Consider the following 54,147-nt stretch of genomic DNA (forward strand, 5'->3'; position numbering starts at 1 on the left):
ATCGGTCACCCCAATACCTCGACGGGGCCCGCTCCCTCAGGAGCCGGCGCCCGGCCTGTCCACCAGTTCCACCTGATCCACCGCGTTGCACCAGCGGCAGCGCACCGACTCGATGGTCTCACTGACCACCTCCCGCTCCTCGACCTTCGGCTCACCGGCCAGATCGAGGTGCACGTACTCGACGACCTTCGACGAACGGGTCACGTCGAAACGCGTGAGATTGCCGCAGAGCGTGCAGCGCCACCGGGTCTCGGCGGTCGGCAGGGGAACCGTCATCGTCGCAGTCGCTCTCTTTCGTCGGTATTTCGTGACGCTGTCTTCGTGCGCTGTCTTCGTGCCGCGCCGGGCAGCCCCGGAGCGTGTTGGCTCGTAACCCTACGGCCTGGCGTGTAGTCGACGCCCGTCACCGGGGAACGGCGAGGCACTCTGTGCTGTCTGGTCCGGTTACGTCATGATCTGGTCATGATCGGCAGCTGGGGTGCGACCGTCGTCCGTGCGGCCCGGAATCAGTCCGCACCGGTGACCCACTCACTGATCACCCTGTGCTGTCTGATCTTCCTGGTCGGCCCGGCCTCGGGGCTCAACCCCGCGTACGGCACCGGTGACGAGCTCCTTTCCGCGCAGCGGGCCTATTTCGAGCGCTGGGGTGTCGTGCCCGTCGAGTTGTTCAGCGGGGCACCGCGCGCCGCCGTCACCCCGGCCACGGCGCTCTTCGCGCACGGCAGCTGGCTGCATCTCCTCGGCAACATGCTCTTCCTCTATGTCTTCGGTGGGATGGCCGAGGAACGGATGGGTCACATCCAGTACGCCCTCTTCTACGTGGGCTGCGGCTGCCTTGCCCTGCTGGGCTACGCGGCCGCCCACGCCGACTCCGGACATACCCTGGTCGGCGCCTCCGGTGCGATCTCCGCGGTCCTCGGCGCGTTCCTTTACCTGTTCCCCAAAGCCCGGGTGACCAGTCTCTTCCCGTTCCTGTTCTTCCTGCCGCTGCGGTTCCCGGCCTGGGTGGTCCTGCCGTTCTGGGTGTCCCTCCAGTGGCTGGCGGCGACCCGCGAGATGCCGGGTCCGGGGGTCGCGTATCTGGCCCACTTGCTGGGCTTTTCCTTCGGCTTCGGCTACGCCTGGGTGCGCTGTGCGCGGACGGCTACAGTGAAATCCCCAGCGAAGGCCACCGAGGGAGAAAACCAGCCGTGATCACCGCGATCGTGCTCATCAAGACCAGCGTGGACCGGATTCCTGAGATCGCCGAGTCGATCGCGGCGCTGGAGTCCGTCAGTGAGGTCTTCTCCGTGACCGGTACCTACGACCTGATCGCCATGGTCCGGGTGAAGGCTCATGACGATCTGGCGGACATCATCCCCGGGCAGATCAGCAAGATTCCGGGGGTGGAGGCCACGGACACGCATGTGGCGTTCCGTACGTACTCGCAGCATGATCTTGAGGCCGCGTTCGCCATCGGGCTTGACAGCTGACGGTCGTCATGGCCGCCGGATGAAGAGTTCCTCATCTTGGGCTCATCCTCAGTGACGGGTTCCGCCCGGAGGATCTGAGCCATGAGCTTCTCTCATCGCATCGCAGCCCTCGCAGCCGTCGTGGCCATTCCGCTGGGGATCGCCGCGACCAGTTACGCCCTGACCGACAGCCCGGAGTCTCCCAAGGTCCCTGCCAAGGTCGAGCTCGACAAGGGTGGGACGCCCTCGGGGACCCCCTCGAAGAAACCCACACCCAGTGACGAGGTCGTCTCCCGGCCTCCGGTGACCGACGACGACAACGACGACGACGGCGGGGCGGGAGCCGGGACGGACGACGGAACAGGTGGCAAGACGAACGGCGGCGGAACAGGTGGCGGGTCAGACGACGACGGGCCCGGCGACGACGACGGCCCCGGCGACGACGGCTGAGCCCGTTCCCGTACGCCGGTGGATCACGGCCCGGGTCCGCATCCTGCTCTGGCTGCTGCTCGTGACGGCGGTCGCCTTCGCGGCGGTGGCCATGACCACCCGCTCGATCCTCCTGCGCGACGTCGACAACCGGGTCAGCCGGCTGCTCGCGCAGGAGACCGGTGAGTTCGCCAACTTCGAGACCCGGGGCAGGGATCCGGAGACCGGTCGTCCGTTCACCGATCCCGAGCGGCTGCTGGAGGTCTTCCTGGAGCGCCAGTACGCCGACCCCGACGAGGAGCTGATCGGGCTGATCGGAGTGCCGAACAAGGAGCCCGTACAGCGCACCCAGCCACGCGAGATCAACGTCCGCCTGCCCCTGCACGACGACCTGGAAGCCCGCCGCCGCATCTTCGAGTCCCCGGACTCCACCGGTACGCTGCACCGCGCCTCCGGAGAGATCCGCTGGGCCAAGGTCGCCGTCGCCCGTTCCGGCGGCGAGCCCGAGGCCGCCTTCGTCGTCGCCTTCCACCCCGGGCGCGAGCAGGACCGCGCGAACGAGGTCTTCCGCATCCTGCTGGCCATCTCCGGGGTCGCGCTGGTGATGACGACGGGCATCGGCTGGGTGGTGGCCGGGCGGATCCTCAAGCCCGTACGCCTGGTCCGTACCGCCGCCGCGCAGCTCACCGAGCAGGACCTCACCCGGCGTATCCCGGTCCAGGGCCGGGACGACGTGGCCGCGCTCGCCGAGACGTTCAACGCGATGCTGGACCGCCTGGAGCGGGCCTTCGCCGCCCAGCGGGAGTTCGTCGACGACGCGGGCCACGAGCTGCGTACCCCGATCACGATCGTGCGCGGCCACCTGGAGCTGATGGGCGACGATCCGGCCGAGCGCGAGGAGACCGTACGTCTGGTCACCGACGAGCTGGACCGGATGAGCCGGATCGTCGAGGACCTGCTGCTGCTCGCCAAGGCCGAGCGCCCCGACTTCGTGACCCCCGAGCCCGTACAGCTCGGCGAGCTCACCGCCGACGTCTTCGTCAAGGCCCGCACCCTCGGCGAGCGCCGCTGGGAGCTGGCCGAAGTCGCCGACGGCGAGGTTCGCCTCGACCCGCAGCGCATCACGCAGGCGATGGTGCAGCTCGCGCAGAACGCCGTACAGCACACGACTCCCGGCCAGTCCATCCGCATCGGCTCGCGCCTCACCGGCTCCCGCATCGAGCTGTACGTCGCCGACTCGGGGCCCGGTGTGCAGCCGCAGGACGCCGAGCTGATCTTCGAACGGTTCCGCCGGGGCACCGCACGGCGCGGCGCCCGCGGCTCCGGCGCCGGCCTCGGCCTGTCGATCGTCCGGGCCATCGCCGAGGGGCATCGTGGGCAGGTGGAGCTGCGGGACACCGAGGGCGGCGGGGCCACCTTCGTACTCGTACTGGAAGAGGAACGCACATGACGGGTTGGCGCGCATGAACCGGATCCTGATCGTCGAGGACGAGGAGCGCATCGCCTCCTTCGTCGAGAAAGGGCTGCGTGCGGGCGGCTTCACCACGACCGTCGTGGGGGACGGCGACGCGGCCTACGAGTACGCGCTGACCGGCGGCTTCGACCTGGTGATCCTCGACATAGGGCTGCCCGGACGGGACGGCTTCACCGTGCTGCGGGAACTGCGCGAGGCCCGGGTGACGGTCCCGGTGATCGTACTGACCGCCCGGGACTCCGTACGCGACACGGTGGCCGGCCTGGAGGGCGGCGCCGACGACTGGATGACCAAGCCGTTCCGCTTCGAGGAACTCCTCGCCCGGGTACGGCTGCGGCTGCGTACGGCGGTCAGGGCGCCCGAGGTGACCATGCTGCGCGGCGGGGACCTGACCCTGGACCTGCGTACCCGCAGGGCCCGCGCGGGAGAGCGGACGGTCGATCTGACGGCGCGGGAGTTCGTACTCCTGGAACTGTTCCTGCGCCACCCCGGGCAGGTGCTGTCGCGCGAGCAGATCCTCTCCCACGTCTGGGGCTACGACTTCGATCCGGGGTCCAACATCGTTGATGTGTACGTCCGTTCACTGCGCAAGAAGCTAGGGGCGCAGAGCGTGGAGACGGTGCGCGGGATGGGGTACCGGCTGCCCGGATGACGCCACGCCCTACCGCGTGAAGTTCCTTTCATCTACGGCTCATTGAGGACTCACCGCGTCCGTGAACTCTGGATGTCGTGAGCCTGACTTCCCCACAAATACGCCAAGCCGCCGCCCTCTGCGTGGCCCTCAGCATCTGCGCCCTGCTGATCGTGCCCGGCAACTTCCCCGGGCTCAGCGGTGACGCGAGACTGACGCTCGCCGTCTTCGCGCTGGCGACCTGCGCCTGGATCGGTACGCCCATCGACGACACGTACATCGCCCTGGGTGCGGGACTCGCCCTCACGGTGACCGGCGTGATCAGCAGCGAGACGCTCTTCGGCACCCTCGGCGACTCCACCGTGTGGCTGCTGATCTGCGCCTTCGTACTCGCCGCCGCGGTGGCCCGGACCGGACTCGCGGGGCGGGCGGCGGCGTTCCTGGTCAGCGGCGCGCGCAGCGTCCGTCAGCTGGCCCATCTGACCACGGCGGCACTCGTCGTGACGGCCTTCGCGGTGCCCGCGACCTCCGGCCGGGCGGCGCTCGCGCTGCCGGTGTTCCTCGCGCTCGCCAAGGTGCTGGCCGACCGGAAGCGACTGGTCGTGATGCTGGCGCTGCTGTTTCCGACCGTGATTCTCCTGTCGGCGGTGGCGACCCTGATCGGTGCGGGAGCGCATCTGATCACGGTGTCGGTGCTGTGGGAGGCGACCGGCAACCGGGTCGGCTTCACGCAATGGCTGCTGATCGGCCTGCCGTTGGCGGTGGCCTCCTCCCATCTGGCCGCCGAGGTCGTGCTGTTGACGACCACGAGGCGCGCGGACCGCCGAGGTCCCGTACGGATCACGACCGATGACATCCAGCGGCACAGCGAGCAACCGGTCACCGGCCCGTGGTCGTCCGCCGAGTCACGCTGTCTGATGCTGCTCGCCACCGTGGTGGCCCTGTGGTGCAGCGAACCGCTCCACCAGGTGCCCCCCGCGGTCGTCGCCCTGATCGGCGCGATCGTCGCGTCCTCGCCCGCGCTCGGCACCGTACGCCTCAAGGACGCCCTCAAGACCGTCCCCTGGTCGCTGCTCCTCTTCATGGCCGCGACGATGGCGATGGGCGTCGCGCTCGCGAACTCGGGGGCGGCGAAGTGGCTGGTCGCCGGCCTTCCGGTCGACGTGGAGCCGTGGCTCTTCCTCGCGCTCGTGATCGCTGTCAGCACGGCGGCGCATCTCGTGCTCCAGTCCCGCTCGGCCCGCTCGTCCGTCCTCGTCCCGCTGGTCATCGCGGCGGCCGTGGGCGCCGGGGTCAACCCGGTGGCCGCCGCGCTGGCGTCCACCGCGGCGGCCGGCTTCTGCCACACGCTCCCGGCCTCCGCGAAACCGGTCACGCTCTTCGCCGAGATCCCCGGCACGCCGACCTACACCTCGCGCGACCTGCTGCGCCTGTCCGCCGTACTGGCCCCACTGACCGCCGCACTCGTCCTGCTCTTCGCGCTGGCGGTATGGCCGCTGCTGGGCGTGCCGGTCCTCAATCCCTGAAGTCCCGCAGCCCCGACGTCCCGAAGCTCTCACCCCTCTCACCCCTCTCACCCCTCTCACCCCTCTCAATCCCCTGAAGTCCTGAAGGAGTTCCACCATGCTGACCCGTTTCGCCGTGGCCCCCAGCGGCTTCAAGGAGTCCCTGTCCGCCCAGGCCGCCGCCGACGCCATCGCGGCCGGCGTACGCCGTGTCGTCCCCGACGCCGAGATCGACCTCATCCCCCTGGTCGACGGCGGCGAGGGCACAGCCACCGCACTGGCCGCCTCGACCGGAGGCAGGCTGGTCGCCCTGCCCGCCACGGGTCCGGTGGGGGAACCCGTCGGCACCCACTTCGCGCTCCTCGGTTCGCGGGACACGGCGGTGGTGGAGATGGCGGCGGTCGCGGGCCTCTCCCTCGTCCCGCACAGCCTGCGCGACCCGGGCGCCACGACCACGTACGGCGTCGGCGAACTGATCCGCGCCGCCCTCGACACGGGCGTACGACGGATCCTGGTGGGCTGCGGCGACTCGGGGACGTCGGACGGGGGCGCCGGCGCGCTCCAGGCACTCGGCGCCCGGCTGCTCGACGCGGACGGCTTCGAACTCCCACACGGCGGACGGGAGTTGACCCGCCTGCACCGGATCGACCCGACCGGCCTCGACCCCCGCCTCACTCAGGTGGAACTGCTCGTCGCCTGCAACCCGTACAACGTGCTGTGCGGCGAGCGCGGCGTGGCGCGGGTCTTCGGCCCGCAGAAGGGCGCGACCCCCGCGCAGGTCGAGGAGCTGTCGGCGGGCCTGGAGAACTGGGCGTACGTCCTCACCCGCGACCTCTCCATCACCTCCGACCTGTGCGGCGGCCCCGGAACCGGCGCCTCCGGAGGCCTGGGCGCGGGCCTGGCCGCCCTGGGCGCCCGCCTCCTCCCCCGCTTCGACGTCCTCCTGGACCACCTCGACCTGGACGCCCGTCTCGCCCGCGCCGACCTGGTCCTCACCGCCGAGGGCGCCCTGGACCGGCAGACGCCGCGCGGCAAGATCCCGGCGGAGGTGGCCCGCCGCGCCAAGCTGCACGGCCGCCCGGTCCTCGCCCTCGCGGGCACACTCGGCGAGGGCGCGCACACGGTGCCGGGCGTGGACGCCTTCACCGGCATCCTGCCCGCCCCGATGGCCCTCGCCGAGGCCCTGGTCCGCGGAAGCGAACTCCTCACGGACGCGACGGAGCGGGCCCTGCGGATGATCCTGCTGGGCGCCCGGCTACCAGCTCACGCTCCGGCGGAGGTATCCGGGACGCAACGGCCGTCCTCCGTACGGTAGTTCCACCGCGCCCCGTCCCTCACCAGCTCCTTGACCGCGCCCACGAACCGCTCCACATGCTCGTCCGGCGTCCCCGCCCCGAAGCTCACCCGGATCGCGTTGAGCGACTTCTCGCCGGGCACGGCCTCAGGGGCGCCGCACTCGCCCTGGGCCTGCGGCTCACTGCCGAGGAGGGTACGAAGGAGGGGGTGGGCGCAGAAGAGCCCGTCACGTACGCCGATGCCGTACTCGGCGGAGAGCGCGGCGGCGAAATGCGAGCTGTTCCAGCCGTCGACGACGAAGGAGATGACGCCGACGCGCGGGGCGTCGTCCCCGAAGAGCGAGAGAACACGCACTTCAGGCACCTCGGCGAGACCTGCCCGTACGGTGTCGATCAGATACTGCTCACGGGCGACGAGCGTGTCGAAGCCGACCTCGGTGAGGGCCTTGCAGGCGGAGGCGACGGCGTAGGCACCGATGACGTTGGGCGACCCGGCCTCATGCCGAGCGGCACTGTCATGCCACTCCACATCGACGCCACCGTCCGCCCGACGCGACACCTTCCGACTAGCACCGCCACCCGCGAGATACGGGTCCGCCTCACGCAGCCAGTCGGAACGCCCGGCGAGCACACCCGCCCCGAAGGGCGCGTACAGCTTGTGCCCCGAGAACGCGACCCAGTCGACGTCCAACTCCCGTACGGAGACGGGGTGATGGGGCGCCAGCTGCGCGGCGTCGAGCACGATCCGCGCGCCGTGCGCGTGCGCGGCGGCGGCCAGTTCGCGTACGGGCCACAACTCGCCGGTGACGTTGGAGGCTCCGGTGACGCAGACGAGGGCGGGACCGCTGGGATCCCGGTCGGCGAGGGCGCGCTCGAGGGTGGCGACGGCCTGGGCGGGCGTGCGCGGCGCGTCGAGGCAGGTGACGTGGGCGTTGCGCCAGGGCAGCAGCGAGGCGTGGTGCTCGGTCTCGAAGACGTAGACCTGGCAGTCGGCGGGGAGAGCGGCGGCGAGCAGGTTGAGCGAGTCGGTGGTGGACCGGGTGAAGACGACCTGGTCACCGTCCCGGCAGTCGAGAAACTCGGCGACGGCGATCCGAGCGTTCTCGAACAGATCCGTGGACAACTGGGACAGATACCCGGCCCCCCGGTGCACGCTCCCGTAGTACGGCGCGTACGCGGCCACGTCGTCCCACACCCTCTGGAGGGCCGGGGCACTGGCGGCGTAGTCGAGAGCGGCGTACGTGACCTCGCCGCCGGTGACAAGAGGAACGGTGACGTCCCGTCCCAGAACAGGCAACGGCTCAGCGACAGCGGTGAAGACAGACATGACACTCCCTCGAGACCAGGACCCCTGGTTCATCGCGAGGGGTCCGCGCTTGCCGCAGGCCTTGCTGCCTACGACCTGGTCTTCACCCGGGGCACCCCGCCACGGACGGAGGGTTGCCGGACAGCCGGCCGGGGCCTCTTGGCTGTCACTCATGACCTGCCGCCGAACATACGCAACCTGTTCGACCGATTGCAACTCCGGTCCGGATCCCGGAACGGGGGGTTTCTCGCCCCCGCCGCCCCTACCCGTCCCATCCCAGGGGCTGCGCCCCGGGCCCCCGCCAGGGGGTGGGGGTGACACGTCGTGTCGCGGCTGCAGGTGCGTCGTGGTTGCTCGCGCAGTTCCCCGCGCCCCTGAAGGGCGCGTCCCTGGAACCGCCAGCCACCATGCTCACCAGCCACCACGTGCCCGCAGCCTCCCACCGGCGGGAGGGGCCGTGGGCCGGTGCGTCGTATGCCCGTCGCTTAGGTTCTGTCTCAGGAAACCCGCACCCTGTACCAGCAAAGGGCCGTACGCCCGGCCTGCGACGGGCTGACGCACCGGCCCACGGCCCCGACCCACCCACCGGACCCCAAGGGGCGCGGGGAACGGCGCGACCAGCCACAACGGACCCGCACCCGACAACGAACCCACCCGCCCAACCGCCGGAGGCACTACGCGTTACTAACAGCCACCCACCGGTCCAACGTCCGCTTCGCCACCCCCGAGTCAATGGCCTCCGCCGCCCTGGCCATCCCCTCACGAAGCTGGTCCGCAAGCGGACCGTCACCCGGCGACAGAGCCACCAACGCCGCCGCCGAGTTCAGCAGCACAGCGTCCCGCACAGGCCCGGTCTCCCCGTTCAGCAAGCGCAGCGCCACGTCCGCGTTGTACGAAGCGTCAGCCCCCCGCAACGCCTCCACCGGCACCAGCTCGATCCCCGCATCCCGCGGATCGAAGATCTCCTCGTGGACCTTCCCGTCCCGTACCACCCAGACACGCGACGTGGACGTGGTGGTCAGCTCGTCGAGACCGTCGTCGCCGCGGAAGACCAGGGACGAGTTGCCGCGCTCGGCGAGGACGCCGGCCACGATGGGCGCCATCCGCGCGTCGGCGACCCCGACGGCCTGCGCCTTGACGCGGGCCGGGTTGGTGAGCGGACCGAGCAGGTTGAATGTCGTCCGGATCCCCAACTGCGCCCGTGCGGCGCCCACATGACGTAGCGCCGGATGGAACTTCACCGCGAAGCAGAAGGTGATCCCGGCCTCCTCGGCCACCTCGGCGACCCGCTGCGGCGTCAGCTCCAGATTGACGCCCAGCTTCTCCAGTACGTCCGAGGCTCCGGAGGCCGACGAGGCCGCGCGGTTGCCGTGCTTGACGACCTTCGCCCCGGTCCCTGCGATCACGATCGCCGACATCGTGGAGATGTTGACGGTCTTCGCCCCGTCCCCACCCGTACCGACGATGTCGACGGTGTCCCCCGACACCTCGATCAGATTGGCGTGGTCGTACATCGTCCGTACGAGCCCGGAGATCTCCTCGACGGTCTCTCCCTTGGCCCGCAGCGCCACCGCGAACCCGGCGATCTGCGCGTCGGTCGCCTCGCCGCGCATGATCAGGTCCATCGCCCAGGCCGTGTCGTCCGCGGTCAGGTCGCGCCCGTCCAGCAGTCCGTTCAGCAGCGCGGGCCAGGAACGGCCCGCCGCGGTGTCGCCTCCAGCGGGGGTCACAGCGTTCATCAGCCGCTCCTGGTCGTCATCGTCCGTCCCGAAAGGTTGGCACCCACCCTATCCAGCTCCGGGGGACGGCAAAGAGCCCCGTCCATGCAATGGACGGGGCTCTTTGGAACCGCGCGTGGCGAGCGCAGCGATCAGTGGTGGCCGTGGCCGCTCGTGATCTCCCGGTACTCCTCGGCGGTCGGCTTGGGGATCTGGCTGTCTTCCCCGTAGTAGGCCTTGCTGAGCTTGGACTTCAGCTTCTGCGGGGCCTTCACCTTGCGCTCGACGCCGTTCTCGTCGACCGTCGGGCCGATCTCGGCCGGCTGGTACTGCTCGTGCGCGGTGAGCACATGCAGTTGCTCCTGGCTGAGCGGCTCGTGGACCTCGATGAACTCACCGTGCGGCAGGCGCTTGATGATGCCCGACTCGCGGCCGTGCAGCACCTTGTCCTTGTCGCGGCGCTGCAGGCCGAGACAGATCCGCTTGGTGACGATGAACGCGATGACCGGTCCGACGAAGAACCCGATCCGGACGAACCAGGTGACCGCGTTGATCGACAGATGGAAGCTGGTGGCAATGATGTCGTTGCCACCACCGATCAGCATGATCATGTACGCGGTGATCCAGGCGACACCGAAGGCGGTACGCGTCGGGGCGTTGCGCGGCCGGTCCAGGATGTGGTGCTCGCGTTTGTCCCCGGTGATCCAGGACTCGATGAACGGATAGAGCGCGATCACCCCGAGGAAGAGACCGAAGATCACCAGCGGGATGAACACGCCCAGGACGAGCGTATGGCCCGCGATATTGATCTCCCAGCCGGGCATGGCCCGGACCAGTCCCTCGGCGAAGCCCATGTACCAGTCGGGTTGAGCACCCGTGGACACCTGATCCGCGCGATACGGGCCCAGTACCCAGATCGGGTTGATGGACGCGACACCGGCGAGGGCGGCGATGAACCCGAAGACCAGGAAGAAGAAGCCTCCGGCCTTGGCCATGTAGACCGGCAGCAGCGGCATCCCGACGACGTTCTTGTCGCTCCGGCCGGCGCCCGCGAACTGCGTGTGCTTGTGGTAGAAGACCAGGATCAGGTGGCCGACCACGAGCGCGAGCATGATGCCCGGCAACAGCAGGATGTGGATCCCGTAGAACCGCGCGACGAAGTCGTCGCCCGGGAACTCCCCGCCGAACAGGAACATCGAGATGTACGTGCCGATGATCGGCGTGGACAGGATCGCGCCCTGTGTGAAGCGGACACCGGTGCCGGACAGCAGGTCGTCCGGGAGCGAGTAGCCGGTGAACCCGGTGAACATGCCCAGGACGAACAGCAGGAACCCGAACAGCCAGTTGATCTCACGCGGCTTGCGGAAGGCGCCGGTGAAGAAGACGCGCATCATGTGCACGAACATGGCGGCCAGGAAGATGATCGCCGCCCAGTGGTGGATCTGCCGGATCAGCAGACCGCCGCGCACGTCGAAGCTGATGTCCAGCGTGGAGGCGTACGCCTCACTCATCAGCACGCCCTGCATCGGGACGTAACTGCCGTGGTACTCGATCTCGTTCATCGACGGGTGGAAGAACAGCGTCAGATACACACCCGTGAGGATGATGATGATGAAGCTGTAGAGGGCGATCTCACCCAGCATGAAGGACCAGTGGTCCGGGAAGATCTTGCGCATGTTGGCCTTGGCCAGGCCGTAGATGCCGAGGCGGCCATCGGCCCAGTCGGCGACCCGCTCGCCCGCGGGTGCCTTGCGGCGGTCGTCGGTTGAAGTGCTCATCCGCGCTCCCAGAAAGCAGGACCGACGGGCTCTTCGAAGTCGCCGAGCGCCTCGAGGTAGCCCTCGTCGTTCACGCCGATCCGCAGCTGCGGCAGGGCGTGACCAGCGGGGCCGAAGATCACTCGGGCACCGTCGGAGAGGTCGAAGGTGGACTGGTGACAGGGGCAGAGGACGTGGTGCGTCTGCTGCTCGTACAGGGAGATCGGGCAGCCGACGTGGGTGCAGATCTTCGAGTACGCCACGGTGCCCTCGTGGGACCACTCGAGCTCGCGCTTGTCCTTGATGTCGTCCGGCTGCAGCCGGACGATCATCAGGGCCGCCTTGGCGATCTCGTTCTGGAAATCGTGGTCGTGCTCCTCCAGGCCCTCGGGCTTGGCGAAGGTCAGTGAACCGACCGCGATGTCAGAGGGACGCAGCGGCTCGTTCGTGTTCATGTTGACGAGCAGCTTGCCCTTCTTCCACAGCGTGTGCCGCAGCTTGTCCTCCGGCAGCGGACCGAGGTCGCGCAGAAGGACGACGCCGGAGAGCGGGAACAGGGCCAGCGCGCCGAACATCGTGTTGCGGATCAGCTTGCGGCGGCCGAGCGCGGACTCCTTGGCACCCTGCCGGAAGTCCTCCATGACCTTGGCCTTGACCTCGGGCGTGGCCTCGATCGCGTGCCGCTCGTCGACGAGTTCCACGTCGGACATCAGCGTGCGGGCCCAGTGGACCGCGCCCGCGCCGATGGCGAACAGCGCCACACCGAGGGTCATACCGAGCGCGAAGTTCAGCGCGCTGATGTGGCCGAGAGGCCAGATGTAGACGATCTTGTCGACCGGGATCGCCACGAACGCGGCGATGAAGGCGACGGTGGCCAGCATCGACAGCGTGAACAGAAGGGCGACCGTACGCTCGGACCGCTTGGCGGCCCGCTCGTCGATGTCCTGGATGCGGTGCTCGTGGGGCGGCAGCCCCGGGTCCGCGAACGGATGCTTCTCGCCCGGGACGGCTACCGCACCGTGCTCGTCGTCGGCCCGCTCTTCGGGCAGGTTCTCTTCTGGAGTTTCTTGGCTACTCATGACTTCTTGGCCTTTGCGGTCCGGGCGGCGACCCACACGGCGACGGCGATCAGTCCACCGAGACCGAAGATCCAGCCGAACAGGCCCTCGCTGACCGGCCCGAGGCCGCCCAGGTCCAGTCCGCCGGGGCTCTTCGACTTGTCGCTGTTGACCTCGCCCAGGTACGCGATGATGTCCTTCTTGTTCTTCTCCGTCAGCGTGGTGTCGGGGAAGGACGGCATGTTCTGCGGGCCGGTCTCCATGGCCTCGTAGATGTGCTTCGGATCGACGTCTTCCAGCGTCGGGGCGTACTTGCCGTTCGTCAACGCGCCGCCCTCGCCGGTGAAGTTGTGGCACTGCGCGCAGTTGTTACGGAACAGCTCGCCGCCCTTGGCGATGTCCGCGCCCTCGGGGCTGTACTGGTTCTCGGTCGGCACGGCGGGACCGGCACCGAACGAGGCGATGTACGCCGCGAGCTGGTCGATCTCGGCCTGCGAGTAGATGTTCTTCTTCTTCGGCACCTGAGCGCCGGGCTGCTGCGCCGGCATACGGCCGGTACCGACCTGGAAGTCGACGGCCGCGGCACCCACACCCACCAGGCTCGGCCCGTCGGAGGTGCCCTTACCGCCCGTGCCGTGGCAGCTGGCGCAGCCGACGGCATAGAGCTTCTGGCCCTCTTCGATGGTGAGGGTCTGGGCGGTCTCATCGGCCTTGGCAGGGTCCGGGGGCGCGACCAGGGTGTAGATCCCCCCGGTGGCCGCCAGCGCGATGAGTAGGACGACGACCGCCGCCAGCGGATGGCGTCGTCGTGCGGAGAGCTTTTTCACGGATTACCCCGGTGTCAGGATCTTCTGCGTCGGTGCTTCTGGACAGTGCGCGGGAGCGGGCCCGGCTACTTGATCATGTAGATCGTGGCGAAGAGGCCGATCCAGACGACATCGACGAAGTGCCAGTAGTAGGACACGACGATGGCGGCGGTCGCCTGCTCGTGCGTGAACCTGTGGGCCGCGTACGTACGCCCCAGGACCAGCAGGAAGGCGATGAGACCACCCGTCACGTGCAGGCCGTGGAAGCCGGTGGTCAGGTAGAACACCGAGCCGTACGGGTCGGACGAGAGCGAGAGGCCCTCGTGCTTGACCAGCTCCGTGTACTCGAAGACCTGACCGCCGATGAAGACCGCACCCATGATGAAGGTGACGATGAACCACATCCGGAGCTTCTTCACATCGCCCTTCTCGGCGGCGAACACGCCGAGCTGGCAGGTGAGGGAGGAGAGCACCAGGATCGTGGTGTTGGCCGCCGAGAACGGGAAGTTGAGGGTGTCCGCCATCTCCTTCCAGTGATCCGGCCCGGTCACCGATCGCAGGGTGAAGTACATCGCGAAGAGGGCCGCGAAGAACATCAGCTCGGAACTCAGCCAGATGATGGTTCCGACGCTGGTGAGGTTCGGCCGATTGACCGACGGGTGCGCGTGCCCGGTTTCTACTGTCGTTGCTGTCGCCACGACCGACATTATGTCGGTCGCTTATCCCGCCCTCACCCCGGGGGGTGCCGTTCGGAGTGTCCGTGCGCTGTGCGCTGCCCGGATGGCTCAGGGAACGGGGTCCGGACCGGTGTGTAGCAGGTGTTCAAGGGAGTAGCATCCGCGCAGCGAACCATTCGGTCCATGTCCGTACGACGTCCTTACGACGCGAGTCCCGAAGTCACGGAGGAACAATGCAGGCGACCGCCACGGTGCTGGTCTACAGCGACGACTCCACTACGCGGGAGCAGGTGCGGCTCGCCACCGGGCGCCGGCCGGCGAGTGATGTTCCTCAGGTCGAGTTCATCGAGTGCGCGACTCCGGCGGCGGTTCTCAAGGAGCTGGACCGGGGTGGGATCGACGTCTGTGTGCTGGACGGTGAGGCCGTGCCGATGGGCGGCATGGGGATGTGCCGCCAGATCAAGGACGAGGTGTTCAACTGCCCGCCCGTGCTGCTGCTGATCGCGCGGCCGCAGGATGCGTGGCTGGCCACGTGGTCTCGGGCGGACGCGACGGCAATCCTGCCGGTGGAGCCTGTTGACTTCGCGTCGGCGTTGGCTTCTCTGCTGAGGCAGAAGACCCTGAGCGCCTGAGAGCTCGGTCCAGTAGGTAGTTTGGCGGCTGCCGGCCCGTTGTGGTTGATCGCGCCCACGCGGCGGAGCCGCAAATCGATACAGCCCCGCGCCCCTAACGGGGCGCCCCCTGGACGTCCGCTCATGCCGAAACCGGAGTTAGGCGTGCCCTGTCCTGCGGGCTCGGCCCCTCCACCAACGCGCTGCCCTTCTGCCACTTCTGCCAGTCGAGGTTCCAGTCGCCGAAGCCGTTGTCGAAGGGGGTCATCATGTCGCCTTCCGAGTTGACGACCTTGACGATGTCGCCGGGGCGGACGGTCTTGAAGAACCAGGCGGCGTTCGCGGTGCTCATGCCGGTGCAGCCGTGGCTGACGTTGGCGGAGCCCTGGGAGCCGGTGGACCAGGGGGCGGCGTGGACGTACTCGCCGCTCCAGGTGACGCGGGTGGCGTAGTAGACGGGCAGGTCGTACGACTCCGCGCTGCCCTCGGCGATGCCGATGCTGGTGCTGCGCATCCGTACGAAGTACTCCTTGCCGAGCACGACCTTGACGCCGTTGCGGGTCTCGAAGCCGGGCTTGCCGGTGGTGATGGGGATCCGCTTGATCACCTTGCCGTTGCGGTGGACCGCCATAGAGTGCGCGGCGGCGTCCGTCACGGCTTCGACGCGGTCGCCCGTGGTGAGCTTCAGGGGCTTGGCCGTGCCGCCCCAGAGCCGTTCGGCGACCTTTATGCCGTTGAGGTTGCTGTACGCGCGGATGGTGGCGTGGGCGGGCCAGTACTCCCTGGGGCGGTAGTGCAGGGTCTTGGCGTCCACCCAGTGCCAGGCGCCCTCCATGGCGGGCTGCGAGACGACCTTGAGGGCGCGCTCGACGACCTTCCGGGCCGCCTTGTCCTTGAGGGGGGCGCTGAGTTCGGCCGTGACGGGCTGGCCGACACCGTACGTGCCCGCGTCGGGGCCGAACTTGACGCCCAGCCGCTTCTTCGTGGTGGGCCTGCCGGTGTCGAAGGCGAGGACCTTGCGGCCGGGCTCCCCGTCCTCGTTCTCCGTGCTCACCCGCACCGTGTAGCGGGCGCCCGCAGCGAGCGGTGAGGTGCTGTGCCAGCGGGAGCCGTCCGCGGAGAGTTCGCCCGCCACGTACCGCCCGGCCGCGTCCGTGGCCGTCACGTCGGTGATGCGTCCGTCGGAGTCCTCGGCGGTGATCTCCAGGGGCTTGTCCGGGTCGGCCTTCTTGCCGTCGCCGACCGGGGCGTTGAAGGAGATCTGTTCCGCCGCGTCGTACGGCCTGGCCGAGAGCGGGTGACCGTCGGAGTCGCAGGCCGTGACGCCCGCGACCACGACCAGGGTGACCAGCAGCAAGGTGCAGCTGGTGACGGTGCGGTTTCGCGGTGAGGGGCTCATGCGTTCAACGTAAGAACGCACGACCACTGCGGCGCGGCGGGTGGCCCGTATGGGGGATGCCTTGTCCGGCAGACGAGGGAGCCCGGACCCTCCGTGACGGAGGGTCCGGGCTCCAGAGCGCCGAGCGCGTGTTACTGGGTGCGGTTCTCGCCGTGGTAGTACTCGAAGACCCAGCCCCACAGGCCGATCGCGATGATCGGCAGCGAGAAGTACAGCAGCCACCAGCCGAAGACGACGCCCATGAAGGCGAGCGCGCCACCGATGCCGAGGGAGAGCGGCTGCCAGCTGTGCGGGCTGAAGAAGCCGATCTCGCCGGCGTCGTCCGCGACGTCGGCCTCCTTGTTGTCCTGGGCGCCCACATCGACCCGCCGGGCCGTGAAGGCCAGGTAGTAGCCGATCATGATGCTCAGGCCGAAGCCCAGGAAGAGCGCCGTGGTGCCGGCCGGCTCCTTCGACCAATAGCCATAGACGATCGCCATGGCGAGGATGAAGACGGCCAGCCAGATGAACATCTTGCCCTGGATCTTCACTTGCCGGCCTCCTTGCCACCAGCGAGGGACTTCTCAGCAGGACCGACGTTCTCGAGCTGGTCGATGGCGGCGATCTCCGGATGGTGCAGGTCGAACGCCGGGGATTCGCTGCGGATCCGCGGCAGGGTGAGGAAGTTGTGCCGCGGCGGCGGGCAGGATGTCGCCCACTCCAGCGAGCGGCCGTAGCCCCACGGGTCGTCGACCTCGACCTTCTTGCCGTACTTGGCGGTCTTCCACACGTTGTAGAAGAACGGCAGAAGCGACAGGCCGAGCACGAAGGAGCTGATCGTCGAGATCGTGTTCAGCGCGGTGAAGCCGTCGGCCGCGAGATAGTCCGCGTACCGCCGCGGCATGCCCTCGGCACCCAGCCAGTGCTGGACGAGGAACGTGCCGTGGAAGCCGATGAACAGCGTCCAGAAGGTGATCTTGCCGAGGCGTTCGTCGAGCATCTTGCCGGTCATCTTCGGCCACCAGAAGTGGAAGCCGGAGAACATCGCGAACACCACCGTGCCGAACACCACGTAGTGGAAGTGCGCCACCACGAAGTACGAGTCGGAGACGTGGAAGTCCATCGGCGGCGAGGCCAGGATGACACCGGTCAGACCACCGAAGGTGAAGGTGATCAGGAAGCCGGTGGCCCACAGCATCGGGGTCTCGAACGACAACGACCCCTTCCACATCGTTCCGATCCAGTTGAAGAACTTCACGCCCGTTGGCACGGCGATCAGGAACGTCATGAAGGAGAAGAACGGCAACAGCACGCCGCCGGTGACGTACATGTGGTGCGCCCACACGGTGACCGACAGACCGGCGATCGCGATGGTCGCGCCGATCAGGCCCATGTAGCCGAACATCGGCTTACGGGAGAAGACCGGGATGACCTCGGAGATGATGCCGAAGAACGGCAGCGCGATGATGTACACCTCTGGATGCCCGAAGAACCAGAAGAGGTGTTGCCACAACAACGCGCCACCATTCGCGGCATCGAAGATATGTGCCCCGAATTTCCGATCCGCCTCCAGCGCGAACAGCGCGGCGGCCAGCACCGGGAAGGCGAGCAGCACCAGCACCGCGGTGAGCAGCACGTTCCACACGAAGATCGGCATGCGGAACATGGTCATGCCCGGGGCGCGCATGCAGATGATGGTGGTGATGAAGTTGACCGCGCCGAGGATGGTGCCGAAGCCGGAGAACGCCAGGCCCATGATCCACATGTCGGCGCCGATGCCCGGCGAGCGGACCGCGTCGGACAGCGGGGAGTAGGCGAACCAGCCGAAGTCGGCGGCGCCCTGCGGGGTGAGGAAGCCGCCCACCGCGATCAGCGAGCCGAACAGGTACAGCCAGTAGGCGAACATGTTCAGCCGCGGGAACGCCACATCGGGGGCACCGATCTGCAGCGGCATGATCCAGTTCGTGAAACCGGCGAACAGCGGCGTCGCGAACATCAGCAGCATGATCGTGCCGTGCATCGTGAACGCCTGGTTGAACTGCTCGTTCGACATGATCTGGCTGCCGGGGCGGGCCAGCTCGGCGCGCATCAGCAGCGCCATCACACCGCCGATGACGAAGAACGCGAACGACGTGACCAGATACAGCGTGCCGATCGTCTTGTGGTCCGTGGTGGTGAGCCACTTGACGACGACGTTGCCGGGCTGCTTCCGCCGTACCGGGACCTCGTTCTGGTACGTGTCTTCCGGCGCGGCACCCTGAGGTTCGTTGAGGATGCTCACAGTTGGTTCGTCTCCCGGTTCTTCTCGTGGTCCGTCTGCTCGATACCGGCCGGGACGTAACCGGTCTGGCCCTTCTCCGCGAGCTCCCTGAGGTGGGCCTCGTAACGCTCGGGAGAGACGACCTTCACGTTGAAGAGCATCCGGGAGTGGTCGACGCCGCACAGTTCGGCGCATTTGCCGAGGAAGGTGCCCTCCTTGTTGGGGGTCACCTGGAAGGAGTTGGTGTGGCCCGGGATGACGTCCTGCTTCATCAGGAACGGCACCACCCAGAAGGAGTGGATGACGTCACGCGAGGTGAGGACGAAGCGGACCGTCTTGCCCTTGGGGAGCCAGAGGGTCGGACCGGGGTTGTTCGTCTGGGGGTTCCGCTGGCCCGGGGTGCCGACGTCGTAGACACCGCCGGCGTTCGCCGGGAAGTCGTCCTTGAACCGCTGCGGAATCGCGTCCAGGTTCTTGTCGGTCTTCGCGTCGCCGTCCGAACCCTCGACGTTCTCGACGTAGTTGAAGCCCCAGCTCCACTGGTAGCCGACGACGTTGACCGTCACGTCCGGCTTCTTGTCGAGGCTGAGGAGCTCCGACTCGTCGCGGGCCGTGAAGTAGAACAGCACCGAGACGATGATGAGGGGGACCACCGTGTACAGCGCCTCGATGGGCATGTTGTACCGGGTCTGCGGGGGAACTTCGACCTTGGTGCGGCTGCGCCGGTGGAAGAAAGCACTCCACAGGATCAGGCCCCAGACCAGCACGCCCGTGGCGAGTGCTGCGGCCCACGAGCCCTGCCACAGGGAGAGGATCCGCGGAGCCTCTTCCGTGGTCGGGGTGGGCATACCAAGGCGGGGGAAGTCTTCCCAGTTGTACGAGCAACCAGAGGCTGTCGCCAGGACCAGGCCCGCAGTCAGTGCCTGCAGCAGCTTCCGCCGCATCGGGCGCTGCGGCGTGGGGGTACCGCCCGCGCCCCCCAGGGCGTGGGGGAGGTCGGAGCCGTTGGGACTCACGTAGCGCCTTCCCGAGAGTCTCGCCCGCGCGTGTTGGCTGCGGCCTTCTCGGTGGTCGGTCGCCGCCCTGCGTCGGGCAGGGGTTTGGATGTTTATGCGGACCAAACCCTAGCCGACGCCCTCCGGGGGTTCGCGGGGAGGGGGCCCCTACGTGCCGCCGGTCAGCCGAAGGGTGGTTGGGGCGCCTGATAGCTCGGGGGTGCGGCTATGTGTGGCGAGTGCGGGTTGTTTGTGGCTGGTCGCGCCCGCGCGGCGGAGCCGCATATCGACACAGCCCCGCGCCCCTTGGTCCGCTGCCCTGAGGTCCGCCGCGCTGCTGAACGTTAGCGTTGCTGTGTGGCCTACTTTGACGCTGCTTCCAGCGCTCCCCTCCATCCCGTTGCCCGGCAGGCCCTTGTCGCCTCGCTCGACGAAGGGTGGGCCGACCCCGCACGGCTCTACCGCGAAGGGCGGCGCGCCCGGCTGTTGCTCGATGCGGCGCGTGAGGCTGCTGCCGAAGCGGTGGGGTGTCGGGCGGACGAGTTGGTGTTCACCTCATCCGGTACGTCGGCCGTGCATTCCGGGATCGCCGGGGCGCTGGCGGGACGCCGCCGCGTCGGGCGCCACCTGACCGTGTCCGCTGTCGAACACTCTTCGGTGCTGCATGCGGCGGAGGTCCATCGGGCCGAGGGCGGGGCGGTGACCGAAGTGCCCGTACTGCGTACGGGTGCCGTCTCTCCCGACGCGTACACCGCCGCCCTCCGCCCCGACACCGCGCTCGCCTGTCTGCAGTCGGCCAACCATGAGGTGGGTACGGAGCAGCCGGTCGCCGCCGTCGCCGCCGCGTGCCGTGAGGCGGGCGTACCGCTGCTGGTGGACGCGGCGCAGTCGTTGGCCTGGGGGCCGGTCGAGGGTGAGTGGTCGCTGCTGACGGGCAGCGCCCACAAATGGGGCGGGCCCTCGGGTGTCGGGCTGCTCGTCGTACGCAAGGGGGTGCGGTACGCCCCTCAAGGCCCCGTCGACGAACGGGAGTCGGGCCGTGCTCCCGGCTTCGAGAACATCCCCGGCATCGTCGCCGCGGCGGCCTCACTGCGTGCGGTGCGCGCGGAGGCTGCCGCCGAGTCGGCCCGGCTGCGGGAGTTGACGGACCGGATCCGCGCGCGGGTGCCGGAACTGGTCCCGGATGTGGAGGTGGTGGGCGACCCGGTACGCCGGCTCCCCCACCTGCTCACCTTCTCCTGTCTCTATGTCGACGGAGAGACACTGCTGCACGAGCTCGACCGCGAGGGCTTCTCGGTGTCGTCCGGATCGTCCTGCACGAGCAGCACGCTGACGCCGAGCCATGTGCTGAAGGCGATGGGGGTACTGACGGAGGGCAACGTCCGGGTGTCGCTGCCGCTGGGCGCGCCCGAGGAAGACGTGGACCGTTTCCTGCACGTACTGCCGGCCGCGGTCTCGACGGTCCGCGAGAAGCTGGGCGCTCCGGTCCACGCGCCGAAGGCCCCCGCCGCCGAGAACACCCTCACCGTGGACGCCCTCGGCAGGCGCTGCCCCATCCCGGTCATCGAACTCGCGAAGGTCATCGACGACGTCCCCCTGGGCGGCACCATCCGCGTCCTTTCGGACGACGAGGCGGCCCGCCTGGACATCCCGGCGTGGTGCACGATGCGAGGTCAGGAGTACGTCGGGGAGGAGCCGGCGGACCACGGTTCGGCTTACGTGGTCCGCCGTACGTCGTAGCCGGGCGGCTGTCGGGCCAGGTGTCAGGCCAGGTGGGCCTGGACCTCCGCCGCCGCCTCATGGCCGTACGCCTTGGTGAAGCGGTCCATGAAGTGGGCGCGGTGCAGCTCGTACTCCTGCGTGCCGGTGGTCTCGATGACCAGTGTGGCGAGCATGCAGCCGACCTGGGCGGCGCGCTCGTGCGAGACGCCCCAGGCCAGACCCGAGAGGAAGCCCGCGCGGAACGCGTCGCCGACCCCGGTCGGGTCCGCCTTCACCGTCTCCTCGGCGGTGGCGACCTCGATGGTGTCCTCGCCGACGGCCTCTATGCGGACGCCGCGCGCGCCGAGGGTCGTCACGCGGTGGCCGACCTTGGCGAGGATCTCGGCGTCCGTCCAGCCGGTCTTGGACTCGATGAGCCCCTTCTCGTACTCGTTCGAGAAGAGGTACGTCGCGCCGTCCAGGAGTATCCGGATCTCCTCGCCGTCCATGCGTGCGATCTGCTGGGAGAAGTCGGCCGCGAAGGGGATCCCCCGGGTCCGGCACTCCTCGGTGTGCCGGAGCATCGCCTCGGGGTCGTCCGCGCCGATGAGGACGAGGTCGAGCCCGCCGACGCGGTCGGCGACCGACTTGAGTTCGATGAGCCGGGCCTCGCTCATGGCGCCGGTGTAGAAGGAGCCGATCTGGTTGTGGTCGGCGTCCGTGGTGCAGACGAAGCGGGCGGTGTGCAGCACCTCGGAGATGCGTACGGACGCGGTGTCGACGCCGTGCCGGTCCAGCCAGGCCCGGTACTCGTCGAAGTCGGCGCCCGCGGCTCCGACCAGGATCGGCCGGGAGCCGAGCTGGCCCATGCCGAAGGCGATGTTGGCGCCCACACCTCCCCTGCGTACGTCCAGTTTGTCGACCAGGAACGAGAGGGAGACCGTGTGCAGCTGGTCGCCGACCAGCTGGTCGGCGAATCGGCCGGGGAAGGTCATGAGGTGGTCGTTGGCGATGGAGCCGGTGACTGCGATACGCACGGCTAGGACACGCTCCTGCGAGGAGGGAGAGTTGACAGTTCACGCTATCGGGTCGGCTCCGCAACTTCGAAGCGGGAAGAACTACCCGATAGTAGGGCTTTTGCCGTAGGCCATGCGGTGCATACGGTTCCGATATGACGAACCTCAAGATCCACGGCTCCGCTCCGCTGGGCCTCGAAGGCGGTCTCGACCTCGAGGGCGGCCTCGCGGAACTGCGCGGCGACTGCGCCCGGATGGTGCCGCACTGGACCGCACCCGCCCGGATCACTCCCCTCCCGGTGTCCCCGTCACTCATCCACGGCGTAACGGTTCCGCCGAAGTCCGCCCGCCTGCTGGACGCCATGTCGGACTACGGGGACTAGGAGGGAGCCCGGAGGGAACCATGCGCTCCCCCGCCGCGTCCCATGGCTGTCCCCCGTAAAGGGGAGACGGGATACGACCCTGCTGCGCCCTGCCCCGGTCAGGGCCGGGTCTCATGGGACCGCGGTGCGGTAGAAGGAGCGATGCGGTGAACACCGAGCGACCCGACGACGATGCCGTCCGGGAGGAAGCCGAAGCCGCCCAGGACGAAACTGTCCGGGGCGAGGCCGCCCAGGACGAGGCCGCGCGGGACGAAGCTGTCGTGGACGAGACCGTCGTCGACGAAGCCGTCCGGGACGAACCCGTCCGGCCGCGCCGGAGGCGTTCGGTGGCCGTCGCCTCGGTCGCGGCGGCGGTGCTGCTCGTCGGGGGCGGCGGGGCGTACTTCGCCACGAGCGCGTCGGGCGGCGGTGGCGCGGATGACCGGGGCGGATCCGGTACGCCGGGAGGCGAGGGCGATCCGCCGCCGCTCGCCCTGGACGGCTACACCGAGAGCGGTACGGGCGACACGACCGGCATCGCGCCCGGCGAGCCCGACCCGAACGGCACGAAGTACCGCGCCGAGGGCAGGCTCCCCGAGGGTCCCGGCTCCGCGCCCGTGTACCGCACGAAGGGCGAGGTCACGGCCGCCGAGGTCGCCGAACTGGCGAAGGCTCTTGGCGTGGCGGGCAAGCCGACGGCTCAGGGCGAGACCTGGAGGGTCGGGGCCGTCAAGGACGGTTCGGGACCGGGCCTTCAGGTGAGCAAGAAGGCGCCCGGCACCTGGACGTACAGCCGCTCCGTCCCCGGCATCGACACCTGCGAGAGCACCACGGTGTGCGAGAGCGGCGCGACCACCCCGGACGCCGAGGTCGACCCGGTGAGCGTGGACGCCGCGAAGAAGGCCGCCGCGCCCGTCCTGAAGGCGATCGGCCAGGACGACGCGAAGCTCGACGCGAGCCAGCTCATGGGCACGAAGCGCGTGGTGAACGCCGAGCCGGAGGTCGGCGGGCTGCCGACGTACGGCTGGACGACCGGTGTCCAGATCGGCGCGGACGGTCAAGTGGTGGGCGGCAGCGGCCAGTTGAAGGCACCGGCGAAGGGGGACACGTACCCGGTCCTCGGCGCGGAGAAGACGCTCGACCTGCTGAACCGGTCCGCGGCGGGCGACGGACGCGTGGGCATCGGCGGGTGCGCCACCCCCGTCCCTCTGGAGGGTACGGAGAATGCCCCGTGCGAGCCGTCGACCTTGAAGTTCACGCCCGCCGCGGTCGTCGAGGACGCCACCTTCGGTCTGGCGTCGCAGTTCGTGGACGGGCGGCAGGCGCTGGTGCCCTCCTGGCTCTTCGAGGTACGGACTGAAGGGGCCGAGGAGAGCTTCACGGTGACGCATCCGGCGGTCGAGCCGAGGTTCCTGACCTCTCCGGGCCGGCCGAAGGACACTCCGAGCGCCCCGACCACTCCGAGTGCGAAGCCTGGGGAGCCCGGTGACGAGCCGAGCGCCGCGCCGGCCCAGCGGGACGTCAGGGTCGAGGGCTACAGCGCGGACGGCAAGAAGCTGACCGTGCGCTTCACGGGCGGCGTGTGCAGCGACTACTCGGCGTCGGCTGAGGAGAAGGGCGACGTCGTGACGGTCAAGGTGACCGAGACGCCGTGGAAGGACAAGGTCTGCATCATGATCGCGAAGACCTTCCACAAGACGGTGGAGCTGAAGGAGCCGCTCGGGGACCGCAAGGTCGTGGGTACGGACGGCAAGGCGCTGCCGCTGGAGAAGGACCTGCCGAAGCTGACCAAGTAGGCGCCGGACGCTCCGCTGGGGATGCAGTTCGAAGCTGCGGGTCCGTTGTGGCTGGTCGCGCAGTTCCCCGCGCCCCTAAGAGGCCTGCGGCCTCCTTAGGGGCGGTGGCGTACCGGACTTCAGCAAGTCCGCTCAGCAAGCCCGCCGCACAGGCTCTGAGCACGCGAAGGCGGCGCCCTGTTGGAGGGGGCGCCGCCTTTCTGCGGGACACGGCCTTCTGTACCGCGAGGTACGAGGCCGGGCTCGGGGTCAGCTGAAGGAGTCGCCGCAGGCGCAGGAACCCGACGCGTTCGGGTTGTCGATCGTGAAGCCCTGCTTCTCGATCGTGTCCACGAAGTCGATGGAGGCGCCGCCCAGGTACGGAGCGCTCATACGGTCGGTGACGACCTTCACACCGCCGAACTCCTTGACGACGTCGCCGTCGAGGGAGCGCTCGTCGAAGAAGAGCTGGTACCGCAGGCCGGAGCAGCCGCCGGGCTGAACGGCGACGCGCAGTGCCAGATCGTCGCGGCCTTCCTGCTCGAGCAGGCCCTTGACCTTGGCCGCGGCGGCGTCCGACAGGAGGATGCCGTCGCTCACGGTGGTGGTCTCGTCCGATACGGACATCTGCTTCTCTCCCGGGTTGTACGGAGACTGCTTGCCGACGGTTGCAACCGGCGGGGCCGCGGATTCATTCCGGGCCGAGCGCGTGTCTTTCGCTTGCTCCTTCATGCTCGCACATGCGGTCGGGAGCGGAAAATGTCCTGTGGACAAGCCGCGGACCTGTGGACAACCCCCGGGGGGCAGCCTTCCTGGACCGCCCTGACCGCCCTGGACAGCCCCGGGTGTACGCCTTTGATGTACGCCTTCCCGCAACCTGCCCGTTCACCGCCTCTCACCGACTCGGAACGCGGCGGGATTCACGTCACATCGACAATATGGCCATCGTCAAACTGACATGAAGCGGTTATGATAGATAACGTCAATTCGACGAAAAGGCTTGTTCTGCTTGATCGTTCCAGGTGATTCAAGCGAGCCGCAGAACAGAAAGGGTGCGTGTTTCGTGACCACCGCCCAGACCCAGGAGCTCGACGTACAGCCGACGCCCCTCGCCCTGCTGCTGCTCGGCCGTGAGGCCGACCCGAGGAGCGAGCGCGGCGTCGAGTGTCCCGGTGACCTGCCCTCGCCGTCCGACCCGGACCTGGTCGAGCGTGCCCGCGCGGCAAAGGAGAAGCTCGGGGACAAGGTCTTCGTGCTCGGCCACCACTATCAGCGTGACGAGGTCATCCAGTTCGCGGACGTCACCGGGGACTCCTTCAAGCTCGCCCGGGACGCGGCGGCGCGGCCCGAGGCCGAGTACATCGTCTTCTGCGGTGTGCACTTCATGGCGGAGTCGGCGGACATCCTGACCGGCGACGACCAGAAGGTCGTACTGCCGGATCTCGCCGCCGGCTGCTCCATGGCCGACATGGCGACGGCCGAGCAGGTCGCCGAGTGCTGGGACGTGCTGACCGAGGCCGGGATAGCCGAGCAGGTCGTCCCCGTCTCGTACATGAACTCGTCCGCGGACATCAAGGCGTTCACGGGCAAGCACGGCGGCACGATCTGCACGTCGTCCAATGCCAAGCGGGCCCTGGAGTGGGCCTTCGAGCAGGGCGAGAAGGTCCTCTTCCTGCCCGACCAGCACCTGGGGCGGAACACCGCGGTGCGGGACATGGGCATGTCGCTCGACGACTGCGTCGTCTACAACCCGCACAAGCCGAACGGCGGGCTGACCGCCGAGCAGCTGCGCGACGCGAAGATGATCCTGTGGCGGGGTCACTGCTCGGTGCACGGCCGCTTCAGCCTGGAGTCGGTCGAGGACGTACGGGCGCGGATCCCGGGCGTGAACGTCCTCGTCCACCCCGAGTGCAAGCACGAGGTCGTGGCCGCGGCGGACTACGTCGGTTCCACCGAGCACATCATCCAGACCCTGGAGGCGGCTCCGGCGGGCTCCAAGTGGGCGATCGGTACGGAGTTGAATCTCGTACGCCGCCTGGCGAACCGTTTCGCGCCCGAGGGCAAGGAGATCGTCTTCCTCGACAAGACGGTCTGCTTCTGCTCGACGATGAACCGCATCGACCTGCCGCACCTGGTCTGGGCACTGGAGTCCCTGGCCGAGGGCAACCTCGTCAACCGCATCGAGGTGGACCGGGAGACCGAGCAGTTCGCGAAGCTGGCGCTGGAGCGGATGCTGGCGCTGCCGTAACTCGGTGTCCGGCCCCGCTCACCCCGAGGAGGGCTTCTGCTCGGGGTGAGCGGGGTCGAGGCTGACTACGGTGCCGTCCGGGGTGACGACGACCAGCGCGCCAGCATGGCGCAACACCCTGGCCATCCAGCCGGTGTCCATTCGTGCGGCCTTCGGCAGGGTCTCCCAGAGCAGCGTGCCCTTCCTCGCGTCGAGAGCTCCCACCCGGCCGCTGGCGCTGGCCAGGTACACGACGCCCGTCCGCGAGTCGTACGTGGCCTCGCCCGGTTGTTCCAGGCTGGTCGGGGTCTGCCACACCTGCTTGCCCGTCCGGGCCGACACCGCGGTCACCCGACCGCTGACGGTGGCGAACCACAGAGTGCCGTCAGCCAGCGTCACCTGTCCCGCGTACTCCTCGGCCAGCTTCGTCGTGCTGCTCGCACCGGTGTCCGGGTCCACCAGCCGGATCCGGGCGTACACCGCCTCCTCGCCGTTTCCTTCCTCGTCCCGGGGCGATTCGAGGAGGAGCAGTCGGCCGTCGAGGACCCCGAGCAGGCCGCCGTCGTTCGGTACCGTCAGCCGACGCGTCGAGCCATCGGCCCGGTCCAGCTCCACGAGTTGGATGTTCCGGGGTGCCTCCGTGTCCAGCGTGTCCAGACTGCACTGCAGGTACAGATCCTCGCCGGCCTCACTGAACCCGCAGAGGTGGTTCTTGGGCAGCGGTGTCGTCCAGCGCTCGGCGCCGGTGCGCGGCGAGCGTGCGGTCACCGAGCGGCCGCTGTCGTCCGGAGTCATGACGAGGTCGCCGGAGAGGATCACGTCCACCAAGTCGTCGTTCACCTCACGGCTCCAGAGCCGCTCACCGGTCTCGGCGTCGAGGGCGACGACGCTGGTCGTGTCGTCGTCCGCGTCGTCGGGGTAGAAGAGCTGGTGGATGAGCACCGCGCCGTCCCGGACGCCGAGAAGCGTGAAGGTGTACGTCCCTTCGCCCTTGACGGTCGGCACCGCCTCCGCGCGCCAGACGGTCTCGCCGGTCAGCCCGTCCAGTCGTACGGGAAGGATCCCGTCGCCCGCGCAGTAGACGGCGCCCTCGTACACCCGGCAGTCCGGCCCGCCCCGCATCCCGCCGCCGTTCACCTCCAGCGCCTTCTTCTCGCCGCGCGCGGAGGTCTCGTACACCGTCGTCTGCCACGGCTTCCAACCGCTCGGCGGCGCCGACCACCGCCCGTCGCTGCTCTCCGCCCATCCCGGCCCGAGCGTCAGGTAGGCCGTGAGGCCGAGGACGATGGCGCCGACCGTGCCGGTCGCGGCCCACAGCGGGCGGATACGGCTCCGTAGGCCGGGCCGGCCGTCGCCGCCCGGGTCGGCCACCGTCCCGGGGCGGGTCTCCGCCACCGCCTGCGCGGCCCGGCCCAGTGCCACGGTGGGCAGGTCGCCCGCGTCCCCCTCCGGCAGGGCTGTCGCGAACTCCCGTCCCAACTCGTCGAGTCCGGGCCGTTTCGCCTCGTCCTTGGCCAGGCAGCGCTCCAGGATCGTGTGCAGCGGTCGGCCCACCCCGTCCAGCACAGGCTCGTCGTGGACCACCCGGTACGCCGTCAGATAGGGGCTGTCGGTGTCGAACGGGCCCCGTCCGGTCACCGCGTACACCAGCAGTGCCCCGAGCGAGAACACGTCCGAGGCCGGACCGACCGTGCGGGCGTCGGTGAGCTGCTCCGGGGACATGAACGGCGGGGTGCCGATCATCTGGCCGGTCTCGGTCAGGGTCTGGTTCTCCGCCGCGCGGGAGATGCCGAAGTCGATGACCCGGGGGCCGTCCTCGGCCATCATGACGTTCGCCGGCTTCAGGTCGCGGTGCACGACCCCGGCCCGGTGGATGTCGCGCAGCGCCTCCACCAGACCGAGCGCCAGCTGCCGCAGTTCGGCGTCCCGGAGCGGGCCCCGGTCGCGGATCAGTTGCGCGAGCGAGCGGCCGGGCACGTACTGCGTCGCCATCCACGGCCGCGCCGCCTCCGGGTCGGCGTCCACGACCGGTGCGGTGAAGGCGCCGCTCACCTTGCGGACGGCCTCGATCTCCTGCCGGAACCGGGCCCGGAAGACGCCGTCCGTGGCGTACTGGGCGTGCACCACCTTGACGGCGACCTCGCGCCCCGAACGGGCTCTGCCCCGGTAGACGACCCCCATGCCCCCGGCTCCGAGCCGGTCGACCAGCTTGTACCCGCCGACCGACTTCGGGTCGTCCCTTCGCAGTGGCACCGCCCGAATCCCCTTCCCCCGTAAAGCAGTTCGAGCCCACAGGATACGTAACGGCACACGACGACGGCCGGGCACCGAACCGTTGGGGCTCGGGGCCCGGCTGCCGGGGACGCTGCGGTCACACGGACGCGGGCTCCGGCCAGGGCTCGGCGATGAAGCCGCCTCCGCCCGTGATGCCCAGGGCCATGGGGAGGACAGCGAAGATCGTCGCCAGCGCCGTCATCAGGATGGGGCGGAGGCGGCCGCCTTCCAGTGCGGCCGTCGCCCGCGGTCCCCGGGGGCGCCGCAATGCGGGCTCACCCGTGTCCATCGACGTGTGTTCTCGTTTTTAGAGATGTACTTCTTAGAGGTACGCCACTAAAAATGAGGTGCCCTGTGACGCGACGTTCCCACCGCTCCATCCCCAAGCCGCCCCAGATCTTCGACCGTGACTGGGAGTGGAGCGAGCTGACCGCATTCGTCTCCGATGAGGAGCCAGGGCCACGCCTCGCGGTCGTATCCGGGCGTCGCAGACAGGGGAAGAGCTTCCTACTCGAAGCCCTAACCGAAGCGACCGGCGGCTTCTACTTCGCCGCCGTCGAGGCGACGCGGGCCGAGGCGCTGACTCTACTCGGCAGGGAAATCGCACGCTTCACCGACGCTCCCGTGCCGCTCCGCCCCCAGGACTGGACCGAAGCCCTGGAACTGCTCTTCAACCTGGCCGCGCAGCGTCCCGTCCCGATCGTCATCGATGAGTTCCCCTATCTGGTCCGGGGCGACAGCTCCCTCCCGTCCCGCCTCCAGGCGATCATCGGTGTCCGCGCGGGCCGCCATCTGCGCCGCCACCCCCGCATCCTCCTCTGCGGCAGCGCGATGTCGTTCATGGGCGGGCTGCTCTCCGGTACGTCCCCCCTGTACGGCCGCGCGGGACTCGACCTCGTCGTGCACTCCCTGGGCTACCGGGAGGCAGCCAAGTTCTGGGACATCACTGACCCAAGGCTCGCCGTCCTCACCCACGCCGTGGTCGGCGGAACACCGGCCTACCGTCGGGAGTTCGTGGACGACGACGTACCGGCGGAGTTGGACGACTTCGACGACTGGGTGTGCCGTACGGTCCTCAACCCCATCCGTCCACTCCACGGCGAGGCGGAGTTCCTTCTGGCCGCCGAACCGGACGTACGCGATCGCGCGCTCTACCACTCCATCCTCGCGGCGGTCGCGGCAGGCAACCACACCAGCGGTGGCATCGCGAGCGCGGTGGGCCGCAAGGCGACGGACATCTCGCAGCCGCTGACGGTGCTCAAGCGGTGCGGACTGCTGACCATGGAACCGGACGCCTTCCGCGGCAACCGCAGCGCGTACCGCATCGCCGAACCTCTGATCACGTTCCACCACGCAGTGGTACGCCCCAACCAGGCACGTCTGACTCGCCGAAGCAACCCGGCGGAGGCCTGGGCGCAATCCCGGGACACGTTCCTGAGCAAGGTCGTCGGCCCCCACTTCGAGCACCTGTGCCGCGAGTGGGTCGCCTGGCACGCCGAGCCCGACACCTTCGGCGGTCTGCCCATCGACGTCACCTCGGGAACCGTCGCCGATCCTGCCGCGCGCACCTCCCACGAAGTCGACGTCGTCGTACGCGGCGCGGTCGGCCAGGACCACGGCATCCTGCTGTCGATCGGCGAGGCGAAGTGGAACAAGGTCATGGACGTACGCCACCTCGACCGGCTCCGCCACATCCTGGGCCTCCTCGCATCCCGAGGCATCGACACGAGCCACGCCCGCCCCGCCTGTTACAGCGGCGTCGGTTTCACACCGGCCCTACAGGCAGCGGCCGAACGCGGCGAAGTGGTCCTCATGGATCTGGGGCGCCTGTACGGCGGGACGTAGACGCTCCGTCGGGCAATGCCCTGCCCTACGCCTTCGCCGAGCTGGCCAACCGCGAAGGCTGACGCCTCACTGCTCCGGCAGCCGCACGCCCCGGCTCACGGCGATCCGCCTGACAGCGGTGCCCCCGTACATCCTCGTACGGGGGCACCGTCAGCTGCCGTCAACCCATCAGACGCCCGCCGGCTCCGGCTCCCCGGACTCCGCCTCTGCGGAGGACCCGGACGCGGCCCCGGCCTTCTTCTCTCGCTTCGCCGCGCGCTTCTTCGCCCGCCGCTCCTTACGGAGTTCCACCATCGCGTACAGCGTCGGGACCAGCAGCAGCGTCAGCAGCGTCGACGTGATCAGGCCGCCGATCACCACCACCGCCAGGGGCTGAGCGATGAAGCCGCCCTCGCCCGTGATGCCCAGGGCCATGGGGAGGAGGGCGAAGATCGTCGCCAACGCCGTCATCAGGATGGGGCGGAGGCGGTGGCGGCCGCCCTCCAGTACGGCCTCGACGACTCCGTAACCCTGCCTGCGGTACTGGTTGATCAGGTCGATCAGGACGATCGCGTTGGTGACCACGATGCCGATGAGCATCAGCATGCCGATCATGGCCGGTACGCCCATCGGGGTGCCCGTGGCGACCAGCAGGCCGATCGCGCCCGTCGCCGCGAACGGGATCGACACCAGCAGGATCAGCGGCTGGATGAGGGACCGGAAGGTCGCCACCAGCAGCATGAAGACGATCGCGATCGCCGCGAGCATCGCCAGGCCCAGGGACGCGAACGCCTCGTCCTGGTCCTGCGAGACACCGCCGATCTCCGCCGTCGCCCCGTCCGGGAGCTTCAGCGCGTCGAGCTTCGTCGTGAGGTCCGCGCTCACCGCGCCCGTGTTCTCACCCGTCGGCTTCGCCGTGATCGTCGCCGCGCGCTGACCGTCGATGCGGGTCATCGAGACCGGGCCGTCGACCAGCTCCACCGTGGCGATATCACCGAGTACCACACCGGGCCCCAGCTGGAGCTTCTTCAGCTCGTCCAGCGTCTGGGCCGGCTTCGCCGACTTGATGACCACGTCCCGCTCGGTGTCGTCCAGGATCGCCTTGCCGCTGGGGGTGCCGCGTACCGCCTGGGCGACGGCGGCGCCGAGCGTCGTGTCGTTGAACCCGGCCGCAACGGCGTCGGAGTTGGCCTTGACGGAGATCCGCGGCACGGACTGGGCGAGGTCGCTGGTCACGTCCGTGACGTCGTCGAGCCCGGCGACCGCGTCCCGCACCTCCTCCGCGGCCTCGCGCAGCACATCGGCGTCGGCGGACTTGACGACCACACTCAGCTCCTGAGCACCGAAGCCGTCTCCGGCCGAGATCGTCGTCGTACCGATCCCGGAGAGCTTGCCGAGCCCCTCCTCGATCCGGTCCTGGACATCGTCGTACGAGGCCGAGTCCGCGACCTTGACCGTGTACGAGGCCTGGTTGGTGTCCGTGCCCCCGCCGAACGCGGCCAGGAAGCCGGACGAGCCGACCGTGACCTGGTAGTCCTCGACGCCCTGCACCCCGTCGAGCAGCTGCTCGACCTTCTTGGCCTGCGCGTCGGTCGCGGCCAGGCTGGTGCCGGGCTTCAACTCCTGCTTGACGGTGAGGACTTCCTGCTCGCCCTGGTCGAAGAAGTTGGTCTTCAGCAGGGGCGCCATGGCGAACGTACCGATGAGGACGACAACCGCGATGGCCACGCTGGTGAGGCGGCGCCGGGTGGCGAACCGCAGGACAGGGACGTACGAGCGCTGAAGTCGGCTGCGGGCCTCCTTCTCCTCGGCCTTGCGGCGCGCCTCGTCGGCGTCCGCGGGCGTGCCCTTGGGGGCGCGCAGGAACCAGTACGAGAGCACCGGTACGACCGTCAGCGAGACGAGCAGCGAGGCCAGCAGTGCCGCCGTCACCGTCAGGCTGAACGAGCCGAACAGTTCGCCGACCATGCCGCCGGTCAGGCCGATGGGGAGGAAGACGGCGACCGTCGTGAGAGTGGAGGACGTGACCGCGCCCGCGACCTCCCGTACCGCCTTGAGGATCGCCTCCTGGCGCTCCTCGCCGTAGCCGAGGTGGCGCTTGATGTTCTCCAGGACCACGATCGAGTCGTCGACGACTCGGCCGATCGCGATCGTCAGGGCGCCCAGCGTCAGCATGTTGAGCGAGAGGTCCCGGGTCCACAGGACGATCAGCGCGAGGACGACCGACAGCGGGATCGAGACCGCGGTGACGAGGGTCGAGCGGACGGAGGCCAGGAAGACCAGGATGATCACGACCGCGAACAGCAGGCCGAGCGCGCCCTCGGTGGTCAGGCCCGAGATGGACTTGGAGACCGCCGGGCCCTGGTCGCTGACCACGGTGATCGTCGAGCCGGAGCCGAGGTCCTTCCGCAGGTCCGGCAGCTTGTCCTGGACGGCGTCGGAGATGGCGACCGCGCTGCCGTCGTGGTCCATCGTCAGCGACACGGACAGGCTGGGCTTGCCGTCGGTGCGGGTGATGGACTGCGCCGTGGCGGGCTGCTCCTCGACCGTGGCAATGTCCCCCAGGCGTACGGGCTTCTCGACGCCCTCGCCGCTGACCATCAGGTCCTGGATCTGCTTGAGCGAGGTGAAGCCGCCGCCGACCTGGACGGTGCGGTTGCTGCCGTCCTCGTCGAAGGAGCCGGCCGGGACGGTCGCGCCGCCCGCCTGAAGAGCCTGGCCGAGGACGGCAGGGTTGACCCCCGCGCGCGCCATCTCGGCGTCGTTCGGGGTGACGGTGACCTCGAGGTCCCGTACGCCGTCGACCGTGACCTGGCCCACGCCGTCGATGTCGCGCAGCTCGGGCACAACGGTGCGGTCGAGCTGGTCCGAGAGGGCCTGCTGGTCCTTGTCGGAGGTGACGGCGAGTACGACGGTCGGGATGTCGTCCGTGGAACCGGCGACGACCTGCGGGTCCACGTCGTCCGGGAGCTGGACGCGGGCGCGGTTGACGGCCTGCTGGACGTCGGCGACGAGTTGCTCGGTGTTGTTGCCGTAGTCGAAGGACGCCATGATCAGGGCGTTGCCCTCGCTGGCGGTGGAGGTGACGCCGGAGATGCCGTCGACGCCTTCGAGGTTGTCCTCGATGGGCTCGACGACCTGCTTCTCGACCACGTCGGGGGACGCACCCTGGTACGGCGCGAGCACCGACACCATGGGCAGTTCGATGGTGGGCAATAACTGCTGCTTGAGCTGCGGGATCGCGATCGCTCCGAAAGCTAACGCGACGATCGACATCAGCCCTATGAGGGCCCGTTGTGCGAGGCTGAACCTGGACAGCCAGGACATGGGTGGCGGATCTCTCTTCTGTGGCTGCGGGCGGCTGGAGCGGCAAGAAGGGCACATGTGAGCGCCCACCCCTACACCCTGAGCCACCGACGCGAGCCGATCCGTCGCTCCCAGGTCTCGTTCCTTATCCGGTCCCTACTGCGGGCGCAGTACGGGCGGCTGGAGCTCACTCCACCCTTGGACGTACCAGCCCCGACTCGTAGGCGATGACGACCAGTTGAGCCCGGTCGCGGGCGCCCAGCTTGGCCATGGCGCGGTTGACGTGGGTCTTCACGGTGAGCGGGCTGACCTCGAGCCGCTCGGCGATCTCGTCGTTCGAGTGGCCGCCCGCGACCTGGACGAGGACCTCGCGCTCCCGTCCGGTCAGCGCGGCGAGGCGCTCGGCGCGGGCGGGGTCCGGGTCGTCGTCCGCTGCGTCGCCCTGCGCGAGGAACTTGGCGATCAGCCCTTTGGTGGCCACCGGCGACAGCAGCGCCTCACCGCTCGCCGCGACCCGGATGGCGTTGAGCAACTCATCCGGCTCGGCCCCCTTGCCGAGGAAGCCGGAGGCCCCTGCCCGCAGGGACTGCACCACGTACTCGTCGACCTCGAAGGTCGTCAGCATGACCACACGTACGTGGGCGAGGCCCGGGTCGGCGCTGATCAGCCGGGTGGCGGCGAGACCGTCCGTGCCGGGCATGCGGATGTCCATCAGGACGACGTCGGCCCGCTCCTCGCGCGCGAGCCGCACCGCCTCGGCGCCGTCCGAGGCCTCGCCGACGACCTCCATGTCGGGCTCGGAGTCGACCAGGACGCGGAACGCGCTCCGCAGCAGGGCTTGGTCGTCGGCGAGCAGGACGCGGATGGTCATGCGGGGTCCCCCGTGGGTGCCGTTCTCCTGGATGCCGCAGTCGTTTTCGGCACGTTCGCCGAGGCGGTGTCCCCGGCCGTGTCCCCGGTGCGGCTCTTGACCGGCAGGATCGCATGGACCCGGAAGCCGCCTCCGTAGCGGGGTCCGGCGGTGCAGCTGCCGCCGAGCGCGGTGACCCGCTCGCGCATGCCGAGCAGCCCGTGCCCGCCGTTCTCGTCCAGCCGGGCCTCCGCGTCGTCGCCCGGCCCGTTGTCCAGCACGGTGATCTCCACGTTCGGCCCCACGCGTACGACGCTGACCTCGGCCTTCGCCTCCGTACCCGCGTGCTTCCGCACATTGGTGAGGGCTTCCTGGATGACGCGGTACGCAGCCAGGTCGACGGCCGCGGGCAGGGCGGTGCCATGGTCGGTGCGGGCCACCTCGACGGGCAGGCCCGCGCTGCGGAAGGTGCCGACGAGTTCGTCGAGCCGGTTCAGCCCCGGGGCCGGTTCGGTGGGCGCCTCGGGGTCGCCGGACTGCCTCAACAGGCCGACGGTGGCGCGGAGTTCGTTGAGCGCGGAGCGGCTGGCCTCGCGTACGTGGGCGAGGGCTTCCTTGGCCTGGTCGGGCCGCTTGTCCATGACGTGGGCGGCGACTCCGGCCTGGACGTTGACGAGCGCGATGTGGTGGGCGACGACATCGTGCAGATCCCGGGCGATCCGCAGCCGCTCCTCGGCGACGCGACGGCGGGCCTCTTCCTCACGGGTGCGTTCGGCGCGTTCGGCGCGCTCCCTTATGGCGTGCACGAAGGCGCGGCGGCTGCGTACCGCGTCGCCCGCGGCTGCGGCCATGCCGGTCCAGGCGAAGATGCCGAGGTTCTCCTGCTCGTACCAGGGCATGGGCCCCGCGAGCATCGCGACGCCCGTCAGGACGGTCATGGTGAGCACGCCGACCCGCCAGGTGGTGGGCCGGTCCGTCGTCGCCGCGACCGTGTAGAGGGCGACGACGGCGGACATCGCCACGGGGGCCCGCGGATCGTCGCTGACCATCTCCAGGAGGGAGAGGACGCCCGTCACCGCGAGGACCGGCAGGGGGCCGCGGCGGCGGAAGACCAGGGCGAGAGCGCTCAGCGTCATCAGGGTGAGGCCGAGCGCGTCGGGTGGGCGCGTACCCCAGGTCTTGCCGCCGTGGCCGTCCGGGGCGGCGAACGACGCGACGATCATGCACATCAGTACGGCTGCCGCCAGCGCGCCGTCCACTGCCAGCGGATGGGCCCGCAGCCAGTTGCCGGTGCGCTTGATTGTGGTCACGCGTTTACCGTACGGGGCCACTGCGTGGGGCGGAACTGGGGCGCCTATGGGGGTGGCGGGTTCGGATCACTGGCGAGGGCGGCTTCGTTGTGGTTGCTCGCTCCCCCACTCTCGGCTTCTCCCCCAGTGCCTTAAGGGCCTGGGGGGACCCCCAGAGCGGGGGGACCCCCATCGCGGCGGAGCCGCACATCGATACAGCCCCGCGCCCCTACGGGCGCTCCCCTGCACCGGAGCTAGAGCGGCTGGCCAGGAATCAAGCCGTCCTCGCTCAGCATCTCCCTGACCTCCTCCAGTGTTGCGTCCGGAGACGGGAGGATCAGTTCCGAGGGTTCGAGGGCGTCGTCAGGAAGTGGGGTGCCCAGGCGGCGTACCGCTGCGAGGAGTGCTCCCAGCGTGCGCCGGAAGCCCTCTTCGTCGCCGGACTCCATTTCCGCGAGGAGCTCGTCGTCCAGCTTGTTCAGTTCGGTGAAGTGGGCGTTGTCCAGCCTCACCTGTCCCTCCCCCATGATCCGTACGATCACGACGCCCTCCTCAAGGCGTGGGACTACTACGGCGTGGGACTCACTGCTTGTCGAAGCGCGGAGTGTCCCGCGGCTGGTCCTGTGACTGGGCCTGGTCCTGGGACTGGCCCGTACCGCCCTCGATCGCCTGCTGCTGCGACGAGGGGCCGGCCAGCTCCGCCTTCATACGCTGGAGCTCCAGCTCCACGTCCGTGCCGCCGGACAGCCGGTCCAGCTCGCTCTGGATGTCGTCCTTCTGCAGCCCGGACGAGTCGTCGAGGGCACCGGAGGCGAGCAGTTCGTCGATGGCGCCGGCGCGGGCCTGGAGCTGCGCCGTCTTGTCCTCGGCGCGCTGTATGGCCATGCCGACGTCGCCCATCTCCTCGGAGATGCCGGAGAAGGCCTCGCCGATCCGGGTCTGCGCCTGGGCCGCGGTGTACGTGGCCTTGATGGTCTCCTTCTTCGTACGGAAGGCGTCGACCTTGGCCTGCAGCCGCTGGGCGGCGAGCGTGAGCTTCTCCTCCTCTCCCTGGAGGGTCTGGTGCTGCGTCTCCAGGTCAGTGACCTGCTGCTGGAGCGCGGCACGGCGCGACAGCGCCTCACGAGCCAGATCCTCCCGGCCGAGGGCGAGGGCCTTGCGGCCCTGGTCCTCCAGCTTCGAGGACTGGCTCTGGAGCTGGTTGAGCTGCAACTCCAGGCGCTTGCGGGACGTCGCCACGTCGGCGACTCCGCGGCGCACCTTCTGCAGCAGCTCCAGCTGCTTCTGGTACGAGTAGTCGAGGGTCTCGCGCGGGTCCTCGGCCCGGTCAAGGGCCTTGTTCGCCTTCGCGCGGAAGATCATCCCCATACGCTTCATGACACCGCTCATGGGCTTCGCGCGCCCCCTTCTGACGGACTCCAGCTCCAGCGACTGCAACAGAACCCACGGTACGGGCTCTGCATCTATTACCGCACTGTTCGGGGACGGATGCGCTCATCCCCAAGGACGACTGTGGTCGGCACCGCTCCGGCGTAGGGAGTAGGTGCCTCCCAGGGTTAGGTACGGGACAACTTCGGGATTACCTCAGGCGCACTGGGGGCGAACCGTCGGCAACGCCCTCTCTGTGTCCCCCCTGTGCCCCTACAGACGACCGGTGTTGCCGGATCGTTCCCCGCAGGACTGTGGTCCATGCCTGCGGACCCCTTACCCTTGGGTTTTGTGTTCCGAAGCCGTGCCAAGGAAGAGAAGGCCCCCGCCGACAAGGCGCTGGTGACCGACTCCAAGCAGCCCCGCGACCCGCAGGCCCCCAAGGGTCGCCCCACGCCCAAACGCAGTGAGGCCCAGTCCCAGCGCCGCAGCGTCGCCAGTACTCCGACGAACCGCAAGGAGGCGGCCAAGCGGCAGCGCGAGGACCGCCGCGCGGCGCTGGCGAAGCAGCGCGAGGCGCTGGCCAGCGGTGACGAGCGCTATCTGCCCGCCCGTGACAAGGGCCCGGTGCGGAAGTACGCGCGCAACTTCGTCGACTCGCGGTTCTGCGTCGCCGAGTTCTTCCTGCCGATGGCCGTGGTCATCCTCGTACTGAGCATGGTCCAGATCCCGCAGCTGCAGAACATCGCTCTGCTGCTGTGGCTCTTCGTCATCGTGATGATCGTGGTCGACTCGATCGGCATCGCGATCCGCCTGAAGAGGCAGCTGAACGAGCGCTACCCGGACGAGTCCAGGCGCGGCGCGGTCGCCTACGCGCTGATGCGCAGCCTCCAGATGCGTCGCCTCCGGCTGCCGAAGCCGCAGGTCAAGCGCGGAGAGCGGCCCTGAGCGCGGCGGCTTTCACGGGTGGTGCGGCGGATGCCTGGCTGAGCAAGCTGGGCGGCCTGCGCGATGTCGTACGCCAGGAACTGGTGGCCCGGCAGCTCGACGAGCAGATAGCCGGGCGGTTCCCGGTGGGGCAGCGGCTGCGGGTGCTCGACGTGGGCATGGGCCAGGGCACGCAGGCGCTCCGCTTGGCGCGGGCCGGACACAAGGTCACCGGGCTCGAGCAGGACCCGAAGAGGGTCGCAGCGGCCCGCGAGGCGCTCGCCGCCGAGCCGGAGGGGATACGCAGCCGGGTGCGGCTCTTCGAGGGGGACGGGCGGGAGACCGGCGTCCACTTCCTGCCGGGCAGTTTCGATGTGGTGCTGTGCCACGGCGTGCTCATGTACGTCGAGGAGCCCGACGCCCTGGTCGCAGGGCTGGCCCGGATGCTGGCCCCCGGCGGACTGCTGTCGTTGCTCGTACGGAACGGGGACGCCCTCGCGATGCGGCCCGGCCTTGCGGGCGACTGGGTCGGCGCGCTCGCCTCCATGGACGGCAACGCGTACACGAATCGGCTCGGCCTCGACGTACGCGCGGACCGGCTCGACGCGCTCACCGGCACGCTGGCCGGGATCGGGGCGCCGTTGCACACCTGGTACGGGGTGCGGGTCTTCACGGATCTGGCCGCGGACGACGCGCCCGTCCCGGACGACGTGGAAGCGCTGCTGGCCGCCGAGGAGCGGGCCGGGCGGACGGATCCATACCGGGGAGTCGCGGCCTTGCTGCACCTGTGCGGAGTGCGGGGCTGAGAGCCCCCTGAAGCTTCAGTGGCCGCGACCGTACGTACGGTCGCGGCCACTGTGCCTGTTGCGATACATCTGCGATACGTCTACGAAGAAGCCTCGGCGTGCAGGCTCATCGGGCCGTAGATCTCCGTGGCGTCCTCGAACAGCCGTACCTGGTCCGCTCCTCCGTCGACCAGCGCCTTCCAGTGCTCACCGATCCAGGACTCGGCGTCTCCCTGCGTGGTGAACTCCTCGGGCTGTACCGCGGGCTGGACCTCCGCCCCGTCGGCCTTCTCGAACCGCCACGTCCATGCCGCCATGTCGCCTCCCAAGTACCGAGCAAGATCGGGTTGCGTCCCAGACTAGGCGCTTCGCCGCAGGTTCGGGGTTCGCGCCTCTAAAGGGGTGCCCCTGTCGCGCAGGCGGTAGGGCGAGGCGGAAAAATCAGCCCCGTGGAACTCACTCTGCTCGGGACCGGTGCTCCCGATGGTCTGCCCCGCCCCGGTTGTCCCTGTGCGGCCTGCGCGGCCGCGCTCGGGCGGGAGGCGCGGGCTGCCACCGCCGCTCTCGTCGACGGCACGTTGTTGCTCGACCTCACTCCCGGGGCGGCGTTCGCGGCTGCCCGGGTGGGGCGGTCGCTCGGTGGTGTGCGGCAGGTGCTGTTGTCGCATCCGCACGACGGGCCGGCGGTCGAGGTGCCCGCGGGGCTCCCGCAGCCCGGGCGGGTGCCGGACGGGCGGGAGTTGGCGCTGCTCACCGGGCATCGGGTGCGGGCGGTGGCGCTGGACGCACCCGGGACGGGGTACGCGGTGACCGGGCCCGACGGGCAGCGGCTGCTGTATCTGCCGCCGGGCGCGGCACTCTCAGGGCTCGACCGGACAGACACGGCAGACGAGTCGTACGACATGGTCGTCGCCGATGTCCTCGGGCGGCCGGACGCGCTGGCCCGGTTGCGCGCGGCCGGGGCCGTCGGACCCACGACCGACGTGATCGCGGTCCATGTCGGCCACGATGTGCCGCCGGGCCCGGAACTGCACAGGCGGCTCGCGGCGGCCGGGGCGCGGGCGGTGCCGGACGGGACGACGCTGATCGTGGGCGTGTACGAGGACGTGCCCGACGTACCGCGCCGGACGCTGGTCCTCGGCGGGGCACGGTCCGGGAAGTCGGTGGAGGCTGAGCGGCGTCTGGAGGCCTTCCCGGATGTGCTGTACGTGGCGACCGGCGGCGCCCGCGACGGAGACGGCGAGTGGGCGGCGCGGGTGACCGCCCATCGTGAGCGGCGCCCCGCGTCCTGGCGTACCGCCGAGACCTGCGATCTCGTACCGCTCCTGAAGGAGGACGGGCCGCCGCTGCTGATCGACTGTCTGTCGCTGTGGCTGACGGACGCGATGGACTCCGTCGACGCCTGGGACGACGACGAGTGGGCCGGCGGCGGCGAAACCGCCCTGCGGGCCCGGGTCGAGGAGCTGACGGCGGCCGTACGCGAGACCCGCCGCACCGTCGTGGCCGTCTCCAACGAGGTCGGGTCCGGCATCGTCCCGGCCACGCCTTCCGGCCGTCGGTACCGCGATGAACTGGGCCGGTTGAATGCGGGGTTCGCGGCGGAGTGCGAGCACGTGTTGTTGGTGGTGGCGGGGCAGGCGGTGTCGCTGCGGGGGTGAGGGGCCGCGGCGCGGTCCAAGGCTCAGCTCAGCGCCGCGCAAGCACGCGGTACGAGTTGGAGAAGCGGGTGCGGCGCAGCAGCGGGGCCAGGGCACGGTCCAGGGCGAAGGAGCCGGGCTTGTGCTGGAGCAGGTCCCGCGTACGCAGCCGGGTACGCAGCCACCGTGAGCCGCACCAGGGGCAGTCGGGCCTGCGGGGTTCGTGGAACCTGCCGGGATCCAGGGCGAGTTCGCGGGGATGCGCGGCGGGGCGCGTGACGCTGGTCTGCGGTGTGGGGGGCATGAGCGGCTCCTGCCAAGAACGACGCGGTACGACCCGTAAGACCCATACGCCAATTCGCTGCAAACCGGAACGTATGGGATCACTCTCACCGATGCAATGACGTCGTGGAGTCGTCGCTTCACATGCCGTGACAGGGCGCTGACGGGGGCCTTGTCGCGTGGGCGGCCCGTCCAAGGTCGGGTGCGGCCTCTGCCGGTACTGTTCGGCGAATGAGCTCGCTTAATCTCGACGACTTCACCGATCTGATCGAGCGCCCCGACGGCGGGATGCGCCGGGACGCCGAGGCGCGCCGGGAGCGGCAGATCGTGCCGCCCGGGTCCCTCGGGCGCCTCGACGAACTGGGTGAGTGGCTGGCGGCCGCGCAGTCGGCCGTGCCGGTGCGGGCGATCGAGCGTCCGCGTGTGCTGTTGTTCGCGGGTGACCACGGGGTTGCCGAACTCGGTGTCTCCGCACGGCCGCCCGGCAGTGCGGACCAGCTGGTGCGGGCCGTGCTCGACGGCGCGAGCCCCGGGGCGGTGCTGGCCAGGCGGCTCGGCGTGCCCATACGCGTGATCGACATGGCGCTCGACTGCGAGCCGGAGACGCTGCCCGACGAGGTCGTACGGCATCGGGTGCGGCGTGGCTCCGGGCGGATCGACGTGGACGACGCGCTGACCATCGACGAGGCGGAGGCGGCGCTCCGCGCGGGGGTCGCCCTCGCGGACGAGGAGGCGGACTCCGGGACCGATCTGGTCGTACTCGGGGATGTGAGCGTCGGCGGGACGACGGCCGCGGCCGTACTGATCGCCGCGCTGTGCGGGACCGACGCCTCCGTGGTCACCGGGCGCGGCGGGCGCGCGATCGACGACCTGGCCTGGATGCGCAAGTGCGCGGCCGTACGGGACGCGTTGCGGCGTGCCCGGCCCGTGCTCGGGGACCAGTTGCAGCTGCTCGCGACGGTGGGCGGGGCGGACCTCGCGGCGATGACCGGTTTCCTGTTGCAGAGCGCGGTACGCAAGACGCCGGTGATCCTCGACGGTGTCGTCTCCGCCGCCTGCGCCCTGGTCGGGCAACGGGTCGCCTTCCGTGCCCCCGACTGGTGGCTCGCGGGCCAGAACAGCGGGGAGCCCGCCCAGGCGAAGGCCCTCGACCGCATGGCTCTCGAGCCGCTGCTCGACCACGGGGTCACGGTCGGCGAGGGCACGGGCGCCCTGCTCGCCCTCCCGCTGGTCCAGGCCGCGGCTGCGCTGGCCGCTGAGCTGCCGGAGATGGCGGAGCCGGAGGAGGCGAAGGACGCGGAGGAGTCCACGAGCCTCGAGCCGCAGGGCTCGGAGAGCGCGTGAGCGCTCCGCTGGGTTAGGCGGTTTCGAAGCTGCGGGTTCGTTGTGGCTGGTCGCGCAGTTCCCCGCGCCCCTTGAGGGCCTGCGGCCCTCTCAGGGCGCGGTTCCGCACCGGGCTTCGTCTTCGTCAGCGGCCCTCGGGGAGCCGGGCCGGGTCCGGTTCCGGTTCCGGTCTGCCGCCGATCAAGTCCTCCAGCCGGCGGCGGGGGCCCGCCCAGCGGCGGTCGTGACGGTAGGCGCGCAGGCTTGACCTGGCGCGGGCGCGCGGGCGGCGGCGGTAGAAGCGTTTGGCCCAGGGGGAGCCGGGGCGGGCGAGGCGGACGGCGCCGATCAGGGCGACGAGCGGGACGATCACGCCGAAGATCGCGAGACGTGCCTTGCCCTTGCTGAGGGCGAGCAGGGCGATGAGGAAGTTGCCCGCCACGCTGCTGATGACCGCGCCGCGGTCCTGCAGTTCCTCCTCGCTGAGGTCGTTGACCCCGAACGGCATGAAGCCGAGCAGGACCAGGCCCATCAGCGCCGCCGTGACCGCCACGACCTCGACGCTCTTGCGGCCCTGTTCGCTCCAGTAGACGTCGTCGAGATGCAGGATCAGCGCGAACTCGTCGAGCACCAGGCCCACGCCCATCCCGAAGAGCACCGCGCTCACCATCGTGCCGAAGCCGTGCCCTCCGCCCGCCACCGAGCCGAAGCCGCCGACGACGGTCAGGATCACTCCGGGGACGACGTGGTGGATGTGCACGCCGCCGGTCTTGACGTTGCGGAACGGGCCCTTGCCCGCGCGGATGAGCCGGGTGATGACCCGCGTGATCACGAAGGTGAGCACGAACGAGGCGAGCGCCAGCAGCAGAGGCAGCTTCCCCGGCTCGAGAATGTTCCGGTACCACCAGTCGCCCATGGACCCATCCTGCGACCGGATCCGGCCCGCTGCCTGCTGTGCCGTACCCTGCGGCCCGTGTCCAAGCCCGAGAACGCGCCCGCGCCCGAGCCCTCCGCGAATCCCTGGCCGGACGGCCTCCGCTTCGCCTTCGGCACCCTCACCGTGCTCCCCGTCACGGTGTCCCGCTGGGACCGCGAGGCCGCCCGTACGGGCATGCTCTGCGCGTCCGTCGCGGGTCTGGTCGTCGGCCTGTGCGCGGCCCTGACGGGCTGGCTGTTCCTGCTCCTGGGCGCCGGCCCGCTGCTCGCCGCCGTGGCCACCACCGCGATACCCGCCGTCCTCACCCGCGGCCTCCATCTCGACGGGCTCGCCGACACGGCGGACGGCCTCGGCAGCGGCAGACCCGCCGCGGACGCGTTGCGCATCATGAAGCAGTCGGACATCGGCCCGTTCGGCGTCATCACCCTCGTCTTCGTCCTCCTCGCGCAGGTGGCGGCGCTCGCCGAGGCGTACGGAGCCTCCTGGACCGGCGGGGTGTTCGCGGCCGTGGTCTCGGCGACCACGGCGCGGCTCGTGCTCACCCTCGCCGCCCGCGCGGGGGTGCCACCGGCCCGCCCTGAGGGCCTGGGCGCGGCGGTCGCGGGCACGGTTCCCCTGCGGGGTGCGCTGCTCGTGGGGGCCGTCGTAACGGCCGGAGGCGCGCTCCTGGGGGCGTACGACGGGATGTACGGCGTCGTGCGCGGCGCGCTCGCCGTACTCGTCGCCTGTGCGGCGGCCGAGCTTCTGCTGCGGCATTGCGTCCGCAGGTTCGGCGGGGTTACCGGTGACGTGTTCGGGGGGCTGGCCGAGACTGCCGCTACCGCGGCGCTGGTGGTGCTGGTCCTCGGATGAGGGTCCGTGAGGTTGTGTTGAAACTGCGGGCCGTCCGTGGCTGGTCGCTCCCCCACTCTCGGCTCCTCCCCCACTCTCGGCTTCGCTCGAGCGGGGGGACCCCCATCGCGGCGGAGCCGCAAATCGACACAGCCCCGCGCCCCTGAAGGGGCGCCCCGCCGGACCTCGTCGATTCCGCTGTGAAGCCGACCCTCAGCGCAGCTCCAGCGTGTGCGGGAGCGTGCCCCAGGGGTGTGCGCCCGCACCCGGCACCGCGCAGTGCACCATCGCCCCCCGCGCATGGGCCAGTTCGCCGACGCGCGCGCCCGTCGGCACCCCGTATACGAGGTGGCACAGCCGCGTGCGACCACCGCCCGGCCACGGGTCCGGCCGCAGCGTGCGGTACGCCTCCCACGTGCCCTCGAAGGTGACGAGGACGTCGGCGAGCCTGCCGTACGCGGGATGCGGCGGCACCCCGTGGTTGAAGGTCAGGGTCTCGCAGCCGACACCCCAAGCAGCGGTGGCGAGCCGCTGGTAGTAGCCGAACTCGCCTAGCCCAGAGGCGACTTGGTCGAGGAAGGCGCCGTTCGTGCCGTACCAGTCGCGGTGCCGGGTCAGGTCGCGGACGACCTCGGTGCGCGGTCTTCGGCCGTAGGCGGTGTCGACGTACCCGAGCACCCGGACGTCCGCCGCACGCAGCCGCTCCGCGATCTCGGCGAAGGCCGGGTCGGGGTGTTCGCCGGGGCCGCTGGCCGGGTTCAGCACGACCCCGTAGAGGCGGGGTGCGGCGGCGACGATCGCCTCCCATTCGGCGGGGCGGACGGAGGGGTGCTCGTAGTAGGGGACCAGCAACCGGCTCACCGGTGGGCCGTCGCTCTCCCCAGCAGCCAGCACACCAGGCCCGCCAGTACCCCGGCGGCCGTGGCGTACACGACGAGACCGACCAGGTGCGGGTCCGTCCCGCCCACCAGCAGCGCCACGCTCTGGGCGAGCCCCGCGGCGCAGCAGACCACGGCGGCGCTCAGGACCGCGCCGAACGACTGGAGCAGCAGGCCCGTCCACAGGACCACGCCGAGGAGCAGCAGCGCGGTGAGCCGTACGCCGCCCAGACCCGGCGCCTGCGGCCACAGCGCGGCGGTGGCGAGGCTGAGCACGAACAGCGCCGCGAGATAGCCGCCGAGGCACTTCGCGAGGGTGACCGCGGTGGTCCGCCAGAACGCGCGGGACGTACTGCTGGAGCGCAGCCCGGCGAGGCCCCCGCTGCGGAAGCGGTACAGCAGCCACTCGGCGGGCCCCATGCTCAGCGTGAGCGCCACGGCGGCCGGTGCGGCGATCGCGGCGTCCGACCCGGCGCCCTCGGCCAGGACGTCGCCGAGCGCCACGTACACGACGAGGACGCCGCTGCCGATCCCGAAGAAGGCGTACGGCAGGGATGCGGCGAGCCAGGGCGCGGCGGTACGCGGCCTCTTGTCGTCCGGAGTGCCGCCGAAGGGCAGCAGCGCCGCGAACCCCGCCGACCAGCTGATCCGCTCCCCGTCCCCCGACTCCCGTACGGCCGGGGCGACTTCGCGCACGGCGAGCGCCGAGACCGCGGCCAGGGAGCCGAGGAGCAGGGCCAGTCTCGCGGCGTCCGGCACCGGCTGCGCCAGCGCCAGGAGGGCGCCCGCCGCCATGGGCAACAGGGCGGCCAGCAGGGCCCGTTCGCGGCCCATCACCAGCAGCACGGTGGCCGCCCCGAGGTAGCAGGACTGCCCGGCCGCGAAGGCGACCGCACCCAAGTGGTCCGAGGCGACGGCCAGCGCGACCAGAGAGCCGAGCAGGGCGCCCGCTGGAGCGCCCAGGAGGAGGGAGCGGCGAGAGGCGGTGCGGTCACCCAACCCCAGCCAGGAGTACGCCCGATGAGCCAGCCCCTGGTTCCAGGCCCAGCCGCACAAGGCGCCGGCCAGCAGCGGCGCCGTACCGGCCGGGAGTCCGAGGCCGTCCTCGGGGCCCGCTAGGAGGGGTGCCCCCAGGACGTAGCCGAGTCCGGGCAGCGCGAAGACCACGCCTCTGAGCAGGCAGCCCAACAGGCCTATGCGCCAAGGGTCGTGGGCCGGGCCCGCCGGTTCGGGGTGGCGGCGTTCGACGCGTGCGTACAGTTCCTCGGCGAGCGAGAAGGAGTCCTTGCAGCCGTACTTCTCGCGTATCTGGTCGTCCGACATGCCGTCGGACTCCAGGAGCGCGGCGATCTCGTCGGGGTGGACGGCGGCGGCGATGAACTCCTCCAGGCGCGTGGCGAGTTCGTCCACCGGGTCGGGTCCTGCCCAGCTGGGCCGACGCCGGCGCGGCACGGTGGGGAGGGTGTCGCCGTGCATGCCCGGGGGCATCCGGATCGATCCGCTCACCAGTCCGTCCCGTCCGTGGCGACGGCCTGGTACCAGGGGTCGCGCAGCTCGACGGTCCAGTCGGCGACGGTCTCGACGGTGGGCTCGTACACCTCGGGCAGGCCCGCGAGCTCGTGGTAGATGGTGCGGAAGGCGTCCACGGAACGGCGGAGGGTGAACCGGTCGATGACGCGCTGGCGCGCCAACCGGCCCAGGGCCAGGCGCCATTCTTCGTCCTTGAGCAGCGTGAGCGCCGCCGCGGCCATCTTCTCGGGCTCACGCGGCGGCACGACGAGCCCGGTGTCGCCGACCGCCTCGCTCACCCCGCCGACATCGGTGGAGACCGTCGTCCGCCCGCAGGACATGGCCTCGATGATCGAGAAGGGGAAGCCCTCCGAGATCGACGACAGCATCACCACATGCCCGGCCGCGTACGCGCGCCACACCTCACTGATCCGGCCCTCGAAGCTGAGCCCGTCCGTCACACCCAGCTCGGCGGCGAGCTTCTCCAGCTTGGTCTTGTACGCCTCTCCCCCGGGCGGTACGGGACCGAACAACCGCAGCCTGGTCTCGGGGAGTTCGGCGCGCACCATGGCGTACGCGCGGATCAGCGTCTCCAGGTCCTTGATGGGGTCGATACGGCCGCACCAGGTGAGCGTGGGCACCTCCGGCTCGGGTCCGGCGTGCGGGAAGGCGTGCGGGTCGACGCCGTTGTAGACGGTACGGATCTTGCCGGGGTCGGCGCCGCCGCGCTCCTCCCAGCGGCGGTTGTACTGGTTGCACGGCGTGATCAGGTCGGCGGCTTTGTAGCCGAGGGTGTTGAGTTCGCGGTAGAAGCCGAGCATCAGGGCCTTGACGGGCCAGCGCTGGTCCGCGCTGCGGTAGCCGAGATAGCGCTCGCGCAGATAGATGCCGTGCTCGGTGAGCAGGAAGGGTGTGCCGTCCAACTCCCGTGCGGCCAGGGCCGGAAGAGTGGCGAGGCCACTGCCGGTGGAGTGCGAGACGGAGCCCTCGGGGAGCCGTACGCCGAGCGGGCGCAGCGCGTGCTCCAGCAGGTCGGTCGCGGTCAGCGCGTCGTGCACGGTGGGCCGCGCGGCGGCGGTCGGCAGATGCGGCATGGTCCAGATCCACATCAGCGAACGCAGCGCGGCCTCGGTGCGCAGGGCCACCGACAGCCGTCCTTCGCGGGCGAGCCGGGCGAGTTCGTAGAGCGCCTCGCCGAAGTCGCAGTGCGCCTCGGGGTCGAGGAAGGACAGCAGGAACCGTTCGTAGGTGTCGATGAAGCGGCGGCGGGCGCGCCCGCGTGGTGGGCGCCGGGAGCCGGGGCGGGTGCCCCACAGCGGTACGGATGTGTGCTGGTAGACGTTGGACGGCAGCTCCCAGGTCACGGGTTCGCGACCGCTGCCGGCGAGCGATATGAGGTTGAACTCGACCTCGGGCATGCCCTTCACGAGCTGGTCGCACCAGGTGCTGACCCCGCCGTGGACCAGCGGATACGTGCCCTCCGTGAGCATGGTGACATGACGGCCGGTGGTCATCGTGGGGTTCCCCCTGGAACATGTCTACGGCTCGGTGGCGCGCCCCGGCCGGTCCTGGCCGGGGCGGGCCTCGTGCTGCTCGTGCTCTTGCGCTGCTCTTTGGTCGGGCGGGCAGTCGTTATGCGGGCAGTCTCAGGGTCAGGGCGGTCTGCGAAGCTTCCGGCGTGGTCCAGGCCGAGCGTTCGCCCGCGTACGGAGTGCCGAACTCGGTGGTGCCGAGCGGGAGTTGCTTGAGCGTTCCCTCCGGTGCGGTCACCGGGATGTCGGTCCCGGCCGGGGCGGTGACGGTGACGGTGTCGCCGACGCGGTACGCCGTGACGTCACCGTCGGCGACGGCCTGCTGCCAGTCGGCACGGCGCTGGAACTCCGTGCCGATCGCGCTCTGCCGCGGGTTCTCCAGCGGGGTGTTGTCGGCGAACAGCGCGCGGTAGTCGGCGAGCACCTTGTCCAGGACCGGGTAGAGCAGCCGGTCCTCGGCCAGGTTGGACTGGTGTACGTAGTGCGGGCGCGGATCGTTGTGCACGGCGTGCCCGAGGGCGATACGGGCCTCCTGCGGGACGATGTACGACTCGAAGCCGGTGGCCGGGTCGAGCGGGTCCTCCAGGCAGGTGGACGTCGGGTTGTTCTCGCAGACGCCGCTGCCGCCGTCGGCCGCGGAGGTGTAGATCCAGTTGTACTCGTCGGTCATCTCGGCGGCCGTGCCGACGTTGTAGTACACGTTCATCGGATGGCGCGGCACGGTCAGCGCGGCGCCCACCGAACGCTGTTCCGGCTCACGGGAGTTGTCGGAGGCGATCCACTCGACACCGTTGTCGACGAGGGCGCCCGCGAGGTTCGGGTTGTCGTCCGGCTGCTGTGGCAGCGTCTTCAGACCCGAGTGCTCCCCGGTCACCAACTCGGTGGAGTCGACCGGGAGTCCGTGGGCCGCCGCCCACTGCTGGTTGTCGCTGATCTGCGCCGAGATCTCGGCGCGGCTCATGTACTGGGTCGTGCCGTCCGCGTTCTTGGCGCAGCTCCACGGCACGGTGCTGGTGTCCTGGATGCAGCCCAGGAAGGGGTGCGTGTACGTGTGGTTGATCCAGCGGTACTCGCCCTTGTCGGCGAGCAGTTGGTCAGTCAGCGCGTCCGTGCCGCCGTTCTCGGCCTTCCACTCCTCGCCGGCGCCCGCGTTGTAGACCATGTCGAGCGTGAAGTCGCTGGTCTCCTGCCACTGCGCGGCGTACACCGCGTCGTCCGCGGTCATCCGGATCGGCGTGGTCCCCTCACCGTCACCGCCGACGCAGTCGAAGTCGCCCGGTGTGCAGTTGCGTTCGGTGTCCCAGCGGCTGTCGGGCGCGAAGACGTCGTCGACATGGACAGAAAAGTAGTTCCTGCTCTGCCCCAGGTGTACGCCCTGAGTCAGCCATTCGACGATGCCACGGGCCAGGACCCGGAACTGCTGCTGGTCGTCGTTGTACGCGAAGGTCACGACGAGTTCGCGGCGGCCGTCGTGGGCGTACTCGCCGACCAGGCTGCCGCGGTCCTCTCCGCCGGGCACGGCGATGTCGACGTAACTGGTGAAGCCCTCGCGGGGCCGGGCCACGTAGCCGTAACTCTCCTGTACGGAGCCGGAGTTGTCCTCGAACGTCAGCGGCCCGTCGAGGTAGCCGAAATACCCCGCCTGCCCCGCCTCGGTGACCGAGGCCTCACGGCCGTCGAGCGTGCCGGCCCAGCCGCCTTCGCTGGTGTAGTCGAGGCCGACGCCGGGGTGCGCCCAGGTGTAGGCGTCGACCTGGGGGATGCCGAAGGTCCTCTCGTACGACTCCAGGGCGGCCTGCTCGGCCGAACCAGCCCCGAACGGCGCCTCGTTGGGCAGTACGACGCCCTGGAACCTGGCGCGCGGGACACCATCCACGGTGTCGCTCAGGAACGCCTCGTCGATCGTCGGACGGTCCGCCTCGTCGAGGTCGACGGTGGTGTACGGGATGCCGGTGCTCTCCAGCTCCTCGGTGATGGCTTCGACGGGGCTCTCGCCGTTGTCGACGACCAGCACCCTGAGGTCGATGCGCGGCTCCTCGGCCGCGGACGCTCCGGGTGCTCCGAGGCCCAGCGCCAACATGCCGACGGCCGCTGAGACAGCGGCCGCGGTTCTCCATCTGAGCGCGCTCTGCGCCATTGCGACTCCTCACAAAGGATCCCCGTGTGGCCGTTCCGCGGAGGATCCATGGAAATCATGCAAAGCGGAGAGCGGGCCAATCACGGCAAACACGAGGAGTGTGACCCAGGTCACCGGAAGTGAGGGCCGAGAAATGGCCAGGCCCCCACGCAGGGATGAACGGCCGCTGGAATGAGCGAAACCCGCCACCGAGCGTAGGCTCATGTCCGGTACTCCTCCGGTCCGGTCCAGCCTGCCGATCCGCTGTCTTCTAGGCTCCTCGTCGGGGCCGGCCGAGCCACCCTCCTCGGCCGCAGCAACTCAATGAAAGCGAGATTTCACCACCGTGACTGCTCTCACTCTCAGCACCGCCGCAGCGCCCGGCCTGCGGGCCGACGCGATCGTCGTCGGTGTCGCCAAGGGCGGCTCCGCCAAGTCCTCAGACCTGGTTGTCGCACCGGGCGCCGAGGCCGTGGACAAGGCGTACGACGGCGGGCTCGCCGGCGTTCTGGAGACCCTCGGCGCCTCCGGTGGCGAGGGCGAGGTGACGAAGCTGCCGGCGCCGTCCGGCTTCAAGGCGCCGGTCGTGCTGGCGGTCGGTCTCGGTGCGCAGCCCGACAAGGACGCCTCGTTCGGCACGGAGACGCTGCGCCGCGCCGCCGGTGCCGCCGCCCGCGCGCTGGCCGGCTCGAAGAAGGCCGCGTTCGCCCTGCCGGTCACGGACGCCGCCGACGCGGGCGCCATCGGCGAGGGCGCGCTGCTAGGGGCGTACTCCTTCGACACGTACAAGGAGAACGGCAAGGACGGGAAGAAGGACGCGAAGAACGGCAAGGCCCCGCTCGCCGAGGTCGCGCTGCTCGGCGGAAAGCCCCGCGACAAGGCGTACAAGGCGGCCATCGAGCGCGCCACCGCCGTCTCCCAGGAGCTCAACCGCGCCCGCGACCTCGTCAACACCCCGCCGAACGACCTGAACCCGGAGGCCTTCGCCGCCGTCGCGCAGGCCGCGGCCAAGGAGCACGGCATCAAGGTGCAGGTGCTCGACGAGAAGGCCCTGGAGAAGGGCGGATACGGCGGCATCCTCGGCGTCGGCGCCGGGTCCGCGTCCGCTCCCCGCCTGGTGCAGCTGTCGTACACCTCCTCCAAGGCGAAGAAGCACCTGGCCTTCGTCGGCAAGGGCATCACGTACGACTCGGGCGGCATCTCGCTGAAGCCCGCCGGGCACAACGAGACGATGAAGTGCGACATGAGCGGGGCGGCGGCGGTCTTCGCCGCGGTGGTCGCCGCCGCTCGGCTCGGCCTGGAGGTGAACGTCACCGGGTGGCTGGCGCTCGCCGAGAACATGCCGTCGGGGTCGGCGACCCGGCCCGGTGATGTGCTGCGGATGTACAGCGGCAAGACCGTCGAGGTCCTGAACACCGACGCCGAGGGCCGCCTCGTCCTCGCCGACGCGCTGTGGAAGGCGTCCGAGGACAAGCCGGACGCGATCATCGACGTGGCGACGCTGACCGGTGCGATGGTTCTCGCTTTGGGTAACCGCACCTTCGGAGTGATGGCCAACGACGACGCGTTTCGCTCCGGGATCGTCGAGGCCGCGGAGGAGGCCGGGGAGCCGTCCTGGCCCATGCCGCTGCCGGACCACCTGAAGAAGGGGATGGACTCCCCCACCGCCGACATTGCCAACATGGGTGAGCGGATGGGGGGTGGGCTGGTCGCCGGGCTGTTCCTGAAGGAGTTCGTGGGCGAGGGGATTACGTGGGCGCACCTCGACATTGCGGGCCCCGCCTTCAACGAGTCCGGGCCGTTCGGTTACACACCCAAGGGGGGTACGGGGTCGGCGGTACGGACCCTGGTGCGGGTTGCCGAGCGGGCGGCTTCGGGGGATCTGGGCTGAGGGCGCCTCAGAACTCGGGGCTGCGGGGTATTGCGCGACTGCGGGCCATATGTGGTTGATCGCTCCCCCACTCTCGGCTGCGCTCGAGCGGGGGGACCCCCATCGCGGCGGAGCCGCATATCGACACAGCCCCGCGCCCCTGGGTTGGCTGCCCTACCGCCCCCTCACAAGTGAGCGTGCGACGTCTCACACACCGGCCCGGCGTCCACGTTCCCGCGGACAAGTGCGAAGATGGGTTCTCGGCAGGACAGGGCCCCACCACAGGGCCGAAGAAAGAGCGGCCGGACACCAGCCGCCGCCCGGTCGGGAGACCGGCGTACGGCGCACATGCATGGAGGACGTGACGTGGCGAACGACGCCAGCACCGTTTTCGACCTAGTGATCCTCGGCGGCGGTAGCGGCGGCTATGCCGCGGCCCTGCGCGGAGCTCAGCTGGGCCTTGACGTCGCCCTGATCGAGAAGAACAAGCTCGGCGGCACCTGCCTGCACAACGGCTGCATCCCCACGAAGGCCCTGCTGCACGCCGGCGAGATCGCCGACCAGGCGCGCGAGGCCGACCAGTTCGGCGTGAAGGCCACCTTCGAGGGCATCGACATCGCGGCCGTCCACAAGTACAAGGACGACGTGATCAGCGGCCTCTACAAGGGCCTGCAGGGTCTCGTCGCCTCGCGCAAGGTGACGTACATCGAGGGCGAGGGCCGCCTGTCGTCCCCCACCTCCGTGGACGTCAACGGCCAGCGCCTCCAGGGCCGCCACGTGCTCCTCGCGACCGGCTCCGTGCCGAAGTCGCTGCCGGGCCTGGAGATCGACGGCAACCGCATCATCTCCTCGGACCACGCGCTGACGCTGGACCGCGTCCCGCAGTCCGCGATCATCCTCGGCGGCGGCGTCATCGGCGTCGAGTTCGCCTCAGCCTGGAAGTCCTTCGGTACGGACGTCACGGTCATCGAGGGCCTCAAGCACCTCGTGCCGGTCGAGGACGAGAACAGCTCCAAGCTTCTTGAGCGCGCCTTCCGCAAGCGCGGCATCAAGTTCAACCTCGGCACCTTCTTCGAGAAGGCCGAGTACACGCAGGACGGCGTCCGTGTGACCCTCGCCGACGGCAAGACCTTCGACGCCGAGGTGCTGCTTGTCGCCATCGGCCGCGGCCCGGTCTCGCAGGGTCTGGGTTACGAGGAGCAGGGCGTCGCGATGGACCGCGGCTATGTCCTGGTCGACGAGTACATGCGCACGAACGTGCCGACCATCTCGGCCGTCGGTGACCTGGTCCCCACGCTCCAGCTCGCCCACGTCGGCTTCGCCGAGGGCATCCTGGTCGCGGAGCGTCTCGCCGGTCTGAAGACCGTGCCGATCGACTACGACGGCGTGCCCCGGGTGACGTACTGCCACCCCGAGGTCGCCTCCGTCGGCATCACCGAGGCCAAGGCCAAGGAGGTCTACGGCGCGGACAAGGTCGTCGCTCTCAAGTACAACCTCGCGGGCAACGGCAAGAGCAAGATCCTCAAGACCGCGGGCGAGATCAAGCTCGTCCAGGTCAAGGACGGTGCCGTCGTCGGCGTCCACATGGTCGGTGACCGTATGGGCGAGCAGGTCGGCGAGGCCCAGCTGGTCTACAACTGGGAGGCGCTGCCCGCCGAGGTCGCGCAGCTCATCCACGCCCACCCGACGCAGAACGAGGCGCTCGGCGAGGCCCACCTGGCCCTGGCCGGCAAGCCGCTGCACTCGCACGACTGACAGCCCTCGGGCGCGACGACACAGACTTCCGCAAATTCGTAAGGAGCAACAGAAACCATGGCGGTTTCCGTAACCCTTCCGGCGCTCGGCGAGAGCGTCACCGAGGGCACTGTCACCCGCTGGCTGAAGGCCGAGGGCGAGCGCGTCGAGGCCGACGAGCCGCTGCTCGAGGTGTCGACCGACAAGGTAGACACCGAGATCCCCTCGCCCTCCGCCGGCGTACTGGCGTCCATCAAGGTCGCCGAGGACGAGACGGTGGAGGTCGGCGCCGAGCTGGCCGTCATCGACGACGGCACGGGCGCGCCCGCTGCCGCCCCGGCCCCGGGCGCAGCCGAAGCCCCCGCGGCTCCGGCTGCCCCGGCCCCCGTGGCCGAGGCTCCCGCCCCCGCCCCGGCTCCCGAGGCCCCGGCCGCCCCCGCGGC

The 54,147-nt window shown here is 69.9% G+C and carries 47 protein-coding genes, 2 pseudogenes and 1 riboswitch (1 of these 50 only partly in view); of the genes and pseudogenes, 21 read left to right on the forward strand and 28 right to left on the reverse strand.

Annotated features, from left to right (window positions below; all coding sequences use genetic code 11):
- Both ACYVO6_RS09925 and ACYVO6_RS09930 read right to left on the reverse strand, forming a co-directional pair.
- Window positions 1-2, reverse strand: partial view of an NYN domain-containing protein gene (locus tag ACYVO6_RS09925; RefSeq protein WP_461059472.1) — a 2-nt sliver only. 1,348 nt of this gene lie to the left of the window's left edge; just 2 of its 1,350 coding nucleotides fall inside the window; only part of the start codon is in view: it crosses the left edge, with 2 bases visible at window positions 1-2; its stop codon lies off the left edge, out of view.
- Between the two features lie 34 nt (window positions 3-36).
- Window positions 37-276: a hypothetical protein gene (locus ACYVO6_RS09930; protein ID WP_033327390.1), complete on the reverse strand. Its 240-nt coding sequence runs from the start codon at window positions 274-276 to the stop codon at window positions 37-39.
- Window positions 277-462: 186 nt separating this feature from the next.
- Here ACYVO6_RS09930 and ACYVO6_RS09935 point away from each other — a divergent pair, with 186 nt between their 5' ends.
- From ACYVO6_RS09935 to ACYVO6_RS09965, 7 genes are all read left to right on the forward strand, one after another.
- Entirely contained in the window at window positions 463-1,194 is a 732-nt protein-coding gene (locus ACYVO6_RS09935) for a rhomboid family intramembrane serine protease (protein WP_461059474.1), read from the forward strand.
- Window positions 1,191-1,472, forward strand: coding sequence for an Lrp/AsnC family transcriptional regulator (locus ACYVO6_RS09940; RefSeq protein ID WP_356143061.1), 282 nt, complete (start codon window positions 1,191-1,193; stop codon window positions 1,470-1,472). Before ACYVO6_RS09935 ends, ACYVO6_RS09940 begins: the two co-directional genes overlap by 4 nt.
- Window positions 1,473-1,553: 81 nt before the next feature.
- Complete coding sequence (locus ACYVO6_RS09945) at window positions 1,554-1,901, forward strand: small secreted hydrophilic protein (RefSeq protein WP_461059476.1); 348 nt, start codon at window positions 1,554-1,556, stop codon at window positions 1,899-1,901.
- Between the two features lie 91 nt (window positions 1,902-1,992).
- Window positions 1,993-3,330 carry a sensor histidine kinase gene (locus tag ACYVO6_RS09950; protein WP_461059553.1) on the forward strand — a complete coding sequence of 446 codons (1,338 nt, stop codon included), beginning with the start codon at window positions 1,993-1,995 and terminating at the stop codon, window positions 3,328-3,330.
- Window positions 3,331-3,343: 13 nt separating this feature from the next.
- Complete coding sequence (locus tag ACYVO6_RS09955) at window positions 3,344-4,006, forward strand: response regulator transcription factor (protein WP_461059478.1); 663 nt, start codon at window positions 3,344-3,346, stop codon at window positions 4,004-4,006.
- Between the two features lie 83 nt (window positions 4,007-4,089).
- Entirely contained in the window at window positions 4,090-5,511 is a 1,422-nt protein-coding gene (locus tag ACYVO6_RS09960) for an SLC13 family permease (RefSeq protein ID WP_461059555.1), read from the forward strand.
- A 97-nt stretch (window positions 5,512-5,608) separates the two neighbouring features.
- A complete protein-coding gene (locus ACYVO6_RS09965) occupies window positions 5,609-6,805 on the forward strand; it encodes a glycerate kinase (protein ID WP_461059480.1) in 1,197 nt (398 codons plus the stop codon).
- Here the strand turns inward: ACYVO6_RS09965 and ACYVO6_RS09970 are convergent.
- The 6 genes from ACYVO6_RS09970 to ctaE form a co-directional block, all read right to left on the reverse strand.
- Complete coding sequence (locus ACYVO6_RS09970) at window positions 6,754-8,112, reverse strand: aminotransferase class V-fold PLP-dependent enzyme (protein WP_461059482.1); 1,359 nt, start codon at window positions 8,110-8,112, stop codon at window positions 6,754-6,756. The genes ACYVO6_RS09965 and ACYVO6_RS09970 overlap by 52 nt on opposite strands.
- Before the next feature lie 40 nt (window positions 8,113-8,152).
- Window positions 8,153-8,269: riboswitch (SAM riboswitch) on the reverse strand.
- A 496-nt stretch (window positions 8,270-8,765) separates the two neighbouring features.
- On the reverse strand, window positions 8,766-9,830 hold the full coding sequence (trpD, locus tag ACYVO6_RS09975) for an anthranilate phosphoribosyltransferase (protein ID WP_461059484.1): 1,065 nt from the start codon (window positions 9,828-9,830) through the stop codon (window positions 8,766-8,768).
- A 131-nt stretch (window positions 9,831-9,961) separates the two neighbouring features.
- Window positions 9,962-11,587: a cytochrome bc1 complex cytochrome b subunit gene (gene qcrB, locus ACYVO6_RS09980; protein WP_461059486.1), complete on the reverse strand. Its 1,626-nt coding sequence runs from the start codon at window positions 11,585-11,587 to the stop codon at window positions 9,962-9,964.
- The gene (gene qcrA, locus ACYVO6_RS09985; protein WP_461059488.1) at window positions 11,584-12,645 is read right to left on the reverse strand and encodes a cytochrome bc1 complex Rieske iron-sulfur subunit; all 1,062 of its coding nucleotides are present in this window, start codon (window positions 12,643-12,645) and stop codon (window positions 11,584-11,586) included. The genes qcrB and qcrA overlap by 4 nt, the downstream gene beginning before the upstream one ends.
- Entirely contained in the window at window positions 12,642-13,451 is an 810-nt protein-coding gene (gene qcrC / locus ACYVO6_RS09990; protein WP_461059490.1) for a cytochrome bc1 complex diheme cytochrome c subunit, read from the reverse strand. The genes qcrA and qcrC overlap by 4 nt, the downstream gene beginning before the upstream one ends.
- A 65-nt stretch (window positions 13,452-13,516) precedes the next feature.
- Window positions 13,517-14,137 (reverse strand): aa3-type cytochrome oxidase subunit III, encoded by a 621-nt coding sequence (gene ctaE, locus ACYVO6_RS09995; RefSeq protein WP_461059492.1) that lies wholly within the window; start codon window positions 14,135-14,137, stop codon window positions 13,517-13,519.
- Window positions 14,138-14,340: 203 nt separating this feature from the next.
- On the opposite strand from ctaE, the gene ACYVO6_RS10000 reads away from it, so the two are divergent.
- On the forward strand, window positions 14,341-14,739 hold the full coding sequence (locus tag ACYVO6_RS10000) for a response regulator (RefSeq protein ID WP_461059493.1): 399 nt from the start codon (window positions 14,341-14,343) through the stop codon (window positions 14,737-14,739).
- A gap of 121 nt (window positions 14,740-14,860) precedes the next feature.
- Here ACYVO6_RS10000 and ACYVO6_RS10005 read toward each other — a convergent pair whose 3' ends face one another.
- The 4 genes from ACYVO6_RS10005 to ctaC form a co-directional block, all read right to left on the reverse strand.
- A complete protein-coding gene (locus ACYVO6_RS10005) occupies window positions 14,861-16,117 on the reverse strand; it encodes a L,D-transpeptidase (protein WP_461059495.1) in 1,257 nt (418 codons plus the stop codon).
- A gap of 131 nt (window positions 16,118-16,248) precedes the next feature.
- Window positions 16,249-16,647: a cytochrome c oxidase subunit 4 gene (locus ACYVO6_RS10010; RefSeq protein WP_461059497.1), complete on the reverse strand. Its 399-nt coding sequence runs from the start codon at window positions 16,645-16,647 to the stop codon at window positions 16,249-16,251.
- Window positions 16,644-18,377, reverse strand: a complete 1,734-nt coding sequence (ctaD, locus tag ACYVO6_RS10015) for an aa3-type cytochrome oxidase subunit I (RefSeq protein ID WP_461059499.1) — start codon at window positions 18,375-18,377, stop codon at window positions 16,644-16,646. Before ctaD ends, ACYVO6_RS10010 begins: the two co-directional genes overlap by 4 nt.
- Window positions 18,374-19,372 carry an aa3-type cytochrome oxidase subunit II gene (gene ctaC / locus ACYVO6_RS10020; RefSeq protein WP_461059501.1) on the reverse strand — a complete coding sequence of 333 codons (999 nt, stop codon included), beginning with the start codon at window positions 19,370-19,372 and terminating at the stop codon, window positions 18,374-18,376. The genes ctaD and ctaC overlap by 4 nt, the downstream gene beginning before the upstream one ends.
- A 336-nt stretch (window positions 19,373-19,708) precedes the next feature.
- Between ctaC and ACYVO6_RS10025 the strand changes: the two genes are divergently transcribed.
- Complete coding sequence (locus tag ACYVO6_RS10025) at window positions 19,709-21,091, forward strand: aminotransferase class V-fold PLP-dependent enzyme (RefSeq protein WP_461059503.1); 1,383 nt, start codon at window positions 19,709-19,711, stop codon at window positions 21,089-21,091.
- Window positions 21,092-21,114: 23 nt separating this feature from the next.
- On the opposite strand, the gene ACYVO6_RS10030 is transcribed toward ACYVO6_RS10025, so the two are convergent.
- Window positions 21,115-22,089, reverse strand: coding sequence for a carbohydrate kinase family protein (locus ACYVO6_RS10030; protein WP_461059505.1), 975 nt, complete (start codon window positions 22,087-22,089; stop codon window positions 21,115-21,117).
- A 134-nt stretch (window positions 22,090-22,223) separates the two neighbouring features.
- On the opposite strand from ACYVO6_RS10030, the gene ACYVO6_RS10035 reads away from it, so the two are divergent.
- Together ACYVO6_RS10035 and ACYVO6_RS10040 are read left to right on the forward strand one after the other, a co-directional pair.
- A complete protein-coding gene (locus tag ACYVO6_RS10035) occupies window positions 22,224-22,451 on the forward strand; it encodes a hypothetical protein (RefSeq protein ID WP_033325434.1) in 228 nt (75 codons plus the stop codon).
- A gap of 146 nt (window positions 22,452-22,597) precedes the next feature.
- Entirely contained in the window at window positions 22,598-24,226 is a 1,629-nt protein-coding gene (locus ACYVO6_RS10040; RefSeq protein ID WP_461059507.1) for a hypothetical protein, read from the forward strand.
- A 249-nt stretch (window positions 24,227-24,475) separates the two neighbouring features.
- Here ACYVO6_RS10040 and ACYVO6_RS10045 read toward each other — a convergent pair whose 3' ends face one another.
- Window positions 24,476-24,832, reverse strand: coding sequence for a HesB/IscA family protein (locus ACYVO6_RS10045; protein ID WP_033325602.1), 357 nt, complete (start codon window positions 24,830-24,832; stop codon window positions 24,476-24,478).
- A gap of 436 nt (window positions 24,833-25,268) precedes the next feature.
- On the opposite strand from ACYVO6_RS10045, the gene nadA reads away from it, so the two are divergent.
- Window positions 25,269-26,453 carry a quinolinate synthase NadA gene (gene nadA / locus ACYVO6_RS10050; protein WP_461059509.1) on the forward strand — a complete coding sequence of 395 codons (1,185 nt, stop codon included), beginning with the start codon at window positions 25,269-25,271 and terminating at the stop codon, window positions 26,451-26,453.
- A gap of 18 nt (window positions 26,454-26,471) precedes the next feature.
- On the opposite strand, the gene ACYVO6_RS10055 is transcribed toward nadA, so the two are convergent.
- On the reverse strand, window positions 26,472-28,685 hold the full coding sequence (locus ACYVO6_RS10055; protein WP_461059511.1) for a protein kinase domain-containing protein: 2,214 nt from the start codon (window positions 28,683-28,685) through the stop codon (window positions 26,472-26,474).
- 142 nt (window positions 28,686-28,827) lie between these two features.
- Window positions 28,828-28,944: pseudogene (locus tag ACYVO6_RS10060) on the reverse strand (efflux RND transporter permease subunit); the annotation flags it as partial.
- Between the two features lie 116 nt (window positions 28,945-29,060).
- On the opposite strand from ACYVO6_RS10060, the gene ACYVO6_RS10065 reads away from it, so the two are divergent.
- Complete coding sequence (locus tag ACYVO6_RS10065) at window positions 29,061-30,551, forward strand: AAA family ATPase (protein ID WP_461059513.1); 1,491 nt, start codon at window positions 29,061-29,063, stop codon at window positions 30,549-30,551.
- Between the two features lie 168 nt (window positions 30,552-30,719).
- On the opposite strand, the gene ACYVO6_RS10070 is transcribed toward ACYVO6_RS10065, so the two are convergent.
- From ACYVO6_RS10070 to ACYVO6_RS10090, 5 genes are all read right to left on the reverse strand, one after another.
- Entirely contained in the window at window positions 30,720-33,857 is a 3,138-nt protein-coding gene (locus ACYVO6_RS10070; RefSeq protein WP_461059515.1) for an efflux RND transporter permease subunit, read from the reverse strand.
- Between the two features lie 166 nt (window positions 33,858-34,023).
- Entirely contained in the window at window positions 34,024-34,707 is a 684-nt protein-coding gene (locus ACYVO6_RS10075; RefSeq protein WP_461059517.1) for a response regulator transcription factor, read from the reverse strand.
- The gene (locus ACYVO6_RS10080; RefSeq protein WP_461059519.1) at window positions 34,704-35,996 is read right to left on the reverse strand and encodes a sensor histidine kinase; all 1,293 of its coding nucleotides are present in this window, start codon (window positions 35,994-35,996) and stop codon (window positions 34,704-34,706) included. Before ACYVO6_RS10080 ends, ACYVO6_RS10075 begins: the two co-directional genes overlap by 4 nt.
- Before the next feature lie 233 nt (window positions 35,997-36,229).
- On the reverse strand, window positions 36,230-36,517 hold the full coding sequence (pspAA, locus tag ACYVO6_RS10085) for a PspA-associated protein PspAA (protein ID WP_033325453.1): 288 nt from the start codon (window positions 36,515-36,517) through the stop codon (window positions 36,230-36,232).
- A gap of 40 nt (window positions 36,518-36,557) precedes the next feature.
- Window positions 36,558-37,364 carry a PspA/IM30 family protein gene (locus tag ACYVO6_RS10090; protein WP_461059521.1) on the reverse strand — a complete coding sequence of 269 codons (807 nt, stop codon included), beginning with the start codon at window positions 37,362-37,364 and terminating at the stop codon, window positions 36,558-36,560.
- 300 nt (window positions 37,365-37,664) lie between these two features.
- Here ACYVO6_RS10090 and ACYVO6_RS10095 point away from each other — a divergent pair, with 300 nt between their 5' ends.
- Together ACYVO6_RS10095 and ACYVO6_RS10100 are read left to right on the forward strand one after the other, a co-directional pair.
- Entirely contained in the window at window positions 37,665-38,291 is a 627-nt protein-coding gene (locus ACYVO6_RS10095) for a DUF3043 domain-containing protein (protein WP_461059523.1), read from the forward strand.
- Window positions 38,292-38,374: 83 nt separating this feature from the next.
- Complete coding sequence (locus ACYVO6_RS10100) at window positions 38,375-39,076, forward strand: class I SAM-dependent methyltransferase (protein WP_461059525.1); 702 nt, start codon at window positions 38,375-38,377, stop codon at window positions 39,074-39,076.
- 80 nt (window positions 39,077-39,156) lie between these two features.
- Here ACYVO6_RS10100 and ACYVO6_RS10105 read toward each other — a convergent pair whose 3' ends face one another.
- Complete coding sequence (locus ACYVO6_RS10105) at window positions 39,157-39,372, reverse strand: hypothetical protein (protein WP_461059527.1); 216 nt, start codon at window positions 39,370-39,372, stop codon at window positions 39,157-39,159.
- A 132-nt stretch (window positions 39,373-39,504) separates the two neighbouring features.
- On the opposite strand from ACYVO6_RS10105, the gene ACYVO6_RS10110 reads away from it, so the two are divergent.
- The gene (locus tag ACYVO6_RS10110; RefSeq protein WP_461059529.1) at window positions 39,505-40,713 is read left to right on the forward strand and encodes a bifunctional adenosylcobinamide kinase/adenosylcobinamide-phosphate guanylyltransferase; all 1,209 of its coding nucleotides are present in this window, start codon (window positions 39,505-39,507) and stop codon (window positions 40,711-40,713) included.
- 94 nt (window positions 40,714-40,807) lie between these two features.
- Here ACYVO6_RS10110 and ACYVO6_RS10115 read toward each other — a convergent pair.
- A pseudogene (locus tag ACYVO6_RS10115) lies at window positions 40,808-40,996 on the reverse strand (class I SAM-dependent methyltransferase); the annotation flags it as partial.
- Between the two features lie 209 nt (window positions 40,997-41,205).
- Between ACYVO6_RS10115 and cobT the strand changes: the two are divergent.
- Entirely contained in the window at window positions 41,206-42,318 is a 1,113-nt protein-coding gene (gene cobT / locus ACYVO6_RS10120; protein ID WP_461059531.1) for a nicotinate-nucleotide--dimethylbenzimidazole phosphoribosyltransferase, read from the forward strand.
- A gap of 124 nt (window positions 42,319-42,442) precedes the next feature.
- Here the strand turns inward: cobT and ACYVO6_RS10125 are convergent, their stop codons facing one another.
- Window positions 42,443-43,213 carry a hypothetical protein gene (locus ACYVO6_RS10125; RefSeq protein ID WP_461059533.1) on the reverse strand — a complete coding sequence of 257 codons (771 nt, stop codon included), beginning with the start codon at window positions 43,211-43,213 and terminating at the stop codon, window positions 42,443-42,445.
- A gap of 57 nt (window positions 43,214-43,270) precedes the next feature.
- Between ACYVO6_RS10125 and ACYVO6_RS10130 the strand changes: the two genes are divergently transcribed.
- Window positions 43,271-44,086 carry an adenosylcobinamide-GDP ribazoletransferase gene (locus ACYVO6_RS10130; protein WP_461059535.1) on the forward strand — a complete coding sequence of 272 codons (816 nt, stop codon included), beginning with the start codon at window positions 43,271-43,273 and terminating at the stop codon, window positions 44,084-44,086.
- 192 nt (window positions 44,087-44,278) lie between these two features.
- On the opposite strand, the gene ACYVO6_RS10135 is transcribed toward ACYVO6_RS10130, so the two are convergent.
- The 4 genes from ACYVO6_RS10135 to ACYVO6_RS10150 all read right to left on the reverse strand — a co-directional run bounded on the left by ACYVO6_RS10135 (window position 44,279) and on the right by ACYVO6_RS10150 (window position 50,121).
- Entirely contained in the window at window positions 44,279-44,926 is a 648-nt protein-coding gene (locus tag ACYVO6_RS10135; RefSeq protein WP_461059537.1) for a spherulation-specific family 4 protein, read from the reverse strand.
- Window positions 44,923-46,449 (reverse strand): hypothetical protein, encoded by a 1,527-nt coding sequence (locus ACYVO6_RS10140; RefSeq protein ID WP_461059539.1) that lies wholly within the window; start codon window positions 46,447-46,449, stop codon window positions 44,923-44,925. The genes ACYVO6_RS10135 and ACYVO6_RS10140 overlap by 4 nt, the downstream gene beginning before the upstream one ends.
- Window positions 46,446-47,966, reverse strand: a complete 1,521-nt coding sequence (pelF, locus tag ACYVO6_RS10145; protein ID WP_461059541.1) for a GT4 family glycosyltransferase PelF — start codon at window positions 47,964-47,966, stop codon at window positions 46,446-46,448. Before pelF ends, ACYVO6_RS10140 begins: the two co-directional genes overlap by 4 nt.
- Before the next feature lie 118 nt (window positions 47,967-48,084).
- On the reverse strand, window positions 48,085-50,121 hold the full coding sequence (locus ACYVO6_RS10150) for a hypothetical protein (protein ID WP_461059543.1): 2,037 nt from the start codon (window positions 50,119-50,121) through the stop codon (window positions 48,085-48,087).
- Window positions 50,122-50,446: 325 nt separating this feature from the next.
- Between ACYVO6_RS10150 and ACYVO6_RS10155 the strand changes: the two genes are divergently transcribed.
- The 3 genes from ACYVO6_RS10155 to ACYVO6_RS10165 form a co-directional block, all read left to right on the forward strand.
- The gene (locus ACYVO6_RS10155) at window positions 50,447-51,991 is read left to right on the forward strand and encodes a leucyl aminopeptidase (protein ID WP_461059545.1); all 1,545 of its coding nucleotides are present in this window, start codon (window positions 50,447-50,449) and stop codon (window positions 51,989-51,991) included.
- 345 nt (window positions 51,992-52,336) lie between these two features.
- Window positions 52,337-53,725 (forward strand): dihydrolipoyl dehydrogenase, encoded by a 1,389-nt coding sequence (lpdA, locus tag ACYVO6_RS10160; RefSeq protein WP_461059547.1) that lies wholly within the window; start codon window positions 52,337-52,339, stop codon window positions 53,723-53,725.
- A gap of 57 nt (window positions 53,726-53,782) precedes the next feature.
- The coding region (locus tag ACYVO6_RS10165) for a biotin/lipoyl-containing protein (RefSeq protein ID WP_461059549.1) at window positions 53,783-54,147 on the forward strand (365 nt) is incomplete at its 3' end.

The organism is Streptomyces pseudoechinosporeus (assembly GCF_054783935.1).

What these genes read in the sequence shown, in the direction of transcription:
- ACYVO6_RS09930 (WP_033327390.1), bottom strand. Translation starts at nt 276, where the DNA reads ATGACGGTTCCCCTGCCGACCGCCGAGACCCGGTGGCGCTGCACGCTC.
- ACYVO6_RS09935 (WP_461059474.1), top strand. Translation starts at nt 463, where the DNA reads ATGATCGGCAGCTGGGGTGCGACCGTCGTCCGTGCGGCCCGGAATCAG.
- ACYVO6_RS09945 (WP_461059476.1), top strand. Translation starts at nt 1,554, where the DNA reads ATGAGCTTCTCTCATCGCATCGCAGCCCTCGCAGCCGTCGTGGCCATT.
- ACYVO6_RS09950 (WP_461059553.1), top strand. Translation starts at nt 1,993, where the DNA reads ATGACCACCCGCTCGATCCTCCTGCGCGACGTCGACAACCGGGTCAGC.
- ACYVO6_RS09955 (WP_461059478.1), top strand. Translation starts at nt 3,344, where the DNA reads ATGAACCGGATCCTGATCGTCGAGGACGAGGAGCGCATCGCCTCCTTC.
- ACYVO6_RS09965 (WP_461059480.1), top strand. Translation starts at nt 5,609, where the DNA reads ATGCTGACCCGTTTCGCCGTGGCCCCCAGCGGCTTCAAGGAGTCCCTG.
- ACYVO6_RS09970 (WP_461059482.1), bottom strand. Translation starts at nt 8,112, where the DNA reads ATGTCTGTCTTCACCGCTGTCGCTGAGCCGTTGCCTGTTCTGGGACGG.
- trpD (WP_461059484.1), bottom strand. Translation starts at nt 9,830, where the DNA reads ATGAACGCTGTGACCCCCGCTGGAGGCGACACCGCGGCGGGCCGTTCC.
- qcrB (WP_461059486.1), bottom strand. Translation starts at nt 11,587, where the DNA reads ATGAGCACTTCAACCGACGACCGCCGCAAGGCACCCGCGGGCGAGCGG.
- qcrA (WP_461059488.1), bottom strand. Translation starts at nt 12,645, where the DNA reads ATGAGTAGCCAAGAAACTCCAGAAGAGAACCTGCCCGAAGAGCGGGCC.
- ctaE (WP_461059492.1), bottom strand. Translation starts at nt 14,137, where the DNA reads ATGTCGGTCGTGGCGACAGCAACGACAGTAGAAACCGGGCACGCGCAC.
- ACYVO6_RS10000 (WP_461059493.1), top strand. Translation starts at nt 14,341, where the DNA reads ATGCAGGCGACCGCCACGGTGCTGGTCTACAGCGACGACTCCACTACG.
- ACYVO6_RS10005 (WP_461059495.1), bottom strand. Translation starts at nt 16,117, where the DNA reads ATGAGCCCCTCACCGCGAAACCGCACCGTCACCAGCTGCACCTTGCTG.
- ACYVO6_RS10035 (WP_033325434.1), top strand. Translation starts at nt 22,224, where the DNA reads ATGACGAACCTCAAGATCCACGGCTCCGCTCCGCTGGGCCTCGAAGGC.
- ACYVO6_RS10045 (WP_033325602.1), bottom strand. Translation starts at nt 24,832, where the DNA reads ATGTCCGTATCGGACGAGACCACCACCGTGAGCGACGGCATCCTCCTG.
- ACYVO6_RS10070 (WP_461059515.1), bottom strand. Translation starts at nt 33,857, where the DNA reads ATGTCCTGGCTGTCCAGGTTCAGCCTCGCACAACGGGCCCTCATAGGG.
- ACYVO6_RS10075 (WP_461059517.1), bottom strand. Translation starts at nt 34,707, where the DNA reads ATGACCATCCGCGTCCTGCTCGCCGACGACCAAGCCCTGCTGCGGAGC.
- ACYVO6_RS10090 (WP_461059521.1), bottom strand. Translation starts at nt 37,364, where the DNA reads ATGAGCGGTGTCATGAAGCGTATGGGGATGATCTTCCGCGCGAAGGCG.
- ACYVO6_RS10095 (WP_461059523.1), top strand. Translation starts at nt 37,665, where the DNA reads ATGCCTGCGGACCCCTTACCCTTGGGTTTTGTGTTCCGAAGCCGTGCC.
- ACYVO6_RS10105 (WP_461059527.1), bottom strand. Translation starts at nt 39,372, where the DNA reads ATGGCGGCATGGACGTGGCGGTTCGAGAAGGCCGACGGGGCGGAGGTC.
- cobT (WP_461059531.1), top strand. Translation starts at nt 41,206, where the DNA reads ATGAGCTCGCTTAATCTCGACGACTTCACCGATCTGATCGAGCGCCCC.
- ACYVO6_RS10125 (WP_461059533.1), bottom strand. Translation starts at nt 43,213, where the DNA reads ATGGGCGACTGGTGGTACCGGAACATTCTCGAGCCGGGGAAGCTGCCT.
- pelF (WP_461059541.1), bottom strand. Translation starts at nt 47,966, where the DNA reads ATGACCACCGGCCGTCATGTCACCATGCTCACGGAGGGCACGTATCCG.
- ACYVO6_RS10150 (WP_461059543.1), bottom strand. Translation starts at nt 50,121, where the DNA reads ATGGCGCAGAGCGCGCTCAGATGGAGAACCGCGGCCGCTGTCTCAGCG.